Raw genomic sequence first — 56490 nt, 5'->3', positions numbered from 1 at the left:
CGCGCCGCCGGGTCGAGATGAAAGCGATACCGGATTTGCGGTTGTGGCGTACGGCAAACTAGGTGGCTACGAACTTGGATATGGCTCGGATTTAGATTTGGTGTTCTTAAGTGATGATGCGATTAGTGGCGATACCGAAGGCGAGAAACCTTTGCCAGTGCAACAATTCTATTTACGCCTTGCACAGCGCGTTTTGCATCTATTCACAACGCGCACAATGAGTGGGGTTCTATTCGATGTTGATATGCGCTTGCGACCTTCTGGGCAAGCAGGACTCATGGTTGTGCGCATGAATACGTATCAAGAATACTTAGAAAAAGACGCTTGGACATGGGAGCTGCAGGCCTTAGTGCGTGCACGGATGGTTTATGGCGCAACGTATTTACGCGATCGTTTTGCAACACTGCGTACCAATATTTTATGCCATCAGCGTGAAACAGAGCAGTTACGTACTGACATTCTGCAAATGCGAGAGAAAATGCGCGATCATCTTTGGCAAAATCATCGAACTCAGTTGGATATCAAGCAAATGCCAGGTGGCATCACCGATATCGAGTTTATTACTCAATATTTAGTGCTTCGCGGCGCTGAACAACATCCAGATTTGGCGATATGGACCGATAACATTCGTATTCTAGAAATTGCTGCGCGGTTAAGGTTAATAACTGAAACAGAAGCACAAGGGCTTATTGCGGCCTATCAGGATTACCGTGCGGAAATTCATCGATTAGCGTTGGCCGAAGCTGGGCGTTTAAGTGATCGTGATTTTCAGGTTGATATTGCGAACGTAACGAAGGTTTGGCAGAAGTTTTTTGCGGATGAAAAATGATTGAAGATACCCAACCGGTTTGCAACCGGTTGGGCATGAGCTTATTTGTAGTAACTTGGCATTGATTCATCTGGACGTGTTTTAAAACGGCGATGTACCCACATATAAGCTTCTGGGCATTGGTTTACGGCACGCTCAACTTCCTTATTAATGCGCCGTGCATCTTCGGTTTCATCGCCACTCGGAATCGGCTGCTGCGGCGGCATGATGCGCAGCTTGTAACCTTTGGCGCCGGGAAGCCGTTCAATGGTGGTAATGAGTGTTTTGCAGTTTGCACCTGCGGCGAAAATCGTCGTTCCAGTGGTAGTTGCTGCATCAGGAACGGCAAAGAAAGGCACATAAACGGAACGATTACGGCCGTAATCTTGATCCGGTAAGTAACCGCACACTTCACCAGTGTTCAAGGCATTCAGCATGCCACGAACATCTTTTTTACGAATCATATATTTGTTGCTACGGTTACGGCCTTTGGTTTGCAGGTATTCCATTAGCGCGTTATTGTGCGGCCGATATAAGCCAACTGCTGGACGAACCAGCCCAAACATTCGTGCATGTACTTCTAAGCTAAGGAAATGAAAGAGTACCAGAAATACACCTTTCCCTTCAGCATCGGCTTGGTCTAAAAGCTCAGTTCCTTCAACTGCAAGTTTGCGTTTCATACGCCAGTTGGGCCACCACCAAGCCATCCCAGTTTCGAACAAAGCAATTCCATTATTCGCAAAATTTTCGTGCAACATCTGTTCTCTTTCCGCTGCAGAGCGCTCCGGAAATACAAGTTCGAGGTTACGCCGCGCCACTTTTACCCGTTTTGGCATGAGTTTGAATAGGAGTTTGCCCAAACCTTTTCCCATCCACAGCTGTAAGCGGAAAGGTAACCATGAGATTAAGTAAAGAACACCCACCATTAACCAGGTGCCCCAAAACTTCGGATGCAAAAAATAAGCTCGAAAACGAGGAAGTTCAACTGAATGTTCGGCAGCGTTTGTTTTATCGGTGGTAGGCTTGGTCACGAAAATTACCTTTTTGAATTTCGCACGATTGTAACTGAGAGGCGTTAGAAAAAGCAAAGCCGACCACATGGGTCGGCTTTAGTATTAGGGCGAAACTTATCGCTAAAAAACTTCGCTAACGTTACTCGGTTTCGAGCGATAAACCATCATTGATGGTGATTAAATCATTTTCTGAAATAATTCCAGAGGCTTGATAAAGCGCCAAGATCCGGTTCACGTAGGTATAACGCGCTTCCGATAGGTTACGGCGAGCGTTGAACAGGTTACGCGTGCTATCAAGCACATCAACGATAGTCCGAGTACCTACCTCTAAACCTACTTGGGTGGCGTTCAACGCACTTTCAGCTGATACAACCGCTTGCTCAAAAGCTCGAATACTTGAAATGCTTGCTACCACATCAAAATACGAACTACGCACAGTACGCTCGACTAAGCGGCGGTTCTCTTCCAGGGTTTGGCTAACCGCAATATAGTCATTGCGGGCTTGCTCGGTGCTCGCGATAGTACCGCCACCGGAGTATAGTGGTAACGAAAGTTGTAAACCGATCTCGCGGTTGTTTCTGATGCGGCTGATGTTTGACAATTCACGCGCATATCTATCACTATCAGAATAACTTGCGCTTAAATTAACGCGAGGATAATGTCCAGTGCGTGCTAACTCTATACGTTGGTTCGCAATTTCTAACCCACTGCGGCTGATCAACAACTGCAGGTTGCGGTCATGGGCAAGGTTAATCCATTGTTCAACACCACGTGGATCTGGGCGTACCGGATCAAAACGCTCGGTATTCAACCGTGCGATATCAGAATGCTGACGGCCCGTAATCTCACGTAAGCCCTCGAGTGCAATTTCAACTGCATTTTCTGCCTGAATTTCACGGGCTACTGCATTATCAAACTGAGCCTGTGCTTCATGTACATCAGTAATCGCTGTTAAGCCGACGGAAAAGCGATGTTTGGTTTGTTCTAACTGCCGCTCAATGGCGCGCTTTTCTGCTTGAACAAACTCGAGGCTATCTTGTGCTTGCAGCACTGCAAAGTAGGCATCGGTAACGCGTAACATTAACTGTTGGCGCTCGAGCAGATAGTTTACTTCCGCTTGGTACGCTTGCTTCTCTGTAATGGCAGTGTTTTTCCAAGTGCCTAAATTAAATACGGTTTGTTCTAATGAAATTTGATGAGCGAATGATACACCGTTTCTCGCTTCACTTTCGCCACTAGTATTGCTGTAACCCAAACCGTAGCTGATTTGTGGATACCAGTTTGCACGCGAAACATCAACGCCGGATTTAGCTGAATCACGTTCAGCTGCAGCACGCAATAAACGCGGATCGTTTTCAAGCGCTAGGCGATAAATATCAGTTAAGTCGGTTGCTTGAGCTGGAATGGCACTCAGGCCTAGCCCCATGGTGAGCGCAACTGCCAAAAATTTAATCTTCATGAGTATCTTTTTCCCTTATTGTAAAAGGTACAGCTAACTTCGATCTTCAACAGCTGCTATTCTAGCCTGAGAAACGCGCGTAAGTAAGTCCGCAAACGCATTTGTATTCGGTCGAAGTGTAACAGAATATTTATCAGAGTTTATTTGAAGTCGTTAACATGCAGTTTTCTTGCGACATGCGTATATCCTATGAACTCCGTTGATTACGCACACTTTACCTTTTTAGCGCATAAACTGGGAGATGTTTTGTCAGATTTTACTCAAAAAGATGTTGAAATTCTTAGCACTGAGCGTGTTTATGATGGATTTTTTCATGTGGACGTTGCTACGTTGCGACATCGATTGTTTAACGGTGGCTGGAGCGCGACGTTAAGGCGCGAAATCATGGACAGAGGGCATGCCGTGGTTGTGTTACCTTATGATCCTGATACTGATAAGATTGTGATGTTAGAGCAGTTCCGCGTTGGTGCGATGGCAACAGGTGCAACACCGTGGCTACGAGAGTTGGTAGCGGGCATGATTGAAACCGGTGAAGAAATAGAAGCGGTTGCCCATCGAGAACTTGAAGAAGAATCAGGCTTACAAGCAAAGTCATTACATTATGCGTTAAATTATCTATCGAGCCCGGGCGGTATGACCGAGCGCATCTATATTTATCTAGCGCGTGTGGATAGCAGTAAAGCAAGCGATTTTGGCGGTGTGAGCAGTGAAAACGAAGATATAAAGGTTGAGGCGCTGCCCCGGAAGATCGTGATGGAAATGCTTGAACAAGGTAAAATAGATAATGCAGCCACCGTGATTGGTTTGCAGTGGTTAGGTTTGCATGTAAATCGATTCCGGCAAGAGTGGGGTTTTGAGGGAGTTGAATGAAAAAGCGTTATGTACCTAATTTACAGGAAATTCATAGTTTAGCTGAACGTAATTATGCAGCTTTTGCGCGGCTTTTGGGTGTGCGTAACATGCATGAAAATGCGGAGCACGGACTGGAGAAGCACATTCAAGTTGGTGATGCGCTTGCGTTTTCTGTTGTCCGCCAAGCCGAAGCGCGATACACCACCGATTTGGTGATCACTCAAGTTGCGCCAGATGTGGCAGATTACTTGCAGGCACGTTTTCTTGTGCGCTTGTATCATGATGCCAAGATGGCTGAAATTATTGATTACCAAGGCCAAGAACGGTTAACAGCGTTGCATCCGGCCAACCTTCAGCACGTTCGTCATCAAAAAGATGAGAAGTTTCAATTAAATCGGCACCTTGCCGAGTGGCTGCGGCTTTGCTTTCGCCAAGGTCGAGTGCCCATGCAATTACAATTTGTGAATTAGGGCGGGTAGTTTCTTTTTCCTTATAAAAAATGCAGGTAATTCTGGATAATCAGATAATCGAGCTTGCCTTTTATCAGGGAACATTTCAGGATAGCGAAAAGAACAAAAACATCGTAGGTATTGCTAGCTATGACAGATTATAAAGCGGATTCGATAGAGGTTCTAAACGGTTTAGAGCCGGTACAACGCCGGCCAGGTATGTATACCGACACCACGCGCCCAAATCACCTTGGCCAAGAAGTTATCGATAATAGTGTTGATGAGGCATTGGCTGGCCACGCGCGAACCATTGAAGTTATCTTACACGCTGATCAATCACTTGAAGTTATTGATGATGGCCGTGGTATGCCGGTTGATATTCACCCGGAAGAAGGCATACCTGGTGTTGAGTTAATCATGACCAAATTACACGCCGGTGGTAAGTTCTCTAACAAGAACTATCAGTTTTCGGGTGGTTTGCACGGTGTTGGTATTAGCGTAGTAAACGCACTTTCTACCCGCGTGGACGTGAGTGTACGGCGTGATTCGCAAGTGTTTGAAATGGCTTTCGAGAATGGCGATAAAGTTTCGGATTTAACAGTAACCGGCACAGTAGGTAAACGAAACACCGGCACCCGATTACGCTTTTGGCCTGACCCTAAATATTTTGATTCCCCAAAATTCTCAGTAACCCGGCTACGTTATCAACTGCGGGCCAAAGCAGTATTGTGCCCAGGCCTGACGATAATCTTTAAAGATCATGTGAACAATGAAAGTGTAACGTGGTTATATGAAGGCGGTTTGCGTGATTATTTGGTGGAAGGCTTAAATGATTTGCCGCGTTTACCAGAAGAGCCTTTTATTGGTGAGTTCAATGCCACTGAAGAGGCAGCGCAGTGGGCGGTAACTTGGCTCCCTGAGGGCGGTGAAGGGATTGGTGAAAGTTATGTGAACCTCATTCCTACCGCGCAAGGCGGAACGCACGTAAATGGTTTGCGTCAAGGTATGCTCGAGGCGCTACGCGAGTTTTGTGAGTTCCGTAATTTACTGCCAAGGGGCATTCGCTTAACGCCAGAAGATGTTTGGGATCGTTGTAGTTACATTCTTTCAGTAAAAATGGATGACCCACAATTTTCCGGGCAAACGAAAGAGCGTTTAAGCTCTCGGCAAATGTCGGCGTTCGTTTCTGGGGTGGTAAAAGATGCCTTCAGCTTGTGGCTTAATGAACATACCGATTTAGCTGAACAAATTGCTGATCTTTGTATTTCCAGCGCGCAGCGGCGCATGAAAGCCGCTAAAAAAGTGATTCGCAAACGCGTTACGCAAGGGCCAGCGCTACCGGGCAAGCTTGCTGATTGTGCTAGCCAAGATCCAGAACGTAGCGAATTATTTTTAGTAGAGGGTGATTCTGCAGGAGGTTCAGCTAAGCAAGCTCGCGATCGCCAATTTCAGGCCGTGATGCCATTGCGCGGAAAGATTCTGAATACTTGGGAAGTAGACCCGGACCAAATCTTAGGTTCACAAGAAATTCATGATATTTCAGTAGCGCTTGGGGTCGATCCCGGCGCATTAGATTTAACCGCTCTCCGCTACGGTAAATTGTGTATTCTGGCCGATGCAGACTCGGATGGTTTACACATTGCTACATTGCTCTGTGCCCTATTTGTAAAACATTTCCGGCCACTAGTAGAAGCAGGGCACATTTTTGTTGCGATGCCACCGCTATATCGTATTGATGTCGGTAAAGAAGTGTTTTATGCACTGGATGAAAGCGAAAAACAGGGCATTTTAGATCGTATCGAGGCGGAAAAACGCAAAGGCAAAGTGAATGTTCAGCGCTTTAAAGGTCTGGGTGAAATGAATCCACTGCAGCTTCGTGAAACCACCATGGATCCAAATACGCGCAGGCTGGTGCAGCTAACCGTAGATGATACTCAAGATACCGAAGTATTAATGGACATGCTGCTAGCCAAGAAGCGTTCTTCGGATCGCCGTGAGTGGTTAGAGAGTAAGGGTAATTTGGTAGAGCTGATTTAAAATGCGGCATACCAAATCGATAAATAAGAAGAAAGAAACGGGATAGTTCATGAGTGTACCTATCGAAAATATCGAGCAGCAGCCCCTGCATAAATTTACCGAAGATGCGTATTTGAATTATTCAATGTACGTCATCATGGATCGTGCATTGCCGCATATTGGTGATGGTCTAAAACCAGTGCAACGGCGAATTATTTATGCCATGTCGGAACTGGGTTTATCGGCCTTAGCAAAATATAAAAAATCAGCGCGTACTGTGGGTGATGTTTTGGGTAAGTTTCACCCGCATGGCGATTCAGCGTGTTATGAAGCCATGGTGTTAATGGCGCAGCCGTTTTCGTATCGTTATCCCTTGGTTGATGGTCAGGGGAACTGGGGTTCAGCCGATGATCCGAAATCATTCGCGGCAATGCGTTATACCGAGGCAAGGCTTTCGCGATTCAGTGAAGTATTGCTCAGTGAGTTAGGGCAGGGAACATCGGATTGGATTCCAAATTTCGATGGCACTATGGAAGAGCCGAAAATATTGCCTGCGCGCTTACCGCATATCTTGCTAAATGGCGTTACCGGTATTGCCGTGGGTATGGCGACCGATATTCCACCGCATAATGTGCGTGAAATTACCAACGCTTGCGCGATGTTGTTGGATAGCCCAAGTTCGACCCTAAGCGATGTTTTAGAACATGTAAAAGGCCCTGATTATCCAACGGATGCGGAAATTATTACGCCAGCGGAAGACATTGAAAAAATCTATGAAACCGGGCGCGGTAGTATCCGCATGCGTGCTCGCTACGTGCTCGATGATGGTGAAATAATCATTGATGCGCTGCCACATCAGGCATCCGGAAACCGTATTCTTGAACAAATCGCTGCGCAAATGCAGGCGAAAAAATTGCCAATGGTTTCAGATTTACGCGATGAATCGGATCATGAAAATCCAACGCGTTTGGTGGTTGTTCCGCGTTCTAATCGAGTAGATACCGATCAGTTGATGGCCCATTTATTTGCCACTACCGATTTGGAAAAAAGTTACCGTGTGAACTTGAATATGCTTGGGCTCGATGGCCGGCCGCAAGTGAAGCCATTATTAAGTATTTTAAAAGAGTGGATTCAATACCGCTTGAGAACGGTAACGCGCCGTTTGCAGTATCGTTTAGATAAAGTTGAGCGCCGATTACACATTCTAGATGGTTTACTTATTGCTTATTTAAACCTTGATGAAGTAATCGAGATTATCCGCCAAGAAGATGAGCCGAAACTTGAACTCATTAAACGCTTTAACTTAACCGAGATTCAGGCGGAAGCTATTCTTGATCTGAAATTGCGTCACTTAGCAAAACTTGAAGAAATGAAGTTACGCGGTGAGCAAGATGAATTGGCGAAAGAACGCGATGCGTTGAATTTAGTGTTAAATTCTGAGCGCCGCTTGAAAACCATGGTACGCAAAGAGCTTATTGCCGATGCGGAAAAATATGGTGATGATCGCCGCTCGCCACTTGTGGAGCGTAAAGAAGCTCGCGCGCTTTCTGATCGTGATCTAACGCCTTCAGAGCCTGTTACTGTAGTGCTTTCACAAAAAGGTTGGGTGCGTTGTGCCAAAGGCCACGATGTGGACGGTACGAGTTTGAGTTATAAAGCAGGGGATGCCTATTTGGGGCAAGCTTCTGGACGCAGTAATCAGCCGGTGGTATTCATTGATAGCTCAGGGCGAAGTTTTAGTTGTGAGGCGCATACGCTGCCTTCAGCCAGAACCCACGGTGAACCACTCACCGGCCGCTTTAGCTTGGTATCCGGCGAAAGCATCAGCCAAGTGCTGATGAGCAAGGAAGAGCAATTATGGTTGATGGCTTCTGATGCGGGCTATGGCTTTATAACGAAATTCAGTGATATGCAGAGCCGGGTGAAAAATGGTAAAGCGCTTATCAGTTTACCGAGCTCAGCAAAAGTAATGGCGCCGCAACGAATTACCAATCTCGAAGAAGATTTGTTGGTTGCTGTATCGAATGAGGGACGCTTGTTGGTATTCCCGGTGAAAGATTTGCCGCAGTTGAGCAAAGGGAAAGGGAATAAAATTCTCAGTATCCCAGGTACGCGGGCAAAACTCCGCGAAGAATACGTGCAGGTGTTAGCGGTTATGCCGCCGAACAGCGCGCTAACTGTGGTGGCCGGTAAGCGTAAGTTACAGCTAAAAGCTTCGGATTTAGAGCATTATCGTGGTGAACGTGGCCGCCGTGGTAATAAATTGCCGCGTGGTTTGCAACGTGTAGATGCGCTTTTGGTAGAGCAAAGTTCGTCAGAAGCGCAAGAGAATCATCAAGGTAGCGTTGCTGACGATAGCACTGAGTAGCCTTTACAAACAACTGTACGCTCAAAGGCCTCGCTGGTTATACCAGCGAGGCCTTATTTTTTTGGGAAATTGACATGCTGGCAGGTTATACTATGCACTCATTTCCAAATTTGAGTGAACACATGTTAGCTGTAATTCGTATTTTTATTCTAGGTGTATTTGTTATTGTAGCGGGCTTCCTCGGCTCTTTGTTCTGCTTGCTAAGGCCATTTCATCGGAATAATACTGCACTTGCGGCTCATGTGTTTGGCAGCATGCATCGAATTTTAGGTACGCAGTTAGATATTCGCGTGCCAGAAAGCGTTAAAACGGGTGGCCCATTTGTATATGTGGCGAACCATCAAAACAGCTGGGATATATTTACCATGAGTGCCTCGCTACTACCGGGCACAGTAACTATTGGTAAAAAGAGCCTGAAGTGGGTGCCTTTTTTTGGTCAACTATACTGGCTAGCCGGAAATATCTTGATTGATAGAAAGAATAGTTCGCGTGCTCATGGCACCATTGGAACAGCGGTATCGGCGATTAAGAAAGACGCACTATCGATTTGGATGTTCCCGGAAGGAACACGTAGCTATGGCCGAGGTTTGCTTCCTTTTAAAACAGGTGCGTTTCATACCGCCATTCAAGCGAATGTTGCTATTGTTCCAGTGTGCATGAGCACGACGCACGAAAAGATTAAGCTGAATCGTTGGAATAATGGTAAAATCATTATTGAAATGCTTCCGCCGGTTGCTACAGAAGGGTATAACCGCGAAAGCGTTCGCCCTTTGATTGCTGATGTTTATGGGCAAATGCTCACAAAAATCACTGAGATCGATGCGGAAGCAAATAGCGAAGTAAGCCCAAAATCAAGCTAATACGAAGCCTAAGGTAGGCGGAAGGGAGAATTATTCTCGTGAACGATTTAGAAGCATTATTAGCGCAAAGCGATGAAACGATTGATGCCATTCTTGAAGCCGGCCTGAGTGCTGAAGATGAAATTGACATCGAACATCACCTCGTGAGTAGCGATTTCAGCCGCTTAGAAAAAGCTGCGGTTGAGCTTGTAAAACTTGGTTATCACGTTGATGAAGCTGAAGAATTTGAGCTTGATGATGGTAAACCTTGTTTCTATTTTGCAGCCGTAGTTGAATGCGCACTTGATAAAGCGTTGTTAGCTGCACAAACGAAAGAAATCGCGAAAGTAGCCGATGCCTGTGGTGTGGAATATGATGGTTGGGGCACTTACCTTGGCGACGACGAGGAAGGTGAGCTCGACGAAGATGAACTTGAAGAAGTAGATTGGGATGATTACGACGATTCCGATCTTGATGATTAAGAGCCGCCAATAGGCTCTGCAATAAATTAGCAAATAACGTGAATAAAAAAACCCGATTTCTAGGAAATCGGGTTTTTTTTATATCAAGCTTGGGTGGTACAAACCATTAGAGCGTAGCGATACGCTGGCGTTGCTGCTCTAATTGCTTCACCAGCTCTTCAGCTTCAGCTTGCTTTTCCCGCTCTTTGGCAATCACATCGGCAGGTGCGTTACTTACAAATTTCTCATTCGATAATTTGCCAGAAACCCGTTGTAGCTCTTTTTCTGCCTTATCAATGGCTTTATCTAAACGAGCAAGCTCTGCTTCTTTATCGATTAAGCCAGCCATAGGAATATGGATTTCCATGCGGCCAACAAGCGCTGTAGCACTTGCAGGTGCCTCTTCATCAGAAGCGATAAAGGTAAGCGATTCAAGCTTAGCAAGCGCACTTAGGAAGCTTGCGTTGTCATTCAAGCGCCGTGTAGCCGTTGCATCGGCATTCACAATCAGTACGGGTAGTGCTTTACTGGGCGAAAGATCCATTTCACCGCGAATATTCCGCACTGCAACAATAACTTGCTTCAGCCATTCCATATCGGCTTGTGCCTCAGCAAACTGCACCGGCTGAACTTGCGGGTATGCTTGCAGCATAATGGTTTCGCCTTGCGCTCCCGCTAGCGGTGCCACACGTTGCCAAATTTCTTCGGTGATAAAGGGCAACAACGGATGCAATAAGCGCAACAACTGTTCCAGAACTGTTACCAACGTATGGCGTGTGGCGCGCTGCTGTGCCTCGGTACCGCTGAACAATACTGGCTTGGTAAGCTCTAGGTACCAATCGCAGAATTGATTCCAAGTGAATTCGTAGGCAATTGCCGCAGCCTGGTCGAAACGATAAGTATCGAGGGCATGGCGGAACTGTTTAGTGGTATCGTTAAAGCGTTCAATAATCCATTGGTCCGCCAACGAAAGCTGCATTTCGCCGCCGTTCAATCCGCAATCTTGCTCTTCGGTATTCATCAGCACATAACGGCTAGCGTTCCAAAGCTTGTTGCAGAAGTTACGGTAACCTTCAAGGCGTTTCATATCCCAGTTGATATCGCGCCCGGTTGAAGCAAGTGCTGCAAGGGTGAAACGCAACGCATCGGTGCCGTGGGCGGTAATACCATCGGGGAACTCTTTCTTCGTGCGCTTGGCAATTTGTGTAGCCAGTTTTTCTTGCATCAAATTGCTGGTGCGCTTTTCGAGTAGCTCTTCGAGGCCGATACCATCGATCATATCGAGAGGATCAATAACGTTCCCCTTCGATTTCGACATTTTATCGCCTTGCTCATCACGAATTAAGCCGGTTACATACACCGTTTTAAATGGCACCTGAGGCTTACCATCTTCATCTTTCAGGAAGTGCATGGTCATCATGATCATGCGTGCTACCCAGAAGAAAATAATATCGAAGCCAGTAACCAAAACGTTGGTTGGGTGGAAGGTTTTTAAGGCTTCGGTATCGTCTGGCCAACCTAGTGTAGAGAATGTCCACAACGCTGAAGAAAACCACGTATCCAATACATCATTATCTTGTTGTAGTATGCGATCGCCGAGCCCGTGCTTTTCGCGAACTTCCGCTTCGCTACGGCCAACATAAACCTTGCCTTCATCATCGTACCAAGCCGGAATTCGGTGACCCCACCAAAGCTGGCGGGAAATACACCAATCTTGAATATCGCGCATCCAACTAAAATACATATTTTCATATTGCTTAGGCACAAATTCGATTTCGCCATCTTCCACCGCTTTTGTTGCGGTTTCGGCCAATGGCGCTACCCGTACATACCACTGATCAGTTAGGAATGGCTCGATTACTACACCCGAACGATCGCCGTAGGGCACTTTATTATCGTGCTCAGCTACTTTTTCGAGCAGGCCTAGGGCATCCATGGCAGCAACAACGGCTTTGCGTGCAGCGAAGCGCTCAAGGCCGGCAAACTCAGCGGGTAAGCTAGTATCAACATCAGTGCGTGGAAGGCCTTTAATATCGAATACTTCAGCTTCTGCGAGTACGTGGGCAGAATCGCTTAAAATATTAATCAACGGCAGGTTATGGCGTTTACCAATTTCGTAATCATTAAAATCGTGCGCAGGCGTTATTTTCACACAGCCAGAGCCAAATTCCTGGTCGACATAATCATCGGCAATAATCGGTATCTTGCGGCCGGTAAGGGGCAACGCAATGAACTTACCTTGCAACGATAAATAGCGTTCGTCTTCTGGGTGTACGGCAACGCAAGAATCACCGAGCATTGTTTCTGGGCGGGTTGTGGCTACAATCACATAATCTTTGCCATCCGCGGTTGTTGCGCCATCGGCCAATGGATAACGTAAATGCCAGATTTTGCCTTTGGTATCTTTGTTCTCAACTTCTAAATCAGAAATCGCCGTTTTTAATTTCGGATCCCAGTTTACTAACCGCTTGCCACGATAAATGAGGTTGTCTTCGTGCAGGCGAACGAATACTTCTTGTACGGCCTTTGATAAGCCTTCATCCATGGTAAAACGTTCGCGTTCCCAATCTACCGAATCACCCAAACGCCGCATTTGTCGGGTAATAGTGCCGCCAGATTCGGCTTTCCAATCCCAAACTTTATCAATAAATGCTTCACGGCCGAGTGTATGGCGATCTAAGTTTTCTGCCGCTAACTTACGTTCAACCACCATTTGCGTGGCGATGCCAGCATGATCAGAGCCTACTTGCCAAAGTGTGTTGTAGCCATCCATTCGCTTATAACGCGTAAGCGTATCCATAAGCGTGTGCTGAAACGCGTGGCCCATGTGTAAGCTGCCAGTTACGTTTGGTGGTGGAATCATAATGCAATACGATTCACCTTGGCCTGATGGACGGAAGTAACCCGCCTGTTCCCAGTTTTCGTATAAACGTTGCTCAATATTTTGTGGGGAGTAGGTTTTATCCATGGTGTCCTTCAATTATTCCGGAGCAGGCAGGGTAGCCAATTGCATACCCAACTGCCGATAATGACGATAGCGCTCACGCGCGAGTTCCTTGCCGGTTTCATCGGCTGGAACGAAATCAATAATTTCTTGAATGTGGCGGGTTAATTCGGGCACTTCATGGCGCAAATTAAATACCACATTTCGCTGCTTGCTTAATTCAGCGGTTGGCTGATCCCATCCAATTAAAACTGGTGTGCCAGCAACCGGACCTTCCCCCAGCAAATTGTGGGGAATAAAACGTTCCGCTGGAATTTGCCAAAGTAGCTCATCAACCGCTTCCGCTTGTGCCTGATCTTGGCTAAAAATAACAATCCGGCGGCGTTGATTAAACTGCTGTGCAATTAAATGACAAACAGCATTAAGCAATGCGGCCGGAGCCGCACTGTTCACTACGTAAAAAGTTACCCGAGCCACCGGCTACTCGCTTTGTGCTGCGCCTGAGCGCGCTAACAAGAATTGAGTGAGCATAGGCACGGGCCGGCCAGTTGCGCCTTTTTCCTTGCCGCCTTTCCAAGCTGTACCGGCAATATCTAAATGCGCCCAATGATACTTTTTGGTGAAGCGCGATAAGAAACAGGCTGCAGTAATGGTACCGGCTGGGCGACCACCTAAGTTGGTCATATCCGCAAATGGGCTATCCAACATATCTTGATACTCATCCCATAACGGCAGTTGCCACGCACGATCGCCGCTTTGCTTGGAAACACCAAGAAGCTCATGTGCTAGCGGATTATGATTACTCATCATGCCTGTTGCATGAGGCCCTAACGCGATAACGCAGGCACCGGTTAAGGTGGCAATATCAACCACAGTTTCTGGGTTGAAACGCTCTACGTAGGTAAGGGCATCGCACAACACTAACCGGCCTTCGGCATCGGTGTTAAGCACTTCTACCGTTTGCCCCGACATAGTTTTAATCACGTCACCCGGCCGGTATGCGCGGCCATCAGGCATATTCTCACAACCTGCTAAGATACCAATGACGTTGATTGGAAGTTGTAACTCTGCAAGCGCCTGCATAGTTCCCAGCACGCCGGCAGCGCCTCCCATATCGTATTTCATTTCGTCCATCGCTTCGGATGGTTTGATAGAAATACCACCAGCATCGAAGGTTAAGCCTTTACCCACCAATACAATTGGAGCTCGGTTATCGTTAGCACCTGAATAGTGCATTAACGTCATAACTGCTGGGTTATCAGAACCTCGGCTAACGGCGAGGTATGCATTCATACCAAGCTCTGCCATATCCGTTTCCGTGACGCGTTCTACGCTTAAATTATCGTAATTTTCAGCGAGTGCTTCGGCTTGTTCCGCAAGCCAAATTGGCGTGCAGATATTGGGTGGCATATTGGCGGCATCTCGGCAAAGTTTCACACCTTTCGCTACCGCTAAACCATGGCTTACTGCGCGCTCACCTACCGGCAACTCGCGGCGAGACGGCACGTTAAAAATAAGCTTGCGGAGTGGGCGGCGTGGCTCTTCGCGATGGGTTTTAAGTTGATCAAATACGTACAGGCTACTTTGCGCTGCTTCGATCGCGTGGCGCACTTTCCAATAGGTATCACGGCCTTTCACATGCAGTTCACTTAAAAAGCAAACCGCTTCCATAGCGCCGGTATCATTTAGTGTTGCAATGGTTTTACTGATGATTTGTCGATATTGGCGTTCATCCAATTCGCGCTCTTTCCCACAACCTACGAGTAAAATTCGCTCGCTCAGAAGATTTGGTACGTTGTGGAGGAGGAGTACTTGCCCTGGTTTTCCTTCGATATCGCCACGGCGCAAAATGTTACTCAAGTAGCCATCACTGATTTTGTCGATTTGCTCAGCCGCTGGTGATAAACGACGAGGTTCGAAAACGCCCACTACGATACATGCGGAACGTTGTTTTTCTGGGCTACCGCTTTTTACACTAAATTCCATAGGTACTCCCATTTCTGGTTTATTGATGCCGGTCGTGGCATTATTAGCGTTAATCTAAGGTGGCAAGCCGTGGTTAATCGCCGCAAATCGAACATTTCTTCTGAAAAAAAGGAAGCAAATTCGATGTTATGGCCTTAGAATCGCAGATCAAACTTGTTAAAACACAAAGTTTACTGAAATATTCAGTGATTTCCAGTAAAAAGCGAAGTTAAGGGTTGGGCCTGTGCTCATATTTCGTTACATTATTCGTGAAACATTCAAAGCACAAATGGCTATTTTTGTGGTTTTGCTAACCATTTTTGTTAGTCAGCAATTCGTCCAGATTCTCACGGAAGCCTCGGAAGGGCAAATTCCTGCCCAACTCATTTTATTAGTACTCGGGTTACAGTTACCCGGATTAGCTTCATTACTGCTCCCTATAAGCCTTTTCCTTGGCGTTTTGATGGCTCAAGGGCGTTTATATGCGGATCATGAAATGGCGGTGTTTCACGCCTGTGGTGTGAGTGAATGGTATATCACCCGTGTTTCTCTAGCTTTTGCTGGTGTGCTTGCGCTCATAACCGCCTTGCTGACGCTTTGGTTGAGCCCGTGGGCACTGGCGCAAGAACAAACAATAGCCGATAGGTTACAGGCAGAGGCCGGCGTTTCGGTATTGCAATCAGGGCGTTTCCAACAAGCCGCTCAGCAGCGCGCGGTTATTTTTATTGAGAGCCAATCAGAAAGCGGAGAGTTGGAAGAAGTATTTGTGGCGCAATTACCAGCTCGGGGTGAAATGGCGGCCGAAGATGTGCGTGCTAGCGTGGTAATGGCAGCACGAGGACGTATTGAAATTTTACCAAATGGCGCGCAACAGATGGTGCTTGATGAAGGCCGCCGTTATTCGCAATCGCTTACCAATCTTGATCATCAAGTAATGCAGTTTGAACAATATCAAATTCAAATTCGCGAGCAGGAAGTAGATAGCACCGGGCGCCGTGAGGAGGCTATTCCAACCCGAGAGCTTTGGGGAGATTCAAGTAGTTCGGCGGCGGCCGAGCTCCAATGGCGAATCGCGATTCCGCTCGCAATGCCATTATTGATTCTCATCGCTGTACCTTTGAGCCGAGTAAACCCGCGACAGGGAAAATTCGCTCGAATAGCGCCAGCGTTGTTAATTTATTTAGGCTATTTCATGGTACTCATGGCGACTAAGCGAGCATTGGCTGATGGTTCGTTACCGATTGAGCTTGGCCTTTGGTGGATACATATTAGTTTAGCTATTATCGGCATTTCATTGTTGTTAAAAGAGCGTCCAGCCGGCTACCGAATGCGGGCAGCATTGCGAGGGCGAAAATAATGTTCAGTATTCTCGATCGCTACATTGGCAAAACAGTGTTACTCACCACGCTTTTGAGCCTATCGGTATTAACTGGCTTAAGCAGTTTGATTCGATTTGTCGAACAGATTCGTTCAATTGGCCGTGGCACCTATGAAATGTCTGATGTTTTGGTGTTCGTGCTCTTTAGTATTCCTCGCGATGTTGAAGTGTTTTTTCCGATGGCGGCTTTGTTGGGCGGCCTTATTGGTATGGGGTTATTAGCTAGCAGTAGCGAACTGACGGTAATGATGGCGGCGGGATTATCGCGCTTAAATATTATTGGATCGGTGATGAAATCTGCGGTGATTATGATGTTCGCTGTTTTAGCGATTGGTGAATGGGTTGCACCAAACGCGGAAGCGCAAGCACGGCAAATACGAGCACAAGCAATATCGGGCGGGAGTTTAATTTCCGGTGAGCAAGGTATTTGGGCCAAAGATGGTAATCGCTTTATCCATATTGGTGAAGTGTTGGATACCGGCACCTTGGAAAATGTAACCATTTATGAGTTTAATGGCCGGGAATTAGAGAAAGTGGTGCACGGAGGCAGAGCAACGTATGTCGGGCCTGATTGGTTTGTACACGATGCACAATACACGGAAGTGAGCCCTGATCGCGTTGCAAACTATCAACTTGCGAGTTGGTCGTGGCGCTCTACGCTAACGCCCGATAAGCTCGGCGCGGTTACCGTAAGGCCGGAATCGCTATCGATCAGCGGCCTCAACGATTACGTTAATTACCTAAAATCAAATCGGCAAGATGCCAGCCGCTACGAACTCGCCTTCTGGCGCAAAGTAGTAGTGCCATTTACGGTAACCGTTATGCTGCTGGTAGCGCTCTCGTTTATCTTTGGGCCGTTACGCTCTACCACCATGGGCGCGCGCGTGCTGTTGGGGGTCATCACCGGATTTACTTTTCACGTTTTCAATGAGGTGTTTGCTCCGATATCGCAGGTTTACAACTTACCGCCGTTGCTTGGTGCATTGCTACCCGGAATGTTGTTTGCCTCCGCCGCACTTTATATCTTGAGCCGAAACCGCATTTAGCTATTTCCAATTCACAAATTGGTTCGCTTCTTTGCTAAGCACCACAACTTCACATTTGGCAATGCGATCTTGCAGTGCCAATTTCTCACTGCCAAACAATACCCAAATATTACCTAATCCAAATAATGCGGTTACCGCTCGAATTAAGGCTTGTTTCTTGGTGATTCGTGAATTATCGGTATTACGAACCCGCAGCCGCCACGTACGCATGCCAAGGGTTTGCCCTCCGCGTACCCAAAACCCTACATAGAACCAGAGTAAAACGGAAATTAAATATACGGTGGTAAGTGGATTGCCCTGCAGTAAAGCTGCATGATCTTCACCGTCGGCGAGGTTGATTACGCCGGTTTTAGTAAAAATACCGAGCGCGGCTAGCAGCACCGCAAATGCGAACATGATAACGGCCGCGACAACCAAAGAATCATATACGATAGCCAAAATTCTGCGGCCGAAGCCGGCTCTTGGAACGGGAACGTACTCTAGGTTTTCGGTTTCAGTATTGGCGCTATTCTGAGCGCTAGAGGAAGGGGAGTTTACCATTTTTGTATAAATCCTGAACGAACGATTGCAAGATCATATCATGAAGTATTCTTTTTTATCATACATGCTTGCAAGAAGCTCCGGCATGGGTATAATGCGCTGCGTCTGGTTGATTCAGATGCAGCCTCCGAAGAAATGCCCGGGTGGCGAAATTGGTAGACGCAGCGGATTCAAAATCCGCCGCCAGAAATGGTGTGCCGGTTCGAGTCCGGCCCCGGGCACCACAACTAAAAATCCATGCATTCCCATACACTAAGCATTGCCCATACGCACTAACGCAGTTAACTCTATTCTGCCTCAAAGTAGCTTTGATCGAGCGCGATTATTCTGCATCACGAGCATGTAAGCGGATTCGGCGATACGAAGCCGATGATGATGAATTGCTATTATCACAATCCGTCATAATCGCAATCGCATTAATTTTATCAGGTACTTGCCCATGAAAGTTCTCGAAATCAGCTTGTAGATCTCGAGTTTCAGTTTGCCATTGATCACTTTCCGTTTTGCCAGAGCGCGCTGCTATCATGTGTGCCTGCTTCGCAAAAGGGTTAGGCCAGATGGCACCTATTTCGCTTTGCTGACTCCACACATAGTTTACAGCACGTGTCCGCCAGCGAAGAATTGAATGCTCTCGCACTACATAGATGCGAGCCGCATAATCATCACCATCTTTTTCGCGCTCGTTGCCTACGTCTGGAAACTGATTAACTTTCCATTCCCAGCTCAGCATAGGTGTTTCGGCGAGGTCAATTTCGCCACGATAGAACATGCCGGAAGCTTGGCCATCTTCGCAGGTTGCGAGGATATGCGATTGTTCCAGTTGGTTTTGCTCGGTTGTGGAGATCAGCCGGTAATCGGTATTGCCTTCGAATGAATGAGCCTCCCAATTGATAATGTCTTCCGGCTCCCAATCGGTAGCGGCGCTAACGACGCCAACCTGAACAGTGCAAATGTAAATGACAACGGGCAGCCATAGCACCGAATAATGTTTGCGCATGTATTGCTCCTATCCATTTTAGGACGATTATCAACGAGAGGCTTAAACTTTTGCCTTTTAAAACTCATGCCTTTTAAACTTTGCGCAACCAGCCATGTTTGTCTTCTTGCTTACCCCACTGAATTTCATTCAATGTTTCCCGCAGCTTTAACGTCGTTGGCCCTGGTTGACCTGAACCAATAACATGCTCTTTACCGTTATGGATTAAAGTGCCTACAGGTGCCAATACGGCAGCTGTACCTGATAGAGCGGCCTCGCAACCAGGGTGGCTAACGCGCTCTAAGAGCTCTTCAACACTCAAAGAGCGTTCTTGCACATCCATACCCATATCGCGGGCTATGGTTAGGATAGAATCGCGCGTTACGCCGTGTAGAAACGATGAATCGAGTGATTTGGTAATCACTTCGTTGCCGTCAATCAGAATAAAATTAGCGGCGCCAGTTTCCTGCACATCACCTTGAGGACAGAAAAGAACCTGATCTGCCTGATATTTTTCCTTTGCACGAAGAATCGGGCCCATGGCGCTCGCATAGTTACCACCGCTTTTAACCATACCCATGTGGGCGGCACAGCGCATTGTGTCTTCTTCAATTAACAAGCGTAATGCCACATCACCACCCGTAAAGTAAGCACCCACTTGCGATAACAGCACATATAGCATGGAACTAGTTGAGGGTGATGCAGCTTTACCAATAGCTGCCTCAGTTCCAACATGAGTCGGCCGGATATACATCGAACTTGGTGGTTGCGGAATCTCGTCAATCACATTAGCTAAACTGGATAGAATCATGTTTTCAAGCAGATCAGCGGGAAATGGTGGTAAATGCAAAAGATCGCTGCTTTGCTGCATTCGAGCGATATTTCTGTCCATACGAAAAACATATACCGAACCATCGTCGTGTTTAAATGCTTTCAACCCCTCAAAACAGGTGCTGGCATAATGCAATACGTGAGCTCCTGGATGTAGCGCAATACTGCTGCTACTAACGATTTCTGGCTTACTCCAAGTGTTATTTGTATAAGTAGCCATTGCCATGTTGGGCATGAATTGCGTACCGAATGCTGCCATCAGGTTTCCTTAAGTTGTGCTTTTGAATAGTGTCGACCATACACGAACTTCAGCCAAGGCTGAATGCTGAATTATTCGTTTTAGTATGATTTTTAAACGTTCACATTGTAGAGGATGGTTCATCACAAAAAAATTTTAAACGCTGCGCTTGTTCATTTCATTTTTAAATTTTTAGCAGAATTAAGATAAAAATTGGCTTCTGAGCGTTTTATATTCTATTTCTGCAGAATAATCGAACTTGCTATACCCTACATGCGCTCTGGGAGCTGGCTCGGTAGCCGAAAATTAAAGTATTCTATTTTTGCTAAATCGCGGTATGAGCGCTTTTCCGGCTTTCAATTCCCAAAAATAACTCTAATTCTATAAATTCAAACAGACAAGCGCCAAAAGTGAACCTTTTCTAGGTTTTGCCCTTGAAATTTTTATTATCTGGCCTAAGGTTTTATGGGTATCGAAAATATTAGTTTTTTCATCTATTTACTTATCGAATTGCAACAGCAGGATATGAGGAAGTAATGAAAATAGAACTAAAAATACCTGAATCTGAAGATGGGCTGGCAGTAAACCAGCTCGTTGCGCAGAACCCTCCTCTCGATACGAACTCACTATACTGCAATCTATTGCAGACCACCCATTTTGCAGAAACTGCCGTAGCCGCATGGCACGATGGCGAGCTAGTAGGCTTTGTATCCGGTTACATTAAACCCGAACAACCCGATACATATTTTTTGTGGCAGGTGGTGGTTGGCGAGGCGGCTCGAGGTCAGGGCTTAGCAAAACGCATGATTCAATCTATTTTTCAACGTTCGAATTTGGCGGCCGTAAGGTGGCTGGAAACGACTATTACCCCAGATAACGAGGCTTCACAGCGCTTATTTAAATCACTCGCTCGCGATTGGAGTGCACAGATTGATGTAAATGTGCTGTTTGATAAGCAGGAGCATTTTGGTGGCCAACATAATAGCGAAGAGCTTTATAGAATAGGGCCAATAAACAAGTAATTCGCCTTTTGTTATCTACTTTTTTATAAATTTGGAGCACAAAATGAATATTTTTGAGGAAATCGAATCTGAAGTTCGTTCTTACTCACGCTCATTCCCAACCGTTTTTACTACGGCTAAAAATGCACGCTTACAGAGCCGTGATGGTAAATCATATATAGATTTTTTAGCGGGTGCTGGAACCTTGAACTACGGGCACAATAATGATTATTTGAAGCAGCCATTGTTAGATTATATTCAGGCTGATGGCATTACTCATGGCTTAGATATGTATACCGAAGCCAAAGAGGGTTTCCTTAATGCTTTCAACGATATCATTATGAAACCGCGTGATCTCGATTATAAAGTGCAATTTACCGGGCCTACGGGCACCAATGCGGTAGAAGTTGCGCTAAAAATAGCACGTAAAGATAAAGGCCGTACGGGTATTGTTTCATTTACCAATGGTTATCATGGCTGCACTCTGGGTTCGCAAGCCGTTACCGGTAACAAAGGGCAACGTGCTGGCGCTGTGGTATCGCTCGGTGATGTAACTCGCATTCCTTATGATGATTATGGTGATCAAGCCGAGGATTTCATGGGATTGCGTCTTCTCGACCAAATGCTAAGCGATCCAGGTAGCGGTGTGGAGATACCCGCAGGCGTTATTGCCGAAACTGTGCAGGGTGAGGGCGGTTTGAACGCTGCGCGTATGGAATGGTTACAAGAGCTTGAAGCCCTATGCCGTAAATATGATATGTTGTTGATTATCGACGATATCCAAGCAGGTTGCGGGCGTACGGGGACATTCTTTAGCTTTGAGCCGGCGGGCATAAAACCGGATATTGTTACCTTATCTAAATCCTTAAGTGGTTATGGCTTGCCGTTTGCGGTTACGCTCCTGCGCCCAGATCTGGACCATTGGGAACCTGCTGAACACAACGGAACCTTTCGTGGTAATAACCTTGCGTTCATTACTGCGCGTGTAGCATTAGAAAAGTATTGGCAAGACGACAAGCTAATGCAGGACGTTAAAGAAAAAGCAGGACTTTTAGAGCAACGCTTCGGTGATATCTGCAAACGTTTTGATGGCGAGTTGAAGCTTAAAGGGCGCGGAATGATGCGCGGTATTGAAGTTGAAAATGGTGATATCGCGAGCCAAATTTGTGAGGAAGCATTTGCCAATGGGTTAGCGGTGGAAACCAGTGGTTCTTGGGGGCAGGTTGTTAAGTGCTTATGCCCGCTAACTATACCGATGGCAGATTTGAAAGAAGGCCTGGATATTCTCGAAAAGGCTTTTGCTAAAGTATTGCCTGAAGCGAAAGCTAAGGCGAGCTAAAAGAAAATAAGGTTAAAAGCAGCAGGCTAAAAGAATAGAAGAATCTTGCTAAATTAATTGATTAAGTACCACCGATAGTGGTGCGGGGAGAAAGATTAAATGATCGTACGTACTCTTGAAGAATGCCGTAATTCAAATCGTAAAGTAGATGGAGAAACTTGGAATAGTGTGCGGATGTCGCTTAAAGACGACAATATGGGCTATTCGTTTCATATCACAACAATTTACGCCAATACCGAAACTCCGATTCACTATAAAAATCACCTTGAAACGGTGTATTGCATTTATGGCGACGGATCTATTTTAGATAAGGCAACTGGCATTGAACATCCAATTAACCCGGGCACTGTTTATATGCTGAATAATAACGATGATCACATTCTTAAAGCCAAAACGGAATTGCAGATGGCATGTGTTTTCAATCCTCCGCTTAATGGCAAAGAAACGCATGGTCCAGATGGCGCTTATCCTCTCGAAGCGGAGGCAGTTACCGATTAATCGGCCATAAGGCAGGATTTTAAAAGCACAAGGATTCAGGAGGGTAACTACATGAAAGGCCATACGGTCGAAAAAATTGGTGGTACATCCATGAGCGATTATGCTGCTGTACGCGATAATATTATCGGCGTGCAGCGGCCGCATGACGAGCTCTATAATCGAGTGTTTGTGGTTTCAGCCTACTCTGGTATGACGAACATGTTGTTGGAAAATCAAAGTACCAATAAGCCAGGGGTATACGCACTGTTTGCAAATGATGACTCAGACTGGGCGTGGAACGAGCGACTAAGTGATGTATCGCGCGCAATGCATGAGCATAACGCGGAGTTATTTGATCAAGAGCACACGCGCAAACAGGCGGATCAATTGGTAACGGAACGGGTTGAAGGTATTCGCACATGCTTGCTCGATCTGCAACGCGTATGCTCCTACGGCCACTTTCAAATTGATGAACATTTATCAACAGTAAGGGAGATGCTTGCTGGCCTAGGGGAAGCGAACAGTGCATTCAATACCGTGTTGTTACTGCAATCTGAGGGTATCAATGCGCGCTTCGTGGATCTCACGGGCTGGCGCGAAACCGAGAACATGGCGCTTGATGATAAAATTCAGAGTGTTCTTGGTAAATACGACTTCAGTAAAGAAATGCTGATAGTGACCGGTTACACGCAATGCAAGGAAGCACTATTAACAACATTCGGGCGTGGGTATAGTGAAATTACCTTCAGCAAAATTGCTGAGCTAACGGGCGCTAGAGAAGCAGTCATTCATAAAGAGTATCACCTCTCTTCGGCGGATCCGAAAGTAGTGGGTGCTGATAAAGTGCAACCTATTGGCCGCACCAATTATGATGTTGCGGATCAATTATCGCTGATTGGCATGGAGGCGATTCATCCTAAATCGGCGCGAGGTCTGCGGCAAAAAGATATACCGCTGCGGGTGAAGAATACTTTTCAGCCCGATCACGACGGTACACTGATTACCAATGACTACAAAAGCGATGAGCCCTGCGTTGAAATTGTTGCAGGTAAACGTCGGGTGTTCGCACTGGATATATTCGATCAGGATATGGCTGGGGAACAAACGCATTTTCTTAATATTCAGAAGTTGGTAGCCGACTGCGAAGTTCCCTTGCTAGCCAGAGAGCATAATGCCAATACAGTAACGCTGTATATCCCTAGCGGCCTTGATGCTGTGAATAGGTTGAAGAAGCATCTGCAAAAACATTATCCAAACGCCGATATATCCAGCCGTAAAGTTGCTATTATTTCGGTTATTGGTAGCGATATGAACGTGCCCGGTATTCTCGCTGATGTTAGCAATGCACTTGCCGACGACGAGATTATTATTCTCGCCATGCAGCAAGGCATGCGGCAGGTAGATATCCGTGTAGTCGTTAATGATGAAGATTACGAAGCGGCACTTTGTGCATTGCACGGGAAGCTTTTTGGTGCAAAGGAATCTTCGGAAAAAAAGGCTAAATTCGCGTAAGCTTTAACGCACCGAAAGCTTGCTGTTTATTCATCTTGTGCCGCTACTTTTTTTAAGGCCAAGATGAATAAGCGGCGATCCAACCAGCTTTTTAAATCGCTTACCTTGTCCAATTGCATGCGCTTCATGAAGGCTTGATACTGCGCCTTGCCGGAACCAAACATTAGTGCCTGAAAAAGTGTTACTACTGTTCCAGTGCGGGTTGATGTAGCGGCTTTCAGGAGCTTTAGTGCTTTTCCGATTTTTAATTCATCATCAGTAAAATCAGTTCCGAACGGAAAAGCAGGAAAGAACTTTTGTTGCTGAAGTTCACGAAGATTGTTTGCAACGGCCGCAGGCGTGTTATTTTGCCATTGCTCGGGCAGTTCGAAGTTCGGATCTACCTTTCCTGCCTGCTGCGCTTGCTTTAACAAATGCGCCTGAAATCTAGAATCCGCGATTCGAATTAACGCTAAATAAACCTGCTCGTCGGCTTTGCCGCGAAGGTCTGCGATACCGTATTCAGTAATGACGATATCACGCAGATGTCGAGGAATCGTGCAATGACCATACGAGAAAAGTATATTGGATAATGTTTTCGAGCCAGCCGTGCGCGTGCTGCGAATGGTTAAAATAGAGCGGGCGCCCTTAAGATCATGAGCCATGGAAACAAAGTCATATTGCCCACCAACCCCACTTAATACCCGGCCATCTTCAAATCCATCGGATACAGCTGCGCCATCGAGCGTGCATTGCATTGCTGAATTAACGAAGCGAGCAAAAACACGTTGCGCTACTTTCAGGCGTTGATCACCAAAACGGTGATCATTTAGATCATTGATATAGTTAACACTGCTCATACAAATGAGCTCGCGTTGCTCACCGTTTAATTTTTCCAGTTTTTTATAGAAACTTCGAGGCCCTAGGTAAAAACCACCGTGCATAACCGTAGCATTTTTTAAGCGAGCGTCGTCGCTACGTTCGGGATCGAGCATTCCCGAATTAATGTCTTCCTGTAGATCGGCATCTGCATAAACCTTGCGCTTCAGGATGCCCGCTTCAAGAAGATGAATAAATCCATCCACCATCATTTCACTGCAGCCATATAATCCTTTAACGAAAGGCTCGGTACCGCCGTATTTTTTGGCGATAGGGAAGCGCTTTGCGATCTCAAGATTTCGATAAAGTTGTTGCCAAGCGTCGTTGTTCTGATGGCGTAAACAGGTGCTATAAATTAATGCAGCGCCTAAAGAGCCAATACCCACTTGCAATGTACCGCCATCTTTTAAGAGTGTGCTGGCATAGAATCCGATAAGATGGTCGCGTGCGTTAATTGGCGTTTGTGGGGCTGAAAATAACGGGTATTCAGCTTTCGTGTTTTCCAATACAAAATCGAATGTAGTAGTAGGCACCGAGGCATCTCGACCAAAAAATGGGAGATTTCTATTACATTCTGCTACCAGTGCAATTGGGTTGCTTTCCGTTTCCGCGTTGCGCAAATTCATGAATAAATCGAGGGATAAATCGGGGTTGCAACTGAGGCTAAATTGCTCGGGATAGTTCGGATCTGTATCGGGAGCTACTAGTTGGCCAATAACATTTACGCCAAGCGCCATCAGATCGCGCATTGCATGGGTGTAGTTGGTACAGATATAGCGCCGCTGCTGCTCATTATGATGCAGAAAACTCCCAGCTTGGAAGAAGAATTCAGATACCTTTACGTTTTTCGGAAGCTTGTGATTGAGAACATCCCTGGCGTAATCCAACTCGGGAATATCACCATATAGGCGTTCAAGGAAAGGCTCCATAAAGCGCTTTTCAAGCCCCTCGGCGGGAACGGGCGGGAGTAATGAAAGCGCAGTAACTATGTGAAGCTCGAAAGTAGGGTTTTCTTTCGCGTATTGATACAAGGCGTTTGCAAAATGAATAGGTTTCCCTAAACCGAGCGGAAGGCCCAGAGTGATTTTGTTACCCACCCGCTGAACCACTTTTTCAACGCATACACTACTTTGCGAAACTCTCAGCGGGTGGTTTCTGGTCATGTTCAATGCTCCTAGGTTATTCGCCTTGCCCGTACTTTACGGTTTCAATCCATTGCTGCACACGTTGTTCTAATATTGGTAATGGTAATGAACCACCCCCTAAAACCGTATCGTGGAAGCCGCGAATATCGAAGCTATCACCAAGTTCTTCTTCAGCTTGCGCGCGCAGTTCTTGAATACGCAGCATACCTATTTTGTATGCGGTTGCCTGCCCCGGCCAAACTAAATAACGTTGAACTTCGGCACGAACTGAACCTTCAGTAATTGGCGTGTTTTCAAGGAAATAAGCTACGGCTTCATCTTCGTTCCAACCAAGTGCATGCATGCCGGTATCAACTACTAAGCGAACCGCACGCCAAATCTCAGCCGTTAAACGGCCAAAATCGGAGTAATCATCGCGATAACCGCCCATTTCTTTGGCCAGTAACTCTGAGTACAGGGCCCAACCCTCTACATATACGGTGTGGCGATCTTGAGTACGAAACTGCGGAATGTTCTCCAGTTCTTGAGCAATTGATATTTGCATGTGATGGCCAGGATTACCCTCATGGTAGGCCACGGCCTCCATATCTACCTTAGGCATCGAGCTCATATCAGATAAATGGGCATAGTAGATACCTGGGCGCGAACCATCGGGAGTACCCGGAAAATAGTGTTGCGGTGCGCCATCTTCTTCGCGGAACGCTTCAACGCGGCGCACCACTAAATCAGCTTTTGGCAAAATACCAAAGAAATCAGGAAGGCGATCGGCAATACCATCAAGATAAGCCGTTGAATCATCGATGTAAGCTTGGCGGCCTTCATCAGTATTGGGGTATAGGAATTGCTCATCAGTACGCACAAAATCAAAGAACTCTTGCAAGGTGCCAGCAAAACCAACACGCTCCTGAATAGCGCGCATCTCTTCTTGAATTCGAGCTACTTCATCGATACCGATTTGGTGAACTTCTTCTGCGGTTAATTCGGTGGTGGTGTGGAACCACAGCATAAAGTTGTAGTAATCGCGCCCACCTTCATATTTGGCTACACCGGTAGGATTGCTATCCGCATTCACCATATCCTCTTCTAACCAATCCACTAAGCGCTGGTAAGCGGGGCCAACATGATTGATGAGCGCACTACGAACGTCATTCTCAAGGGATTCCGCTACCTGGCTATCGATAGCATCTGATTCTAATAACTCTGCAATCTTATTTTCTGCATCTTCAAATAAGGGAGCTGATGCAGCGCCTTCAGTAAAAGGTTTACCATCAATTAAGGCGCGGGCTTGCCGCAATGCGCCACGGTAACCAAAATCGGGTACACGAATACCTTGTTCAGCGCGTTCTTGAGCCATAGCTAGGAGGGTATCAATGGAGGTCTCAAGGTGCTGCAAACGTGAAATGTACGCCCGCATATCATTTTCATTATCTACCGCATGAAACGAAATTAAGAATTGTGGAAGCGCTGAATGGATACTCGACATCTGGTGGAAGATATATGCCATATCACGATATTCAAAAGCCCGAGCATCTCGTTCTACTTGATAAGCCCAAAGGTCGTAAGAAGTTTTTGCTTCTTGATTAAGGCTGGCATAATCGAAATTTTGCTCCATCTCAGTAACGGTGGCTTGCGACCACTCAACCATTTCCCTTTGCCCTTCTTCACTGACATCGTTTAAGCGGTCATATTGTTCTTTGCGCCCTAGCATCGTAAGTTGCATCGGTGTCATCTGCAGCCGTTCTTCAAACTTCTCATCAAGCCATAGGTTTAAGCGCTCTGATTCGGTTAATGCTGCTTGTGAGCCATTGGTATCTTCGGTGGTAGGTGAATCGCTGCACGCGGTGAGTAGGGCTATTAACGCCCCAGCAATTAGTAATTTACGCATTTGAGGTAACCTCTATCATTCAATTGAAACATGCCGGGGCGAAACTACGTTGCCAAAACGGCGCACAAAAGCTTTCGTGATGTAGTAAATAATATCCTAGCACGTTTTTATGTAGTGGTTATGGCTAGGAATAATGAATAAACTGCAACAAACATAGTCATTATCTAAAACGTCAACACAGTGATATACTAGACCAATACACAAACGGCTTTAAAGCCAGCAAAACAAGAGAAAAAGTTATTATCGATATGAATGACAAGACAACCCCAGAACAACCGCAGCATGATGTGGAAATCCCTTCGCGGGAAGACATGTTGGAAGTGGTAAAAAATGCGCTTAAGCCGGTAGCTTACCAAGATATCTTGAGCCATTTTAAGTTAACCGATGAGCGCCAGCATATTGGGGTGAAGAGGCGATTACGCGCTATGGAGCGCGACGGCCAACTGGTGTACACGCGCAATGATTCTTATGGCATGCCTGAACGTATGGATTTGCAGAAAGGCGAAGTAATTGGCCATCGCGATGGTTTTGGGTTCGTGCGCTTAGATGAAGGCGGACCCGATTTGTTTTTACCGTTTCATCAAATGCAAACCGTTATGCACGGTGATCGGGTGTTAGTGAAAGCGGGCGCTGCTGATGCCAAAGGGCGCAAAGAAGGCCGAATTGTAAGAACGTTAAATGATGAAGTCCGCCAAATTGTGGGCCGTTATTTTTTTGAAGATGGCATTGCTCTTGTAGTGCCAGATGATACTCGCGTAAGCCAAGATTTAATTATCCAGCCAGAGCACACGAATGGTGCTCGGCATGGACAAATTGTGGTAGCGGAAATTATTTCGCGGCCAAGCCGGCGTTCATCGCCGTTGGCAAAAATAGTAGAAATTATCGGCGACCACATGGCGCCGGGGATGGAAATCGAAGTAGCCATTCGTGAACACAATATTCCACACGAATGGCCTGCTGCAGTTGAACAAGAATCGAAATCGATTCCAACTGAAGTGCCAGAGGAAGATAAAAAAGGGCGCGTCGATCTTCGCCGCTTACCGCTGGTTACCATTGATGGTGAAGATGCGCGAGATTTCGATGATGCCGTATTCTGCCAACCCGACGATAAAGGGTTTCGTTTATGGGTAGCTATTGCTGATGTAAGCCATTACGTACGCCCTGGTAACGGGCTGGATCGGGAAGCGCTCAGCCGTGGTAACTCGGTATACTTTCCAAATCATGTCATTCCAATGTTACCTGAAGCGTTATCAAACGGTTTGTGTTCATTGAACCCGCAGGTAGATCGCTTGTGCATGGTTGCTGAAATGGTGATTGGTCCACGCGGCAAACTATTAGAATCGAGCTTTTACCCGGCATTGATGAATTCTCATGCGCGGCTAACGTACACCAAGGTAGCAGCGATTCTCGAGGGTGATAAAGAGCTCCGTAGTCAGTATCAGGCGGTTGTTCCTCACATCGAGAATTTGCAGGGCTTATATAAAGTATTGCGCGGTAGCCGTGAACGCCGAGGTGCTATTGATTTTGATACTGTGGAAACACGTTTCATTTTCAATGCAGAGCGCAAAATTGAGCGCATAGAGCCTGTGCACCGCAATCAAGCGCACATGCTGATTGAAGAATGCATGATTATGGCCAATGTGGCCGCGGCTAATTTTGTTGAGAAACATAAAGGTGCGGCACTGTTCCGTGTGCACGATTTACCCGACGAAGATCGCTTAATGGCGTTTCGCATGGTGCTTGGCGAAATGGGCTTAACCATGCCACTTCGTGATGAACCGGCGCCGGCTGATTTTGGTGAAGTGTTAAAGCAAGTAGCGGATCGGCCTGATAAAGAGTTGATTCAAACCATGCTACTGCGTTCATTGCAGCAAGCCATTTACACGGTAGAAAATCGTGGGCACTTTGGTTTAGCGTTGAAAGCTTATGCGCATTTCACATCACCAATTCGGCGTTACCCAGATTTGGTTTTGCACCGAGAAATTAAGCGTATTCTTGCTGAGCAACACCGTGGAATGCCGGGTTTGGAAGGGGCGCATCATTATGAGCCTAAACAACTTGCAGAACTGGGCCCGCATTGTTCGCAAACAGAGCGCCGTGCAGATGATGCCACCCGCCAAGTCGATGAGTGGCTGAAGTGTGAGTTCATGCAAGATCATGTTGGTGATGAATTTGAAGGCGTAATTTCAGCGGTTACGAACTTTGGTTTGTTCGTGCGGTTAACCGATTACATGATTGATGGCTTAGTGCATATATCGAACCTGAAGAGTGAATACTATCACTTCGATGCCGAGCGCCATTTATTAATTGGCGAATCAAGCGGCAGTGTATACCGGCTTGGTGATAAGGCTCGTGTTAAAGTAGCGGCTGTTAATCTGGACGAGCGCAAGATTGATTTTGAATTGTTGCATGTGGAGCAAACCTCTGATGCCTTAGCTCCGAAGCGCAGAGTTAAGCAAAAACACTCTGATAAGCGTGGGCCGAGTAAAGGCAAGGGCAGAGGCAAGAGCAAAAATTCGGCTGATAGAAAGCCTTCTGGGAAATCAGGCGGTAAAGCAAAAGCAGGGGCCCCAGCCGCTGCTAAAAGTGGTAAAAAACCTTCGACTAGGAAAAAACGTTCGCGATGAGTAAAAGTGAAACAGTATTTGGCATTCATTCGGTTAGCGCGTTGTTGCAGCATGCTCCCGAGCGAGCATTAGAATTATTTGTACAAAAAGATAGAGATGATCCTGCAATTCAAGAGATTGTGAAAGCCGCTCGTATTACCGGTGTCCGCCCGCAGTTTTGCCAACGTAAAACGTTGGATGATCGTGTACAAGAAGGCAATCATCAAGGTGTGTTGCTTATCGTAACGCCAGGTCGAGTATATCAAGAAAACGATTTGCCGGAGCTTGCGCAAAATGCAGGGCAAAAGGCGTTGTTTCTGGTTCTTGATCAAGTAACGGATCCGCATAATTTAGGGGCGTGTTTGCGTACCGCCGATGCAGCAGCCGTTACCGCAGTGATTGTGCCGAAGGATAAAGCGGCTGGTTTGAATGCAACCGTGCGCAAAGTAGCCAGTGGGGCTGCTGAAATTGTGCCTTTAGTTACCGCTACGAATTTAGCGCGTGCTATTCGCATTCTAAAAGATGAAGGTGTTTGGGTTACCGGCACTGCTGGTGAAGCCGATGCTACGTTATACGAAAACAAATTTGTTGGCCCGGTAGCACTGGTTATGGGCGCAGAAGGCGCCGGTATGCGCCGGCTCACGCGTGAGCTTTGTGATGATCTGATTTCAATTCCTTTGGCGGGTACCGTAAGTAGTTTGAATGTTTCGGTAGCTGCGGGTGTATGTTTATTTGAAGTAGTACGGCAACGGAGCGCCGGTAAATGATGAAGAAAATATTACCGCTGTTATTGATTGGTTTAGCGGTAGTGCTTTTTGCCATTATGTCTTGGTTCGGTTCATCGGATTCATCGGTGAGCCAATTCCGGCCGCCTATTGGGCTGGAAATAGAATACACCGAGAATGATCGTATGCAGAAACGGGTAGCGGATGATATTTTGTATCGCATGCAGACGCACCATGAGTATCGTTTGGCAACAGCACAAACAGGTACCCCGGTAGCCAATGTAGCGATCACCATTGAGCGTGTTGGTGATGATGCGATAAGAATTGTGGCCGATGTGAATGGCCAGCCTATTGTTGTAGAAGGCCCTGCTGAAGTTGCCTTAAGCCTCTCCGCAAAAATGTTTTCCCTCGTGAATAATGCATTTTCAGAGCTTGTTATCGCTGGTTAGTTCGCGTACAATTCGCCGGCTTGAATCAGCCCAACTAACTATTTAAAGTTAATTTCAAGTTCCTTGCTTACATGTCAGCCGGGCTGAGCTGAACTTAGGCTTTAATCCATAAGGAGCAATTATGCGTCATTATGAAATCGTATTTATGGTTCATCCGGACCAGAGTGAACAGGTTCCAGGTATGGTTGAGCGTTACAGCGAAACTATTACTTCTAACGGCGGTTCTATCCACCGTGTAGAAGATTGGGGCCGTCGCCAACTAGCTTATCCAATCAACAAGCTGCACAAAGCTCACTACGTTCTTTTGAACGTTGAAGCTACGTCAGAAGTGATTGACGAGTTAGAAACTACTTTCCGCTACAACGATGCGGTTCTACGCAGCCTGGTTATGCGTAAAGACGAAGCGATCAACGAACCTTCACCTTTTGGCAAGCCAAAAGAGCGTGAAGAACGTCGTGAATCGCGAGCTGAAGAGACCGAATCTGCTGAGTGATGTCGGCTACAACAGCTCAAGGCTCTGCCATTAACCAGTTAATTATTCGCGGTAGCATTGTAAAGCCGCCTCGAATGAAACGCAGCCCAGCCGGAGTTCCTCATCTCCTTCTCGCATTAGAACATCGTTCTTTGCAGCAAGAAGCAGATTTAACACGACAGTGTTATGTAAGAATTCAGGTAGTGGTTAGCGGTGATTGGGCAGAATCTTGGTCAACGAAACTTTCTCTGGGTAGTGAAATTGAAGTATCGGGTTTTATTCAGCGTCATGAAAACGCAAATGGAATTCCACGCTTAGTACTTCACGCTCAGAACATAAAACAGGTTTAACAGGAGAACACCATGGCTCGTTTTTTCCGTCGTCGTAAGTTCTGCCGCTTTAAGGCAGAAGGCGTAAAAGAAATCGATTACAAAGATATCGCTACGCTGAAAAATTATATTACTGAAACTGGTAAGATCGTTCCAAGCCGTATTACCGGTACTTCAGCAAAGTATCAGCGTCAGCTGGCTCGTGCAATTAAGCGTGCCCGTTACCTGAGCTTGCTGCCATACACTGATGGCCACAAGTAAAGGAGACTTGAACGATGAATGTTATCTTACTAGATAAAGTTGCAAATTTGGGCAGCCTGGGTGACCAGGTAAACGTGAAATCTGGCTACGCTCGGAACTTCTTGTTCCCTAAAGGCAAAGCCGTTCCAGCGAACAAAGTAAATATCGAAATGTTCGAACAGCGCCGTGCAGAATTAGAAGCTAAACTAGCTTCAGATCTGAAAGCTGCTGAAGAACGTGCAGAAGCTATCAATGCACTAGACGCTATCGTTATTACCTCTAAAGCAGGTGATGAAGGTAAATTGTTTGGTTCAATTGGTACTCGCGATATCGCTGATGCAGTTACTGCTGCTGGCGCTGCTGTTCAAAAGAGCGAGATTTTAATGCCACATGGCACTATTCGTGAAGTTGGCGAATTTGAAATCGAACTGCAGTTACATGCAGACGTACTTGCAGCAATTACCTTAAAGGTAGAAGCTGGCGAGTAAGGGATTACAATCTCTTTAAATGAAAAGCAGCACCTTAGGTGCTGCTTTTTTTTTATGGTCTGTGTATCATCAAAGATTCTTACCACCAATCGTGCTGATGGAATACTGTGGCAACTAATAATAAAAAATCATCTGATGCAAAGCTCGACGCGCTAAAAACACCTCCGCATTCTATTGAAGCGGAGCAATCGGTTCTTGGCGGCCTAATGCTGGATAATGAGGCATGGGACAATGTTTCCGAGCGAGTCATTCAAGACGATTTCTATTTGCTTTCACATCGCTTCATTTTTGGCGCCATGGCGCGCTTAAGTGAAGAAGGGAAGCCGGTTGATTTTGTAACACTTTCCGAGCGTTTAGAGCAGAATAATGAGCTAGAACGTGCGGGGGGAGCTGCTTACCTTCTCGAGATTCAAAAAAACACACCTAGCTCGGCAAACATATTGGCGTACGCTGATATCGTGCGCGAACGCGCTTTAGTTCGCGAAATGATTGGTGTTGCGAATCAAATTGCTGAAGCCGGGTTTGATCCGCAAGGGCGCGATAGCCGTGAACTATTAGATTTCGCTGAACAACACGTATTCCAAATTGCTGAAAAACGCAGCAGCAGCGATGAGGGGCCCCAAGGTTTAATTGGCATCTTGGATAAAACCCTAGATCGCATTGAGTATTTAAGTAAACAAGCGAACTTCAGCGGTGTTACTGGCGTTTCTACGGGGTTTCATGATCTGGACAAGAAAACTGCAGGCTTGCAGCCTTCCGATTTAATTATCGTAGCTGCGCGCCCCTCGATGGGTAAAACGACGTTTGCCATGAACTTGGTTGAGCATGCGATGATGCATGAAGAGAAGCCGGTTGTGGTATTTAGCCTCGAGATGCCGGCCGAACAAATTATGATGCGGATGCTCGCCTCATTGAGCCGTGTCGATCAAACGAAAGTAAGAACCGGCCAGCTTGATGATAAAGATTGGGATCGCATTACCTCGACGATGATTGTGCTGAAAGAGCGGGCGAAATTGTTTGTTGATGATAGCTCAGGCCTTACGCCGACAGAGGTTCGATCTCGTGCTCGACGCATCGCCCGAGAGCACGGCGGTATTAGTATGATCATGGTCGATTATTTGCAATTGATGACAGTACCCGGGCTATCGGAAAATAGAACATTAGAAATTGCAGAAATTTCGCGTTCATTAAAAGCGCTTGCAAAAGAATTGAAATGCCCTGTGGTTGCGCTTTCGCAATTGAATCGATCACTTGAACAACGCTCGGATAAGCGCCCGGTGAACTCAGATCTACGTGAATCCGGCTCCATTGAGCAAGATGCCGATTTGATTATGTTTATTTACCGCGACGAGGTTTATCACCCAGATTCGAACGACCAAGGCTTGGGCGAAATCATTATTGGTAAGCAGCGAAACGGGCCCATTGGCCGTTTGAAACTTATGTTCCACGGCCAGTATTCACGTTTTGATAATTACAGTGGCGAGCAGTTAGATGATGATTATTAATGCGCTGTTTCAGCATCTCCGGAAGTGCGTAAATGGCTGATGCAATGCGCCCGGCGTGGGCCGCTATCAATTTGCAAGCGCTGCAGCATAATACGCATGTTATCCGTAAACTTGCTGGTGAGCGCCGCATTCTTGGAATACTAAAGGCGAATGCTTATGGCCATGGCCTTACCCGTATAGCGCAAGCACTAGCCGATATAGATGCTATTGGTGTAGCGCGTGTAGATGAGGCGCTGCAACTTCGAAATGCGGGTATTACTCGGCCGATTGTTTTGTTGGAAGGTTTTTTTGCGGCTGAACAAATTCCCGTATTGGCAGCTAGTAGTATTCAACCGGTAATTCATAACATGCATCAATTGGAACAGCTCGCTGCTGCTGAGCACGTTTCAGATGCCATGCGTGTGTGGTTAAAGATCGATACAGGTATGCACAGATTGGGCATTGAACCCTCGCAAGTAAGCACTTGCTATCAGAGGCTACTCGATATACCTCATGTAAATGGCGCGCCTGTTTTAATGAGCCATTTGGCCTGTGCTGATGAACCTGATCATGAGCAAAACCGCAAGCAATTAACTAGATTTTCTGAGGCGATAAGCCCCTATCAAGGTTCAGTAACTTCGATGGCGAATAGTGCCGCATTGTTCGCTGGAATTGGAAAAGAATATGATTGGGTACGTCCCGGTTTAGCGCTATATGGGGTAAGCCCATTTAGCGAAACTATTGGCCGCGATTACGGATTAGAAGCCGTAATGAACTTACAGGCTAGCGTGATATCGGTGCGTAAAATAAAAGCGGGTGAGCCTGTAGGATATGGCGCTGCTTGGGCACCTGCAACAGATACTCATATTGGTATTGTGGCCATTGGGTACGGTGATGGTTACCCACGGCATGCACCTGAAGGCACACCAGTGTGGATTGGCGGCCGCTGCTACCCGATGGTTGGGCGCGTTGCTATGGATATGATTACAGTTGATTTAGGTGCAGATTTGCGCGTTGCTTTAGGAGATACCGCCCAACTTTGGGGCCGGGATCTGCCCGTTGAAAAAGTAGCGGAAGCGGTAGGCACTATTCCCTATGAATTATTGTGTAATGTTGCCCGTAGGGTACAGCTTGATTATCTAGATTAGTTTTTACGCTCGATTAATGCGAAAAGCTCCGGATAAATTACCTATCCGGAGCTTTCTTGTATGGTATTTAGATTATTGGCTGTGCTGGCAATTGCTGCAAACACCAAGTGCCTCAACAGTTTGCTGCTGCACGGTAAATCCTTGTTTTTCGGCTTGCTCAACGAAGGCCTGATGCACACCGGAAGAATGAATTTCCTGCACGTTGCCACAATGAGTGCAGATTAGCATTTGCACGGGATGCTGTTTTTCAAAGTGAGAACATAAAACATAACTGTTCGACGAAGAAACCTTGTGCACGAAACCTTGGCTTTGCAAAAACTCGAGTGCCCGGTAGATTGTGGGGGGCTTCGCATTAGGTACTTCGGCTTTTAATAAATCCAGCAAATCGTATGCGCCAACTGCACCTTCTTGCTCAGTTAATATTGCGAATACTTCGCGCCGGGTGGGGGTCATCCGCACACCTCTGCGTTGACACATTATTTCTGCTCGTTTCAGTAATTGTTCCGTTGCTTGTTTGTGCATTGCGTTACCTATCGATTGCGTCCCGATATCTAAATATTAACAATAAAATATCGCTGTTTCGGAGTAAATGAGCCGAAGTGGAAAACTGTTTATGAGTAGAGCATACGTTTTCTTCCTCAAACAAGGAAGAGCAAGCCGCTTATTGCTGGAACCTTACTGTAGTTTTCGCGTGATTTAACGTAAAATACAAGCCTAATTTTTAGGAGTACATCATGATATCTGTTGCCCCAATGCTGGATTGGACCGATCGGCATTGTCGATTTTTCCACCGGCAAATTTCTCAACAAGCGTTGTTGTATACCGAAATGGTTACAACCGGCGCGATTATTCATGGGAAACAGGATTTCTTGGCGTATAACGAAGCTGAGCATCCGGTGGCATTGCAGCTTGGTGGTAGTAGCCCTAAAGATTTAGCCGCGTGTGCAAAGTTGGCTGCGGAGCGGGGATATGATGAAGTTAACTTGAATGTTGGTTGCCCTTCAGATCGCGTGCAAAACGGTAGTTTTGGCGCTTGCTTGATGGCTGAACCGCAGCTGGTGGCTGATTGTATCAAAGCTATGCAAGACGCGGCGCCAAATATACCCGTTACCGTGAAAACCCGATTAGGTATTGATGAATTCGATAGCTACGAATTCCTGCAAGCACTGATAGAGCCTTTAATTGCGATTGATTGCCCACGCGTTATTTTGCACGCTCGTAAAGCTTGGTTAAATGGATTAAGCCCGAAAGAGAATCGGGAAGTACCGCCGTTAAACTATGAGCGGGTTTATCAGGTAAAGCGCGATTATCCCGCACTTCAGGTGCATTTAAATGGTGGTGTGAACTCTTTAGATGAGGCGAAAGCGCACTTAAAGCTCGTTGATGGGGTAATGCTTGGCCGCGCAGCGTATTCAAACCCATGGTTATTAGCCGAAGTGGATGCCATGCTAGGAGCTGCTGAAACGTTGCCGGAGAAAGAGCACGTTATCGCGCAAATGATTGCATACATTGAGCAACACATTGATGCCGGTGGGCGTTTCTGGCACGTTGCTAGGCACATGCTGGGTCTTTACCAAAATTGTCCAGGGGCGAGACAATGGCGCAGGACGCTCAGTGAGCTTGGGCCTAGAGCAAATGATTGCTCACCGTTACTGGCCGCTAAAGAAATTATTGATGCGGAGCGTTTACGCGCGGCAGAGCGAGAGCTATTAATACAGAATAGCTAAATACTAGATTAAAGAAGGATGACTAATGAAATATCTACATACGATGGTGCGTGTAAGTGATTTGGATGCTTCGTTACGGTTTTACTGCGAAGGTTTGGGGTTACATGAAGTTCGCCGTAAAGAAGTTCCGAAAGGTAGGTTTACCCTGATATTCTTAGCGGCGCCCGATAGCCCTGAGGCAGAGCTTGAGCTCACTTATAATTGGGACCCGGAAACCTATTCTGGCGGTAGAAACTTCGGCCACTTAGCTTTCCGTGTCGATGATATTTATCAGCTATGCGCACATTTACAGGATATGGGAATCGTTATTAATCGACCTCCGCGCGATGGTCATATGGCGTTTGTCCGTTCTCCCGATGACATCTCAGTTGAATTACTACAAAAAGGCGATGCTCTAGAACCGTGTGAGCCTTGGGCGTCAATGGAAAATACTGGAAGTTGGTAAGTTAATTCCATGAGCTGTAACGGCAAGCAACGGGTTTTAGGTGAAGAGCAGGGCAAATCAGCTGAAACCGTACCAACGAACTAGCACCCAAAAAGCTTCTTTGATATTGTCAAAGACATACTCGAATAATAATTACAGGCGGATTAGGTATCATGAAGAAAGTAACGCGCTTTTCGCTCACTGCATTAACTGTAGCCATGGTTGGCCTCGGTTTAAGTGCACAGGCCACTGAAGTAACAGCAAGCGAACGGGCTATTCGTATAGCTCAAGAATCTATGATTATTGATACTCACATTGATGTGCCTTATCGGCTAATCAATGATTGGGAAGATGTAAGTAAAGCTACAGAACGTGGTGATTTTGATTATGAGCGTGCAGTTTCCGGCGGTCTAAATGCCCCGTTCATGGCTATCTATATTCCTTCTAGTTACGAAGATAATGGTGCCTATACACTGGCAAATCATTTGATCGACTTTATGGAAGCTCTGGTTTACCGAGCGCCAGAGCAGTTTGCTATTCCGCATTCAGCTGATGATCTGTTTGCGCATAAAGAAGCTGGTTTGATGTCGTTAGCAATGGGTATGGAAAACGGTGCTCCGATCGAAGGTGAGATCGAAAATTTGCATCACTTCTTTGAACGCGGTGTGCGCTACATTACGTTAGCGCATTCGGAAGATAATCATATTTCTGATTCTTCTTATGATATTCGCGGAACCTGGGGTGGTTTGAGTCCATTCGGAAAAGAGCTTGTAGTCGAGATGAACCGCATTGGAATGATGGTGGATGTATCCCATATTTCTGATAAAGCATTTTATGATGTAATGGAAATCACTAAAGTTCCTGTAATCGCAACACATTCTTCGGCGCGTAAGTTTACGCCAGGTTGGCAGCGGAACATGAATGACGACATGATTAAAGCGCTGGCTGAAAACGGTGGCGTTATTCAAGTAACGTTTGGCTCAACTTTTGTAACTACGCGGGCGAACCAGCATCGCGCGAGAATTCAGCGATTAGCGCGTGAAATTAACGAACGTTTGGGCGAAGGTACTGCGCGAGCTCAAGCTGAGATTACTAAAATGCGAGAAGAGAATCCTTTTCCGTATGCTACGCTAACGGACGTTCTCGATCACATTGATCATATCGTTGACCTTGTTGGAATAGAGCATGTGGGCATCGGCTCTGATTACGACGGCGTGGGAGATACTCTGCCAGTTGGTTTGAAAGATGTTCGAACGTTCCCGAATTTGATTCAAGGGTTGCTTGATCGGAACTATTCGGAAGAAGATATTGATAAAATTCTTTTCGGGAATACGATTCGTGTCTGGCGCGCCGCTGAAGCTTTTGCTGCCGAAGCAAATTAATCGTATTACGGAAACGTTTCTCTATAACTTTTGTTAAGGCGCCTTTGTCGATTCTGCTCAACTGGTCATGTAACCAATGAGATGTTCGCAAAGGCGTTTTATTATTCTTGTTTAATTTAGAATTTATCCCTGCCAGTGATTATTAATCGTTCACGCTAGTTGACTCTACTCGATAAACCCGTATAATCCTGCACACGTCTTTTTAGGCGTAGCACGAAGTTAGTGCGATTAAGTATCGTAAATAGCACGGTTTGTTCTTTTTATAGAGAACCTTTCGGGTTATTAAAGGTACTTCAACAGCGGTCCCGATAGGGGATCGAATGGTGGTTAAAATCACTTCCTCTTTCAACCCAAGGGTTGTTCAAGAGGCGAGTTTTTTTATGCTCTTTTTTAAATGCTCTTTATATGAGGCTTTGATTTATGTCTGGTCAAAGAATTCGAATTCGCTTAAAAGCTTTCGATCACCGATTGATCGATCAGTCTACAGCGGAAATCGTAGATACAGCGAAACGTACCGGTGCACAGGTTCGTGGTCCAATTCCACTACCTACGCGCAAAGAACGTTTCACCGTGCTTATTTCTCCGCACGTGAATAAAGACGCCCGTGATCAGTACGAGATCCGCACCCACAAGCGTCTTATCGATATTATCGAGCCAACAGAAAAAACTGTTGATGCTTTGATGCGTTTGGACTTGGCTGCTGGTGTTGACGTACAAATCAGCCTGGGCTAAGTGAGAAACAAGATTCTAGATAAGAGGTTTTAACAATGGCTATTGGTCTAGTCGGTCGGAAAGTAGGAATGACTCGCATCTTTCAAGAAGATGGCGCTTCAGTTCCTGTGACTGTGATCGAAGTTTTGGCAAACCGTGTTACTCAAGTGAAAACTTTAGACACAGATGGTTACCAAGCACTTCAAGTGACTACTGGCAGCAAGAAAACCAACCGTGTAACCAAGCCTATGGCTGGTCACTTCGCTAAAGCTGGCGTAGAAGCCGGTCGCGGTGTTTGGGAATTCCGTCTGAATGAAAATGAAGGCGCTGAATTCGGGGTTGGATCTGAGCTGACTGTAGATATCTTCGCGGACACAAAACTCGTTGACGTCACAGGCACGTCAAAAGGTAAAGGTTTCGCTGGTACCGTAAAACGCTGGAATTTCAGCATGCAAGACGCGACGCATGGTAACTCGTTGTCGCATCGTGCTCCAGGTTCTATCGGTCAAAACCAGTCACCTGGTAAAGTATTTAAAGGCAAGAAAATGGCCGGCCAAATGGGTAACAAACAGATTACTGTTCAGTCCCTTGAAGTCGTCCGTGTTGACGCTGAGCGCAACTTGATTCTGGTTAAAGGTGCTGTCCCTGGAGCTTCCGGTGGCAACGTAATCGTTAAGCCTGCGGTCAAAGCGTAACGTCTGAGGAGATTAGTGATGGAATTAGCATTAAAAGACGCGAAAGGCGCTCTTGAAGTTTCCGAAGCTACCTTTGGACGTGAATACAATGAAGCTTTGGTGCATCAGGTAGTAGTTGCCTATGCAGCAGGCGCACGTCAAGGTAGTAAAGCTCAGAAAACACGTTCAGAAGTTTCTGGTGGTGGCAAAAAGCCATGGCGCCAGAAGGGTACTGGCCGTGCTCGTGCGGGTACGATTCGTAGCCCAATCTGGCGTTCTGGTGGTGTAACTTTCGCAGCGAAGCCGCAGAGCCATGAGCAAAAAGTAAACAAGAAGATGTACCGTGGAGCTCTTAAGAGCATCCTATCTGAGCTAGTTCGCCAAGATCGTTTGATCGTGGTTGAAAGCTTCGGTATTGATTCGCCAAAAACCAAGCAGTTGGTTGCTAAGTTGAAAGACATGGAACTGAACGACGTTCTTATCATCACCAAAGATCTTGATGAGAATTTGTTCCTAGCTTCACGCAACCTGCACAAAGTTGATGTTCGTGACGTTCAGGGTATCGACCCGGTCAGTTTGATCGCGTTTGATAAAGTTCTGTTCACAGCGGACGCAGTTAAGCAGCTTGAGGAGACATTATTATGATGCGCGAAGAACGTTTGCTGAAAGTAATTCTGGCACCTCACGTTTCTGAGAAAGCAACTATGGCAGCTGAAAACCAAAACACAGTGGTTTTCAAAGTAGCTACAGACGCAACTAAATCAGAAATTAAAGCTGCAGTTGAGAAACTGTTCGAAGTCGAAGTAACCGGCGTACGTACTCTTAACGTGAAGGGTAAAACTAAGCGTTTCGGTATGCGCACAGGTAAACGGAGCGATTGGAAAAAAGCTTACGTGTCCTTGGGTGAAGGTGCTGACATCGATTTCGTCGGCGGCGCTGAGTAAACAGGAGGATTATCAAGATGGCTGTTGTTAAATGTAAGCCTACGTCCCCAGGTCGTCGTCACGTCGTAAAAGTCGTTGGCCAAGACCTGTACAAAGGCAAGCCTTATGCCCCATTGCTGGAGAAAAACAGCAAAAATGGTGGCCGTAACAATAATGGCCGGATTACCGTTCGTCACATTGGTGGTGGTCATAAGCATCACTATCGTTTGGTTGATTTCAAACGCACCAAAGACGGTATTCCAGCAACTGTAGAGCGTATTGAATACGATCCTAACCGGTCGGCAAATATTGCTCTAGTTTTGTATGCAGATGGTGAACGTCGTTACATTTTGGCCCCTAAAGGCCTAACTGCTGGTGATAAAGTAGCGTCAGGTTCTGATGCTCCAATTAAGCCAGGTAACACCTTACCGTTACGCAACATTCCAGTAGGTTCTGTGATTCACGCAATCGAAATGAAGCCTGGTAAAGGCGCTCAGCTGGCTCGTTCAGCAGGTGCTTCTGTTCAGCTTCTAGCGCGTGATGGCATGTACGTAACTGTGCGTCTTCGCTCAGGTGAAGTACGTAAGATACTTGCAGAATGTCGCGCAACCATCGGCGAAGTTGGTAACGCTGAACACATGCTTAAGCAGCTCGGTAAAGCCGGTGCTACTCGGTGGCGTGGTGTTCGTCCAACAGTTCGTGGTGTTGCAATGAACCCGGTTGATCACCCACATGGTGGTGGTGAAGGCCGGACTTCAGGAGGCCGTCATCCGGTTACTCCATGGGGTGTTCCTACGAAAGGTTACAAAACTCGTAAGAATAAGCGTACTAGCAAGTACATCGTGCGTCGTCGCACTAAGTAATAGGCAAGGGGTTTTAAAATGCCACGTTCTCTTAAAAAAGGTCCATTTATTGACCTTCACCTACTCAAGAAGGTGGAGAAAGCGATGGAAAGCGGGGAAAAGAAACCAATTAAAACTTGGTCCCGTCGTTCAATGATCATTCCAGATATGATTGGTTTGACCATCGCTGTTCATAACGGTCGTCAGCATGTTCCAGTATTCGTTTCAGAAGAAATGATCGGGCACAAGCTTGGCGAATTCGCTCCAACTCGCACTTATCGCGGCCATGCTGCAGATAAGAAAACGAAAAAACGGTAAGAGGTGAATACAATGGAAGCTATTGCTAAACATAAATTTGCCCGCCTTTCTCCACAGAAAGGTCGTCTGGTTGCTGACCAGATTCGTGGCGAGTCTGTTGCAAAAGCGCTTGAAACTCTGGCTTATAGTCCGAAGAAAGCAGCTACGTTGATCAAGAAAGTTCTTGAATCAGCAATTGCAAATGCAGAGCACAACGAAGGTGCCGATATTGATGAGTTGAAAGTTTCAGCCATCATGATCGACGAAGGTCCAACGATGAAGCGAATCAAGCCGCGGGCCAAAGGCCGTGCGGATCGTATCTTGAAGCGCACCAGCCACATTACTGTGGTTGTTTCGGATAGCTAGGAGATAAGTTATGGGTCAGAAAGTACATCCTAATGGTATTCGCCTAGGTATCACCAAGCCATATAATGCTACCTGGTTCGCGGAGTCCAAGGATTTCGCTGACAACCTACACAGTGATCACAAGGTACGTTTGTTCCTTAAAGAGAAACTGAAAGGTGCGTCAGTATCACGTATCGTTATCGAGCGCCCAGCCAAAAGCGTTCGTGTGACTATTCACACAGCTCGTCCAGGCGTGGTGATCGGTAAGAAAGGCGAAGATGTTGAGAAGCTGCGTCAAGAAATTGCTAAGCTGACAGGTGTTCCTGCTCAGATTAACATTTCTGAAGTGCGTAAGCCTGAGCTTGATGCTCAGCTAGTTGCTGAAAACATCGCAGGTCAGCTGGAGCGTCGTGTAATGTTCCGTCGCGCTATGAAGCGCGCAGTTCAAAACGCAATGCGCCTAGGTGCCAAAGGTATCAAAGTAGAAGTTAGCGGCCGTCTTGGTGGTGCAGAAATCGCACGTACTGAGTGGTATCGTGAAGGCCGTGTGCCATTGCACACATTACGTGCCGATATCGATTATGCTACTGCAGAAGCAGCAACTACTTACGGTATCATTGGCGTGAAGGTTTGGGTTTTCAAAGGTGAAGTACTGGGCGGTATGCCAGTAGTAGCTGAAGAAAAGCCGGCGGCTAACAAGCGCGGCAAAGGTCGTAAGTAAGGAGAAGCATCATGTTACAACCTAAGCGTACGAAATTCCGTAAGGTACATACAGGCCGTAACCGCGGCCTAGCGCAATCGGGTAACAAAGTTAGCTTCGGTACTTATGGCCTTAAGGCTACTGAACGTGGTCGTATGACTGCGCGTCAGATCGAAGCTGCCCGTCGTGCGATGACACGTCATGTTAAACGTCAAGGTAAAATCTGGATTCGCGTTTTCCCTGATAAGCCAATTACTAAGAAGCCTCTAGAAGTGCGGATGGGTAAAGGTAAGGGTAACGTAGAATACTGGGTTGCTCTGGTTCAGCCAGGTCGCGTTTTATACGAGATTGATGGTGTATCAGAAGAGCTGGCACGGGAGGCATTCAAATTAGCGGCTGCCAAACTGCCATTCAAAACAACCTTTGTTATTCGGACGGTGATGTGATGAAAGCAAGCGAACTGAAAGCAAAAAGCGTTGAAGAGCTGAATCAGGAGCTGTTGAGCTTGTTACGTGAACAATTTAATTTGCGTATGCAAGCGGCTACTGGCCAAATGAATCAGACTCACCTGTTGAGACAAGTGCGTAAAGATATCGCACGTGTGAAAACAGTGCTTAATGAGAAGGCAGATGCGTAATGAGTGAAGCAAATACTATCCGTACTTTGCAAGGCCGCGTGATTAGCGACAAAATGGACAAGTCTATTGTTGTAGCTATTGAACGTAAGGTTAAGCATCCGTTATACGGTAAGTACATCAAGCGGACTACTAAAGTTCATGCTCACGATGAAGAGAACACCAGCAAAGAAGGTGATTTAGTATCAATTCGGGAAACTCGCCCGGTATCGAAAACTAAATCATGGGCTTTGGTTGAAGTTCTTGAACGTAGCTCAGAAATTTAATCCGTAGGCGGAAACGCCCTCAAAAACGGCCCTTCGGGGCCGTTTTTTTTTTGCTATTTTACGATGCTTTTTGCTCTATCGCCAATGTGTTACTATAGTTATATATCTGAAACTCAAAGATTTCTTTCGCTATAGGGGTATATATGAATTCAAAACAATCATTGAGCGTACTTTCGGTTGCACTTTTAGGCTTCGCAAATATAGGCACTGCAAACGCCCAAGAAAGTGAGAACCAAGATAAGTCGTTAGAAGAAAGAATTGAAGCTCTTGAGGAGGAAATTCGAGTTGTTCGGCGCGAGAATGAAGCGTTAACGGAAGTGGCCGAAGAAGATGCAGAAAGCTCCGATGCTAGCGAAGATGGGATAACATTAGGTGGTGCAGTTCGATTTCAATATGTAATTGCCGATTATGATAGTGCGCAGCGAAGCCGCGGCGGAGACCTCGATTTTGATATATTCCGTCTTGATTTTAACGGGAAAATGGGTGATGTGATTCTATCAGCCCAGTATCGGTGGTTTGAATATATGGATGCGTTACGTCATGCATACTTCGGATATAACTTTACCGATGAGTGGCAGGGGCAAGTTGGTGTAGTGATCCAGCCGTTTGGCGTGATGCCTTATAACTCACAAAGCTACTTCTTTAGTACAAACTTCTATGTTGGCATGGAAGATAATCCTGGCTCAGGGCTTCGTTTCTTGAAACGCACAGATACTTGGGATCTTGATTTTGCTTTCATTTTGAATGATGAGCTAGGTGGTGTTACTGGTTCCGTGCGAAGTTCTGCAGATCGCTACAACTATGATGTTGTTGGGATTCGTTTACCTGGCGAAGGTATCTATGATGAACCTGTATCACTAGCAGGTGAGAATAATACGCTCATGACGCGCATCGCGCACAAGTGGGATTTGGGCAACGATCGTCTTATCGAAGTTGGTTTTTCCGGACAACTGGGGAAATTTAACGATGGTGTAAGTAATGTGGGTGAGCGTCAGAATATCGGCATTCACGCGTTATACAATACGGGACCGTGGCAATTTCAGGCACAGTACAGTACCTATGATTACGATTTTGATATCGAAAACATAGGTGTAGTGGTAGGCGCATACGCATACTTCGATACGATGCCGACAAAAGCAGATCTTTATACTGCAAATGTGGCCTATAGTATGCCAGTTGAAATCGGGCCAATTAGTAACCTTACGTTCTATAATAATTTAAGTGTTATGACCAACAAACGTGGTTTGGATGATGATACGGTAATGAACGTGTTGGGTATGGCAGTAACTGCCGGTGGTGTGTATACCTATGTAGATCTAGTGACTGCGCAAAACCAGCCGTTTATTGGCGGCTCTACCGGTACTGATGGCGGTAGCACTAACACGCGTTTTAATATAAACTTCGGTTATTATTTCTAAAGAAAATTGTAGGCTGCTGAGTGCTTCGATTCGAGCAGCCTACGCCCTCGCTTTTATCTAAATTCCCCTATCATTTATAAATTCTATCTGTTACAATTTCGCGCCCTTTTAATATGGGGTCTTCTTTCTTATGTTTGAAAGAAGTTATTTGGACTCGGGAGAGTCTGGTTTACTAACTCAAGCGGAGCACTGAGATGATCCAGATGCAAACTATGCTGGACGTGGCCGACAACTCCGGCGCACGCAGCGTACAATGTATTAAGGTTCTAGGTGGTTCGCACCGCCGTTACGCAAACATCGGCGACATCATCAAAGTGTCAGTGAAGGAAGCAATTCCTCGTGGCAAGGTGAAGAAAGGCGATGTTTACAACGCGGTGGTGGTTCGCACCCGGAAAGGCGTCCGTCGGCAAGACGGCTCTGTTATCCGTTTTGACCGCAATGCAGCTGTGATTTTGAACAACAACTCACAGCCAATTGGCACCCGTATCTTTGGACCAGTGACTCGTGAATTGCGCGGTGAGCAATTTATGAAAATTATTTCACTGGCGCCAGAAGTACTATAAGGAGTCTACAATGGCGGCAAAAATCAGACGTGATGACGAAGTGGTTGTGTTAGCAGGTAAAGACAAAGGTAAGCGCGGTAAAGTGCTCTCTGTCCTGACTGACAATAATCGTGTAGTTGTAGAAGGCGTTAACGTAATTAAGAAACATCAAAAGCCTAATCCGGCTTTGAATGAACCAGGTGGCATTATTGAAAAAGAAGCCTCTATTCATGTTTCTAACGTAGCTATCTTCAACTCTGCGACTGGCACAGCAGATCGAGTTGGTTTCAGATTTGAAGACGGCAAGAAAGTACGTGTCTTTAAATCAAATAATGAAATCATCTAATTGAAATTTGGAGAATACGATGGCGAAACTGCATGATTTTTACAAAGAGACTGTAGTTCCTGAACTGATGAAACAGTTCAGCTACACCAGTGTCATGCAAGTCCCTCGGATTGAAAAAATCACACTCAATATGGGTGTTGGTGAAGCATTAACTGACAAAAAGATTCTCGACAACGCGGTAGCTGACTTGGAAGCGATTTCTGGTCAAAAAGTTATCCGTACTAATGCTCGAAAATCTGTTGCAGGCTTCAAGATCCGTGAAGGCTTCCCGATTGGTTGCAAAGTAACTTTACGCGGTGAGCACATGTGGGACTTCCTGCAGAGACTGATCTCTATTGCGATTCCTCGGATTCGCGACTTTCGTGGTTTAAACCCGAAGTCTTTTGACGGTCGTGGGAACTACAGCATGGGCGTTCGTGAACAAATCATTTTCCCTGAAATTGACTATGACAAAGTTGATCGGGTACGTGGCTTGGATATCACGATCACTACCAGTGCAAAGAGCGATGATGAAGCTCGCGCGCTGTTGTCTGCCTTTAACTTCCCGTTTAAAAAGTAAGGTGTAGAGTTATGGCAAAAGTTTCTATGAAAATGCGCGAACTCAAGCGTCAGCAGCTTGCTGCTAAATTCGCTGAGAAACGCCGCGCACTTAAAGCTACTATTAGCAATCCAGCGTCCAGTGATGAACAGCGCTGGGAAGCAGTTCTGGAATTGCAGAAGCTTCCTCGTGATTCCAGTCGTTCACGTCAGCGTAACCGCTGTCGAGTGACTGGTCGTCCACATGGTGTGCTGCGTAAGTTTGGCATGAGCCGTATTAAGGTTCGTGAAAAAGCTATGCGCGGTGAAATTCCTGGCTTGAAAAAAGCTAGCTGGTAAGCCACCAATCACGGGAGAAAGCAAAAATGAGCATGCAAGATCCAATTGCGGATATGTTTACTCGCATTCGCAACGCTCAGTCTGCGAATAAAGTTGCTGTGGTAATGCCGGGTTCTAAGCAGAAACAAGCGATAGCTAAAGTTCTGCAAGACGAAGGTTACATCAGCGGGTTTAAAACAGAATCTGGCGTTAAACCAGAACTGGAAATCACCTTGAAATATTTCGAAGGCAAGCCTGTCATCGAATCTATTCAACGCGTGAGCCGTCCAGGTCTGCGGATTTATAAGAAGCGTAACGAACTGCCTAAAGTAATGGGCGGACTCGGAATCGCAGTTGTTTCCACGTCGAAAGGCCTGATGACCGACCGAGCTGCACGTAGTGCTGGTCTTGGTGGCGAAATCATCGGGTACGTAGCGTAACGGAGGGTAGGATATGTCACGCGTTGCTAAGGCACCAGTTGCAATCCCTGCCGGCGTTGATGTTGCATTAAACGGCCAGGAAGTAACAATTAAGGGTACTCAAGGAACATTAGTTCGCACTTTTAATGACGCAGTAGAAATTACTACTGAAGATCAAGAATTGCGTACAGTTCCTCGTGAAGGTATGGCGAATGCAATTGCACAAGCCGGTACCGCACGTGCCCTGTTAAATAATATGGTAGTCGGGGTTACCCAAGGCTTCGTACGTAAATTAACACTTGTTGGTGTTGGTTATCGTGCACAAGCTCAAGGTAGCAAACTGAATCTAAGCCTAGGCTTCTCACACCCAGTAGTGTTCGATGTTCCAGCAGGTATCTCTGTTGAAACTCCAACTCAAACTGAGGTTGTAGTGAAGGGCGCTGATAAGCAACTGGTAGGTCAGGTTGCTGCTAATATTCGTGCGTATCGGAAACCAGAACCTTACAAAGGTAAAGGTGTACGTTACAGCGACGAGCAAGTGCGCCGTAAAGAAGCCAAGAAAAAATAGGGTAATACGATGGACAAGAAAGCAGCTCGCTTACGTCGTGCTACTCGCGCACGTAAGAAAATTCAAGAGTTGGGTGGAACCCGTCTGGTGGTCCACCGTACCCCGCGGCACATCTATGCTCAACTGATCGCAACCGGCGGCGCGCAAGTGCTTGCTACAGCTTCTACAGCTGAAGGTTCGATTCGTGAGCAGGTGAAAAACACGGGTAACGTGGAAGCCGCTAAATTCGTCGGTAAATTGATTGCTGAACGTGGTAAAGAAAAGGGTGTTGAAACCGTTTCTTTCGATCGTAGCGGCTTCAAATACCATGGTCGTGTTGCTGCACTGGCAGATGCTGCTCGTGAAGCAGGACTGCAGTTCTAGGAGACGAAAATGGCAAATCATGAAGCTCAAAACGGTGAAATGATGGAAAAGCTCATCACAGTAAACCGCGTCTCTAAAGTTGTTAAAGGTGGTCGTATCTTTAGCTTCACGGCGCTAACTGTGGTAGGTGATGGCCAGGGTAAAATCGGTTTTGGTTACGGTAAAGCACGTGAAGTGCCTGCTGCTATCCAGAAAGCGATGGAAAAAGCACGTCGTAACATGGTAACTGTAGAGTTAACCCATGGTACGTTGCAGCACCCTGTTAAAGGTCGTCACTCTGGCTCGAATGTATATATGCAACCTGCCTCTGAAGGTACTGGTATCATTGCCGGTGGTGCAATGCGTGCAGTATTGGAAGTTGCTGGCGTACATAACGTTCTGTCAAAAGCTTACGGTTCAACCAACCCAATCAACGTAGTTCGTGCAACAATTAAAGCTCTTGAGTCTATGAACTCACCTGAGCAAATTGCAGCTAAGCGCGGTCTATCTGTTGCTGAAATTGCGGGGTAGTGAACAATGGCTAAGAAGACTATTAAAGTAACTCAAACTAAAAGTGCAATCGGTCGCTTACCAAAGCATCGTGCAACACTAGTAGGTTTGGGTCTGCGCCGGATTAACCACACTGTAGAATTGGAAGATACACCTTCAGTTCGTGGCATGGTTAACCGGGTTAACTACATGGTTAAGGTAGAGGAGTAAGACATGTTTTTGAATTCTCTCTCTCCTGCTCCTGGTGCAAAGACTGACAAGAAGCGTCGCGGACGTGGTATTGGTTCAGGTCTTGGCAAAACAGGTGGTCGTGGTCATAAAGGTCAGAAATCTCGTTCAGGCGGAAGCGTCAGACCAGGTTTCGAAGGTGGTCAGATGCCACTTCAACGTCGTCTTCCAAAGTTTGGTTTTACTTCGCGTAAAGCTATGCAAACTGCAGAAGTTACGTTGAGTGAGCTAGCTAAACTAGCTGGTGACACCGCGACTGTAGACACGTTGAAAGAAGCAGGTTTGATCAAGAAGAACATTTTGTTCGTGAAAGTGATCAAATCTGGCGAAATCAATCGTGCCATTACTGTACAGGGCATTAAAGTTACTAAAGGCGCGCTCGAGTTAATCGAAGCCGCTGGCGGCAAAGTCGAAGGATAATTGACCCATGGCTAGACCAGGATTGGAAAAAAACAGTGCGAAAGGCGGACTGTCAGAACTTAAAGCTCGTTTGCTATTCGTTCTCGGTGCGATCATTGTGTTTCGTGCCGCGTCTTTTGTGCCGATTCCTGGGATAGATGCAAGCGTATTAGCTCAGTTATTCGAGCAGCAACAAGGCACCATTGTTTCCATGTTTAACATGTTTAGCGGTGGTGCTTTGGAGCGAGCTTCGATTCTTGCGTTAGGTATTATGCCTTACATCACCTCTTCGATTATTATGCAATTGCTATCTGTGATTCATCCAAAGTTAGCAGAGCTTAAGAAAGAAGGTGAAGCAGGGCGACGTAAGATCAGCCAATACACGCGTTGGGGTACTCTAGTACTAGCAACCATGCAATCTATTGGGATTGCAACGGGCCTACCGAACCTGATACCAGGATTGGTAGAAAACCCAGGGTTTGCATTCTATTTCACGGCAGTTGTGAGCTTGGTTACGGGAACAATGTTCCTAATGTGGCTAGGTGAACAAATTACTGAACGTGGAATCGGTAATGGTATCTCAATAATCATCTTCGCCGGGATTGTTGCAGGCTTGCCTTCAGCGGTCGGTCAAACAGCAGAACAAGCACGTCAAGGTAACTTGCCAATGCTACTTCTGTTGTTAATCGCGGTCATTGTTTTTGCTGTTACTTATTTTGTTGTATTTGTAGAGCGCGGACAACGTAGGATTGTGGTAAACTATGCCAAACGCCAACAAGGGCGTAAGGTATTTGCTGCACAGAGTTCGCATTTGCCATTGAAAGTTAATATGGCAGGTGTAATTCCACCTATTTTCGCGTCGAGCATCATTTTGTTCCCAGGTACTATTGCTACTTGGTTTGGACAAGGTGAAGGCGGTGTTGCAGAAGTATTGCAAAACGTTGCGTTGACCCTTTCACCAGGGCAACCTTTGTATGTTATGCTATATGCAACAGCGATTATCTTCTTCTGTTTCTTCTATACCGCGTTGGTTTTTAATCCGCGCGATACAGCAGATAACTTGAAGAAGTCTGGTGCGTTCATTCCGGGTATTCGTCCGGGCGAACAAACCTCTCGCTACATCGACAAGGTAATGACACGGCTGACTTTAGCTGGTGCTCTGTATATAACATTTATCTGTTTGGTTCCTGAATTCATGATGATCGCTTGGAACGTTCAGTTCTATTTCGGCGGTACATCATTATTGATTATCGTCATCGTGATCATGGATTTCATGGCTCAGGTACAGACTCATTTGATGTCTCATCAATATGAATCTGTACTTAAAAAGGCGAACCTTAAAGGCTACGGCCGATAAGGCCGTTGGTTACGGAGATTAGCAATGAAAGTACGTGCTTCCGTTAAGAAGATCTGCCGCAACTGCAAGGTCATCAAGCGCCACGGAGTAGTCCGGGTGATTTGTACTGACCCTAAGCATAAGCAGCGGCAGGGTTAAAAAGATTCGCAGTCCGGGATGTTCCCGGACTGTGGTATTTGCTATTTGCAAATAATATACCGGTTGAGTATCCTAACGGGCTTTTCAACTGGTGCCCATTAAACTATAGGAGATATGTTAGTGGCCCGTATAGCTGGCATTAACGTCCCTGACAATAAACATGCTGTAATTGCATTAACATCGATCTACGGTGTTGGCCTTACTCGCTCTCAAGCGATTTTGGCTGCCTGTGGTGTCGCTGAAGATACAAAACTCGGCTCATTGTCAGAGGAACAAATCGACGTAATTCGTGAGCAAGTTGCCAAATACACTGTAGAAGGTGATTTGCGTCGTGAAGTATCAATGAACATTAAGCGTTTGATGGACCTCGGTTGTTACCGTGGACTTCGCCATCGTCGCAGCTTACCTCTACGTGGACAGCGCACTAAAACTAATGCGCGTACCCGTAAAGGTCCGCGTAAACCGATCAAGAAGTAAGGAGACAGGCTAATGGCTAAAACACCTACTCGCGCTCGGAAACGCGTTAAAAAGCAAGTGACCGATGGGATGGCGCACATTCATGCGTCTTTCAACAACACGATCGTGACAATCACCGATCGCCAGGGTAACGCATTATCTTGGGCCACTGCAGGTGGTTCAGGTTTTCGTGGCTCACGTAAATCCACTCCGTTCGCAGCTCAGGTAGCGGCAGAACGTGCTGGTGAAATGGCGAAGGAATATGGGTTGAAAAATCTGGAAGTGTTCGTGAAAGGACCTGGTCCAGGTCGTGAATCTTCGATTCGCGCTCTGAATGCGGTCGGTTACAAAATCACAAACATTACCGATGTGACACCGATTCCTCACAACGGTTGTCGTCCGCCTAAAAAACGTCGCGTTTAATTGGCGTGAAACGATAGTTGGAGAAAGAACATGGCTAGATATTTGGGTCCAAAACTCAAACTGAGTCGTCGCGAAGGAACAGACCTCTTTTTAAAGAGCGGTGTTCGTGCGATTGATTCAAAATGTAAGCTGGAGAACGCACCAGGTCAACACGGCGCTCGTCGCGGTCGTTTATCTGATTACGGTCTACAGCTGCGTGAAAAGCAAAAAGTTCGCCGTATTTTCGGCATTCTTGAAAAGCAATTCCGCAACTATTACAAAGAAGCTGCGCGGTTAAAAGGCAACACCGGTGAAAACTTATTACAGTTGCTTGAGGCTCGCCTTGACAACGTAGTTTACCGGATGGGCTTTGCGTCAACTCGTGCTGAAGCGCGTCAGTTGGTAAGTCATAAAGCGATTGTTGTTAACGGTCGTGTTGTGAACATCCCATCATTTCAGGTTAAACCTGAAGACGTGGTCAGCATTCGTGAAAAAGCTAAAAAGCAAGCACGTATCGGTGCTGCACTAGAGCTTGCAGAACAGCGCGAAAAACCGTTATGGGTAGAAGTAGATGCCAAAGAATTACAAGGCACCTTCAAGCGTCTCCCAGAACGGACTGATCTGTCTGCAGAAATTAACGAACAGTTGATCGTAGAGCTTTACTCTAAGTAAGGCCTCAGCATAAAGAGAGGACACAATGCAGGGTTCTGTAACCGAATTTCTGAAACCGCGGCTCGTTGATATCGAGCAAATCAGCACCAATCGCACCAAGGTCACACTTGAGCCATTGGAGCGTGGATTTGGTCATACGCTGGGTAATGCACTGCGTCGTATCCTTCTGTCTTCAATGCCGGGTTGTGCGGTAACTGAAGCAGAGATTGATGGCGTGCAGCATGAATACAGCACGAAAGAAGGTGTGCAGGAAGATATCATTGAAATCCTGCTTAACTTGAAAGGTCTGGCTGTCAAACTGAACGGCAAAGACGAAGCTACATTAACTTTAAGCAAGTCGGGTGCAGGCCCGGTAGTTGCAGGAGATATCACCACTGATGGTGATGTTGAAATATGCAATCCAGACCACCTAATCTGTACTTTGACTGGCGACATTGATTTTTCAATGCGCATTAAAGTTGAACGTGGTCGTGGTTACGTCCCTGCAAATGTTCGTCAGCAGAGCGAAGATGAAGATCGTGTGATTGGACGTCTTTTGGTAGACGCTTCTTTCAGTCCAGTTGAACGTATCGCTTATACAGTAGATGCGGCGCGTGTAGAACAACGCACTGACTTGGACAAACTGGTTATCGACATGGAAACCAATGGTACCATCGATCCAGAAGAAGCAATTCGTCGCGCAGCAACTATTCTAGCTGAACAGTTAGAAGCGTTTGTTGAGTTACGCGATGTAAGCGAGCCAGAAGAGAAAGAAGAGAAACCGGAATTTGATCCGATTCTTCTGCGTCCAGTGGATGATCTTGAGCTGACTGTCCGTTCTGCGAATTGTTTGAAAGCAGAAGCGATTCAGTATATTGGCGATCTCGTTCAGCGTACTGAGGTTGAGTTATTGAAAACTCCTAACCTCGGTAAAAAATCACTGACCGAAATTAAAGACGTTCTCGCATCACGTGGCTTGTCTCTGGGTATGCGCCTAGAAAATTGGCCTCCAGCAAGCTTGATGGATAACGACTAAGGTCGCCTGAGTAGAAGATTTACTGAGAAGGGTATTGGTATGCGCCATCGTAAGAGTGGTCGTCAACTTAACCGTAACAGCAGCCATCGTCAGGCTATGTTCCGTAACATGGCTAGTTCATTGGTTCGTCACGAAGTGATCAAAACCACTGTACCAAAAGCGAAAGAGCTGCGCCGGGTAATCGAACCTTTGATTACTTTGGCAAAACAGGATAGCGTTGCAAATCGCCGTTTAGCGTTTGCACGCACTCGTGATAAAGAAGTTGTTGGTAAGCTATTTAACGAGCTTGGTCCACGTTTCTCTGAGCGTCCAGGTGGATACACCCGGATTCTGAAATGTGGTTTCCGTGCTGGTGATAACGCACCAATGGCATTCATCGAGTTGATTGATCGACCTGTAAATGCAGAAGAAACAGTTGAAGAATTTGCTACTGAAGAATAAGTAGTTAACCTTCAATTATTAGAAACGGGACCTTAGGGTCCCGTTTTTATTTGTGTATTCGAATAGGTTAGTCGGTGCTTAAGGTATTTGTGTTGTGATAATATTTCTTAACCGAGGAGAACATGAAAGTTTTATGATGTTCTTCAACTTCGTGACAAATAGGATGATAAATCATGCCCAGTTTTGACATCGTTTCTGAAATTGACAAAGTTGAGTTACGTAATACCGTAGATAATGCAAACCGAGAGCTCACAACACGGTTTGACTTTCGCGGTGTAGACGCGTCGATTGAATTAAAAGAGCTTACTGTAACACTGAAGTCGGAGTCAGATTTTCAGGCTCGGCAATTACTGGATATCCTGAGAAATCAGTGCACCAAGCGCGGTATATCCATGGCCGGTGCTGATATTTCAGATACTCCCATACATAGCGGAAAGACATTTAGTTTTCTAGTAACGTTTAAGCAAGGCATTGATCAACCCCTTGCGAAAGAGATCATAAAGTTATTAAAAGAGAGCAAGATCAAGGTGCAATCTTCAATCCAGGGCGAAAAAGTGCGAGTTACTGGTAAGAAAAGAGATGATCTACAAGAAGCCATAGCGTTATTAAAGAAATCTGATATCGAACTACCGTTACAATTTGAGAATTTTAGGGATTAACACGCGTATTTGTTGCTGAGCTGGATTAAGTTTTGCGTGAATGCTTGTGATTTCGTTATTAATTACAGTAACTCTTCGATACCAATTACGTTGAAATATCCCTATTTTTGGTTGAATTTACGACGATCAGTTTAAAAAGTGTTCGTTCGAGCAATTAATTGGAAAAAGATCTTGATCGCGTCTCGGGGATCTCTATAATGCGCCTCCGTTGACAGGGAAACCTGATAACAAGAAGAGTAAGATAAACACTGGCCGCAAGGCAGATCGAAAAAGATCAAATGGTGCTTGACTTCTTCACTGGGTCGCGTAAAATTCGCTTCCCTGCTACGCGCTCCACTGAGCCGAGCAAACGTTCTTTAACAATATATCAAGCCAAGTAATCTGTGTGGGCACTTGCGCAAGAAAAGCATCAACCAAACGCCATTTCGGTGGCAGGTATGAAAGTTTACTTTTATAC

66 protein-coding genes and 1 tRNA gene (1 of these 67 only partly in view) are annotated in these 56490 nt (G+C 46.2%); 56 read left to right on the top strand and 11 right to left on the bottom strand.

Annotated features, from left to right (window positions below; translation table 11 throughout):
- Positions 1–829, top strand: the 3' portion of a protein-coding gene (gene glnE, locus CWE13_RS12015; protein ID WP_126808946.1) for a bifunctional [glutamate--ammonia ligase]-adenylyl-L-tyrosine phosphorylase/[glutamate--ammonia-ligase] adenylyltransferase. The gene continues 2054 nt to the left of window position 1, outside the view; 829 of the gene's 2883 nt are visible here — the last part of the coding sequence; its start codon lies beyond the left edge, outside the window; its stop codon occupies positions 827–829.
- Between the two features lie 41 nt (positions 830–870).
- Here the strand turns inward: glnE and lpxL are convergent, their stop codons facing one another.
- Positions 871–1839: an LpxL/LpxP family Kdo(2)-lipid IV(A) lauroyl/palmitoleoyl acyltransferase gene (lpxL, locus tag CWE13_RS12010; RefSeq protein ID WP_126808944.1), complete on the bottom strand. Its 969-nt coding sequence runs from the start codon at positions 1837–1839 to the stop codon at positions 871–873.
- Between the two features lie 121 nt (positions 1840–1960).
- Positions 1961–3280, bottom strand: a complete 1320-nt coding sequence (tolC, locus tag CWE13_RS12005) for an outer membrane channel protein TolC (protein ID WP_126808942.1) — start codon at positions 3278–3280, stop codon at positions 1961–1963.
- Positions 3281–3526: 246 nt separating this feature from the next.
- Between tolC and nudF the strand changes: the two genes are divergently transcribed.
- The 6 genes from nudF to rraB all read left to right on the top strand — a co-directional run bounded on the left by nudF (position 3527) and on the right by rraB (position 10286).
- On the top strand, positions 3527–4150 hold the full coding sequence (gene nudF / locus CWE13_RS12000) for an ADP-ribose diphosphatase (protein ID WP_241973692.1): 624 nt from the start codon (positions 3527–3529) through the stop codon (positions 4148–4150).
- Entirely contained in the window at positions 4147–4602 is a 456-nt protein-coding gene (locus tag CWE13_RS11995; RefSeq protein WP_126808938.1) for a DUF1249 domain-containing protein, read from the top strand. Before nudF ends, CWE13_RS11995 begins: the two co-directional genes overlap by 4 nt.
- Before the next feature lie 129 nt (positions 4603–4731).
- Positions 4732–6618 (top strand): DNA topoisomerase IV subunit B, encoded by a 1887-nt coding sequence (parE, locus tag CWE13_RS11990; RefSeq protein WP_126808936.1) that lies wholly within the window; start codon positions 4732–4734, stop codon positions 6616–6618.
- Positions 6619–6667: 49 nt separating this feature from the next.
- The gene (parC, locus tag CWE13_RS11985; protein WP_126808935.1) at positions 6668–8965 is read left to right on the top strand and encodes a DNA topoisomerase IV subunit A; all 2298 of its coding nucleotides are present in this window, start codon (positions 6668–6670) and stop codon (positions 8963–8965) included.
- Positions 8966–9087: 122 nt separating this feature from the next.
- Positions 9088–9825, top strand: coding sequence for a 1-acylglycerol-3-phosphate O-acyltransferase (locus CWE13_RS11980; protein WP_126809092.1), 738 nt, complete (start codon positions 9088–9090; stop codon positions 9823–9825).
- A gap of 38 nt (positions 9826–9863) precedes the next feature.
- A complete protein-coding gene (gene rraB, locus CWE13_RS11975; protein WP_126808933.1) occupies positions 9864–10286 on the top strand; it encodes a ribonuclease E inhibitor RraB in 423 nt (140 codons plus the stop codon).
- A gap of 106 nt (positions 10287–10392) precedes the next feature.
- Here rraB and CWE13_RS11970 read toward each other — a convergent pair whose 3' ends face one another.
- Genes CWE13_RS11970 through pepA form a run of 3 tightly spaced genes read right to left on the bottom strand, consistent with a single transcriptional unit; the run spans position 10393 to position 15195 of the window.
- The gene (locus CWE13_RS11970) at positions 10393–13233 is read right to left on the bottom strand and encodes a valine--tRNA ligase (protein WP_126808931.1); all 2841 of its coding nucleotides are present in this window, start codon (positions 13231–13233) and stop codon (positions 10393–10395) included.
- A 12-nt stretch (positions 13234–13245) separates the two neighbouring features.
- A complete protein-coding gene (locus CWE13_RS11965) occupies positions 13246–13686 on the bottom strand; it encodes a DNA polymerase III subunit chi (RefSeq protein ID WP_126808929.1) in 441 nt (146 codons plus the stop codon).
- Positions 13687–13689: 3 nt separating this feature from the next.
- Complete coding sequence (gene pepA / locus CWE13_RS11960; protein WP_126808928.1) at positions 13690–15195, bottom strand: leucyl aminopeptidase; 1506 nt, start codon at positions 15193–15195, stop codon at positions 13690–13692.
- 223 nt (positions 15196–15418) lie between these two features.
- On the opposite strand from pepA, the gene lptF reads away from it, so the two are divergent.
- Positions 15419–16531, top strand: coding sequence for an LPS export ABC transporter permease LptF (lptF, locus tag CWE13_RS11955; RefSeq protein WP_126808926.1), 1113 nt, complete (start codon positions 15419–15421; stop codon positions 16529–16531).
- Positions 16531–17598: an LPS export ABC transporter permease LptG gene (gene lptG, locus CWE13_RS11950; protein WP_126808924.1), complete on the top strand. Its 1068-nt coding sequence runs from the start codon at positions 16531–16533 to the stop codon at positions 17596–17598. Before lptF ends, lptG begins: the two co-directional genes overlap by 1 nt.
- Here the strand turns inward: lptG and CWE13_RS11945 are convergent, their stop codons facing one another.
- Positions 17599–18138: an RDD family protein gene (locus CWE13_RS11945; RefSeq protein ID WP_126808922.1), complete on the bottom strand. Its 540-nt coding sequence runs from the start codon at positions 18136–18138 to the stop codon at positions 17599–17601.
- A gap of 137 nt (positions 18139–18275) precedes the next feature.
- Here CWE13_RS11945 and CWE13_RS11940 point away from each other — a divergent pair.
- Positions 18276–18362: transfer RNA gene (locus tag CWE13_RS11940), tRNA-Leu, on the top strand.
- Positions 18363–18460: 98 nt separating this feature from the next.
- Here CWE13_RS11940 and CWE13_RS11935 read toward each other — a convergent pair.
- Positions 18461–19135 carry a DUF3047 domain-containing protein gene (locus CWE13_RS11935; protein ID WP_126808920.1) on the bottom strand — a complete coding sequence of 225 codons (675 nt, stop codon included), beginning with the start codon at positions 19133–19135 and terminating at the stop codon, positions 18461–18463.
- 73 nt (positions 19136–19208) lie between these two features.
- Complete coding sequence (locus CWE13_RS11930) at positions 19209–20204, bottom strand: branched-chain amino acid aminotransferase (RefSeq protein ID WP_126808919.1); 996 nt, start codon at positions 20202–20204, stop codon at positions 19209–19211.
- A 515-nt stretch (positions 20205–20719) separates the two neighbouring features.
- Between CWE13_RS11930 and ectA the strand changes: the two genes are divergently transcribed.
- From ectA to CWE13_RS11910, 4 genes are all read left to right on the top strand, one after another.
- A complete protein-coding gene (gene ectA, locus CWE13_RS11925; protein ID WP_126808917.1) occupies positions 20720–21205 on the top strand; it encodes a diaminobutyrate acetyltransferase in 486 nt (161 codons plus the stop codon).
- A gap of 43 nt (positions 21206–21248) precedes the next feature.
- On the top strand, positions 21249–22523 hold the full coding sequence (ectB, locus tag CWE13_RS11920; protein ID WP_126808915.1) for a diaminobutyrate--2-oxoglutarate transaminase: 1275 nt from the start codon (positions 21249–21251) through the stop codon (positions 22521–22523).
- Positions 22524–22622: 99 nt separating this feature from the next.
- Positions 22623–23021 (top strand): ectoine synthase, encoded by a 399-nt coding sequence (locus CWE13_RS11915; protein ID WP_126808913.1) that lies wholly within the window; start codon positions 22623–22625, stop codon positions 23019–23021.
- A 51-nt stretch (positions 23022–23072) separates the two neighbouring features.
- Positions 23073–24512 carry an aspartate kinase gene (locus CWE13_RS11910; RefSeq protein ID WP_126808911.1) on the top strand — a complete coding sequence of 480 codons (1440 nt, stop codon included), beginning with the start codon at positions 23073–23075 and terminating at the stop codon, positions 24510–24512.
- A gap of 26 nt (positions 24513–24538) precedes the next feature.
- On the opposite strand, the gene CWE13_RS11905 is transcribed toward CWE13_RS11910, so the two are convergent.
- Together CWE13_RS11905 and CWE13_RS11900 are read right to left on the bottom strand one after the other, a co-directional pair.
- Complete coding sequence (locus CWE13_RS11905) at positions 24539–26533, bottom strand: acetyl-CoA hydrolase/transferase C-terminal domain-containing protein (RefSeq protein ID WP_126808909.1); 1995 nt, start codon at positions 26531–26533, stop codon at positions 24539–24541.
- Positions 26534–26549: 16 nt separating this feature from the next.
- Positions 26550–28400 (bottom strand): DUF885 domain-containing protein, encoded by a 1851-nt coding sequence (locus tag CWE13_RS11900; RefSeq protein WP_126808908.1) that lies wholly within the window; start codon positions 28398–28400, stop codon positions 26550–26552.
- 248 nt (positions 28401–28648) lie between these two features.
- Here CWE13_RS11900 and rnr point away from each other — a divergent pair, with 248 nt between their 5' ends.
- From rnr to alr, 9 genes are all read left to right on the top strand, one after another.
- Positions 28649–31027, top strand: a complete 2379-nt coding sequence (gene rnr / locus CWE13_RS11895; protein WP_126808906.1) for a ribonuclease R — start codon at positions 28649–28651, stop codon at positions 31025–31027.
- Positions 31024–31773: a 23S rRNA (guanosine(2251)-2'-O)-methyltransferase RlmB gene (rlmB, locus tag CWE13_RS11890; RefSeq protein WP_126808904.1), complete on the top strand. Its 750-nt coding sequence runs from the start codon at positions 31024–31026 to the stop codon at positions 31771–31773. The genes rnr and rlmB overlap by 4 nt, the downstream gene beginning before the upstream one ends.
- On the top strand, positions 31770–32180 hold the full coding sequence (locus tag CWE13_RS11885; RefSeq protein ID WP_126808902.1) for a hypothetical protein: 411 nt from the start codon (positions 31770–31772) through the stop codon (positions 32178–32180). The genes rlmB and CWE13_RS11885 overlap by 4 nt, the downstream gene beginning before the upstream one ends.
- 121 nt (positions 32181–32301) lie before the next feature.
- Positions 32302–32673, top strand: a complete 372-nt coding sequence (rpsF, locus tag CWE13_RS11880; RefSeq protein WP_126808900.1) for a 30S ribosomal protein S6 — start codon at positions 32302–32304, stop codon at positions 32671–32673.
- Entirely contained in the window at positions 32673–33002 is a 330-nt protein-coding gene (gene priB / locus CWE13_RS11875; protein WP_126808898.1) for a primosomal replication protein N, read from the top strand. Before rpsF ends, priB begins: the two co-directional genes overlap by 1 nt.
- Before the next feature lie 12 nt (positions 33003–33014).
- On the top strand, positions 33015–33242 hold the full coding sequence (rpsR, locus tag CWE13_RS11870; RefSeq protein ID WP_007419241.1) for a 30S ribosomal protein S18: 228 nt from the start codon (positions 33015–33017) through the stop codon (positions 33240–33242).
- 14 nt (positions 33243–33256) lie between these two features.
- Positions 33257–33709: a 50S ribosomal protein L9 gene (gene rplI / locus CWE13_RS11865; RefSeq protein ID WP_126808897.1), complete on the top strand. Its 453-nt coding sequence runs from the start codon at positions 33257–33259 to the stop codon at positions 33707–33709.
- A gap of 107 nt (positions 33710–33816) precedes the next feature.
- A complete protein-coding gene (gene dnaB / locus CWE13_RS11860) occupies positions 33817–35214 on the top strand; it encodes a replicative DNA helicase (RefSeq protein ID WP_126808895.1) in 1398 nt (465 codons plus the stop codon).
- Between the two features lie 32 nt (positions 35215–35246).
- Positions 35247–36341, top strand: coding sequence for an alanine racemase (gene alr, locus CWE13_RS11855; RefSeq protein WP_126808893.1), 1095 nt, complete (start codon positions 35247–35249; stop codon positions 36339–36341).
- A 72-nt stretch (positions 36342–36413) separates the two neighbouring features.
- On the opposite strand, the gene zur is transcribed toward alr, so the two are convergent.
- Entirely contained in the window at positions 36414–36863 is a 450-nt protein-coding gene (zur, locus tag CWE13_RS11850; protein WP_126808891.1) for a zinc uptake transcriptional repressor Zur, read from the bottom strand.
- A 212-nt stretch (positions 36864–37075) separates the two neighbouring features.
- On the opposite strand from zur, the gene dusA reads away from it, so the two are divergent.
- From dusA to CWE13_RS11685, 33 genes are all read left to right on the top strand, one after another.
- Positions 37076–38068, top strand: a complete 993-nt coding sequence (gene dusA / locus CWE13_RS11845; RefSeq protein WP_126808889.1) for a tRNA dihydrouridine(20/20a) synthase DusA — start codon at positions 37076–37078, stop codon at positions 38066–38068.
- Between the two features lie 25 nt (positions 38069–38093).
- On the top strand, positions 38094–38513 hold the full coding sequence (locus CWE13_RS11840) for a VOC family protein (RefSeq protein ID WP_126808888.1): 420 nt from the start codon (positions 38094–38096) through the stop codon (positions 38511–38513).
- Positions 38514–38665: 152 nt separating this feature from the next.
- Complete coding sequence (locus tag CWE13_RS11835) at positions 38666–39874, top strand: dipeptidase (protein ID WP_198677959.1); 1209 nt, start codon at positions 38666–38668, stop codon at positions 39872–39874.
- 420 nt (positions 39875–40294) lie between these two features.
- Positions 40295–40606, top strand: coding sequence for a 30S ribosomal protein S10 (gene rpsJ, locus CWE13_RS11830; RefSeq protein WP_007419233.1), 312 nt, complete (start codon positions 40295–40297; stop codon positions 40604–40606).
- Positions 40607–40641: 35 nt separating this feature from the next.
- Positions 40642–41280 carry a 50S ribosomal protein L3 gene (gene rplC / locus CWE13_RS11825; RefSeq protein ID WP_007419232.1) on the top strand — a complete coding sequence of 213 codons (639 nt, stop codon included), beginning with the start codon at positions 40642–40644 and terminating at the stop codon, positions 41278–41280.
- A gap of 18 nt (positions 41281–41298) precedes the next feature.
- Complete coding sequence (rplD, locus tag CWE13_RS11820; RefSeq protein WP_126767642.1) at positions 41299–41904, top strand: 50S ribosomal protein L4; 606 nt, start codon at positions 41299–41301, stop codon at positions 41902–41904.
- Positions 41901–42203 (top strand): 50S ribosomal protein L23, encoded by a 303-nt coding sequence (rplW, locus tag CWE13_RS11815; RefSeq protein ID WP_126767643.1) that lies wholly within the window; start codon positions 41901–41903, stop codon positions 42201–42203. Before rplD ends, rplW begins: the two co-directional genes overlap by 4 nt.
- 17 nt (positions 42204–42220) lie before the next feature.
- The gene (gene rplB, locus CWE13_RS11810; protein ID WP_007419229.1) at positions 42221–43045 is read left to right on the top strand and encodes a 50S ribosomal protein L2; all 825 of its coding nucleotides are present in this window, start codon (positions 42221–42223) and stop codon (positions 43043–43045) included.
- Positions 43046–43063: 18 nt separating this feature from the next.
- Entirely contained in the window at positions 43064–43342 is a 279-nt protein-coding gene (rpsS, locus tag CWE13_RS11805; protein WP_007419228.1) for a 30S ribosomal protein S19, read from the top strand.
- Between the two features lie 12 nt (positions 43343–43354).
- Positions 43355–43687, top strand: a complete 333-nt coding sequence (gene rplV, locus CWE13_RS11800) for a 50S ribosomal protein L22 (RefSeq protein WP_007419227.1) — start codon at positions 43355–43357, stop codon at positions 43685–43687.
- A gap of 10 nt (positions 43688–43697) precedes the next feature.
- Positions 43698–44387, top strand: a complete 690-nt coding sequence (gene rpsC, locus CWE13_RS11795) for a 30S ribosomal protein S3 (RefSeq protein WP_007419226.1) — start codon at positions 43698–43700, stop codon at positions 44385–44387.
- A gap of 11 nt (positions 44388–44398) precedes the next feature.
- Positions 44399–44812, top strand: a complete 414-nt coding sequence (gene rplP / locus CWE13_RS11790) for a 50S ribosomal protein L16 (protein WP_007419225.1) — start codon at positions 44399–44401, stop codon at positions 44810–44812.
- Positions 44812–45003: a 50S ribosomal protein L29 gene (rpmC, locus tag CWE13_RS11785; RefSeq protein WP_126808886.1), complete on the top strand. Its 192-nt coding sequence runs from the start codon at positions 44812–44814 to the stop codon at positions 45001–45003. Before rplP ends, rpmC begins: the two co-directional genes overlap by 1 nt.
- Complete coding sequence (gene rpsQ, locus CWE13_RS11780; RefSeq protein WP_126767650.1) at positions 45003–45266, top strand: 30S ribosomal protein S17; 264 nt, start codon at positions 45003–45005, stop codon at positions 45264–45266. Before rpmC ends, rpsQ begins: the two co-directional genes overlap by 1 nt.
- A gap of 143 nt (positions 45267–45409) precedes the next feature.
- Positions 45410–46684, top strand: coding sequence for a carbohydrate porin (locus CWE13_RS11775; RefSeq protein ID WP_126808884.1), 1275 nt, complete (start codon positions 45410–45412; stop codon positions 46682–46684).
- A 194-nt stretch (positions 46685–46878) separates the two neighbouring features.
- A complete protein-coding gene (gene rplN / locus CWE13_RS11770) occupies positions 46879–47247 on the top strand; it encodes a 50S ribosomal protein L14 (protein WP_007419221.1) in 369 nt (122 codons plus the stop codon).
- Between the two features lie 10 nt (positions 47248–47257).
- Positions 47258–47572 carry a 50S ribosomal protein L24 gene (gene rplX, locus CWE13_RS11765; protein ID WP_126808882.1) on the top strand — a complete coding sequence of 105 codons (315 nt, stop codon included), beginning with the start codon at positions 47258–47260 and terminating at the stop codon, positions 47570–47572.
- A gap of 19 nt (positions 47573–47591) precedes the next feature.
- Positions 47592–48131 (top strand): 50S ribosomal protein L5, encoded by a 540-nt coding sequence (gene rplE, locus CWE13_RS11760; protein WP_007419219.1) that lies wholly within the window; start codon positions 47592–47594, stop codon positions 48129–48131.
- An 11-nt stretch (positions 48132–48142) separates the two neighbouring features.
- The gene (gene rpsN, locus CWE13_RS11755) at positions 48143–48448 is read left to right on the top strand and encodes a 30S ribosomal protein S14 (RefSeq protein WP_007419218.1); all 306 of its coding nucleotides are present in this window, start codon (positions 48143–48145) and stop codon (positions 48446–48448) included.
- A gap of 26 nt (positions 48449–48474) precedes the next feature.
- The gene (rpsH, locus tag CWE13_RS11750) at positions 48475–48867 is read left to right on the top strand and encodes a 30S ribosomal protein S8 (RefSeq protein ID WP_007419217.1); all 393 of its coding nucleotides are present in this window, start codon (positions 48475–48477) and stop codon (positions 48865–48867) included.
- 13 nt (positions 48868–48880) lie between these two features.
- Positions 48881–49414: a 50S ribosomal protein L6 gene (gene rplF / locus CWE13_RS11745; protein ID WP_126808880.1), complete on the top strand. Its 534-nt coding sequence runs from the start codon at positions 48881–48883 to the stop codon at positions 49412–49414.
- 9 nt (positions 49415–49423) lie between these two features.
- On the top strand, positions 49424–49777 hold the full coding sequence (gene rplR, locus CWE13_RS11740) for a 50S ribosomal protein L18 (protein ID WP_126767657.1): 354 nt from the start codon (positions 49424–49426) through the stop codon (positions 49775–49777).
- A 9-nt stretch (positions 49778–49786) separates the two neighbouring features.
- On the top strand, positions 49787–50287 hold the full coding sequence (gene rpsE / locus CWE13_RS11735; RefSeq protein WP_126808879.1) for a 30S ribosomal protein S5: 501 nt from the start codon (positions 49787–49789) through the stop codon (positions 50285–50287).
- Positions 50288–50293: 6 nt separating this feature from the next.
- Positions 50294–50476, top strand: coding sequence for a 50S ribosomal protein L30 (gene rpmD, locus CWE13_RS11730; RefSeq protein WP_007419213.1), 183 nt, complete (start codon positions 50294–50296; stop codon positions 50474–50476).
- A 3-nt stretch (positions 50477–50479) separates the two neighbouring features.
- Complete coding sequence (gene rplO / locus CWE13_RS11725; protein ID WP_126808878.1) at positions 50480–50914, top strand: 50S ribosomal protein L15; 435 nt, start codon at positions 50480–50482, stop codon at positions 50912–50914.
- 7 nt (positions 50915–50921) lie between these two features.
- Entirely contained in the window at positions 50922–52250 is a 1329-nt protein-coding gene (gene secY / locus CWE13_RS11720; RefSeq protein ID WP_126808877.1) for a preprotein translocase subunit SecY, read from the top strand.
- Positions 52251–52274: 24 nt separating this feature from the next.
- A complete protein-coding gene (gene rpmJ / locus CWE13_RS11715; protein ID WP_072155090.1) occupies positions 52275–52388 on the top strand; it encodes a 50S ribosomal protein L36 in 114 nt (37 codons plus the stop codon).
- A gap of 120 nt (positions 52389–52508) precedes the next feature.
- The gene (gene rpsM / locus CWE13_RS11710; protein ID WP_126808876.1) at positions 52509–52865 is read left to right on the top strand and encodes a 30S ribosomal protein S13; all 357 of its coding nucleotides are present in this window, start codon (positions 52509–52511) and stop codon (positions 52863–52865) included.
- Between the two features lie 12 nt (positions 52866–52877).
- Positions 52878–53267 (top strand): 30S ribosomal protein S11, encoded by a 390-nt coding sequence (rpsK, locus tag CWE13_RS11705; RefSeq protein ID WP_007419210.1) that lies wholly within the window; start codon positions 52878–52880, stop codon positions 53265–53267.
- 30 nt (positions 53268–53297) lie between these two features.
- On the top strand, positions 53298–53918 hold the full coding sequence (rpsD, locus tag CWE13_RS11700; protein WP_007419209.1) for a 30S ribosomal protein S4: 621 nt from the start codon (positions 53298–53300) through the stop codon (positions 53916–53918).
- A 25-nt stretch (positions 53919–53943) separates the two neighbouring features.
- The gene (locus CWE13_RS11695; protein WP_126808875.1) at positions 53944–54933 is read left to right on the top strand and encodes a DNA-directed RNA polymerase subunit alpha; all 990 of its coding nucleotides are present in this window, start codon (positions 53944–53946) and stop codon (positions 54931–54933) included.
- A gap of 39 nt (positions 54934–54972) precedes the next feature.
- Positions 54973–55374, top strand: coding sequence for a 50S ribosomal protein L17 (gene rplQ / locus CWE13_RS11690; RefSeq protein ID WP_126808874.1), 402 nt, complete (start codon positions 54973–54975; stop codon positions 55372–55374).
- A 173-nt stretch (positions 55375–55547) separates the two neighbouring features.
- A complete protein-coding gene (locus CWE13_RS11685; protein ID WP_126808873.1) occupies positions 55548–56033 on the top strand; it encodes a YajQ family cyclic di-GMP-binding protein in 486 nt (161 codons plus the stop codon).
- Positions 56034–56490 lie beyond the last annotated feature (457 nt).

The sequence above is a fragment of the Aliidiomarina shirensis genome, from assembly GCF_003987345.1.
In the GTDB taxonomy this organism is placed as follows: Bacteria; Pseudomonadota; Gammaproteobacteria; order Enterobacterales; family Alteromonadaceae; genus Aliidiomarina; species Aliidiomarina shirensis.
Note: the sequence above shows the minus strand (reverse complement) of the source record. Positions and strands in the feature narration are given on the sequence as shown.

Coding starts and splice junctions, on each gene's coding strand:
- tolC (WP_126808942.1), bottom strand. CDS start 3,280: ATGAAGATTAAATTTTTGGCAGTTGCGCTCACCATGGGGCTAGGCCTG.
- CWE13_RS11995 (WP_126808938.1), top strand. CDS start 4,147: ATGAAAAAGCGTTATGTACCTAATTTACAGGAAATTCATAGTTTAGCT.
- parE (WP_126808936.1), top strand. CDS start 4,732: ATGACAGATTATAAAGCGGATTCGATAGAGGTTCTAAACGGTTTAGAG.
- parC (WP_126808935.1), top strand. CDS start 6,668: ATGAGTGTACCTATCGAAAATATCGAGCAGCAGCCCCTGCATAAATTT.
- CWE13_RS11980 (WP_126809092.1), top strand. CDS start 9,088: ATGTTAGCTGTAATTCGTATTTTTATTCTAGGTGTATTTGTTATTGTA.
- CWE13_RS11970 (WP_126808931.1), bottom strand. CDS start 13,233: ATGGATAAAACCTACTCCCCACAAAATATTGAGCAACGTTTATACGAA.
- pepA (WP_126808928.1), bottom strand. CDS start 15,195: ATGGAATTTAGTGTAAAAAGCGGTAGCCCAGAAAAACAACGTTCCGCA.
- lptG (WP_126808924.1), top strand. CDS start 16,531: ATGTTCAGTATTCTCGATCGCTACATTGGCAAAACAGTGTTACTCACC.
- CWE13_RS11945 (WP_126808922.1), bottom strand. CDS start 18,138: ATGGTAAACTCCCCTTCCTCTAGCGCTCAGAATAGCGCCAATACTGAA.
- CWE13_RS11935 (WP_126808920.1), bottom strand. CDS start 19,135: ATGCGCAAACATTATTCGGTGCTATGGCTGCCCGTTGTCATTTACATT.
- CWE13_RS11930 (WP_126808919.1), bottom strand. CDS start 20,204: ATGGCAGCATTCGGTACGCAATTCATGCCCAACATGGCAATGGCTACT.
- ectA (WP_126808917.1), top strand. CDS start 20,720: ATGAAAATAGAACTAAAAATACCTGAATCTGAAGATGGGCTGGCAGTA.
- ectB (WP_126808915.1), top strand. CDS start 21,249: ATGAATATTTTTGAGGAAATCGAATCTGAAGTTCGTTCTTACTCACGC.
- CWE13_RS11915 (WP_126808913.1), top strand. CDS start 22,623: ATGATCGTACGTACTCTTGAAGAATGCCGTAATTCAAATCGTAAAGTA.
- CWE13_RS11910 (WP_126808911.1), top strand. CDS start 23,073: ATGAAAGGCCATACGGTCGAAAAAATTGGTGGTACATCCATGAGCGAT.
- CWE13_RS11905 (WP_126808909.1), bottom strand. CDS start 26,533: ATGACCAGAAACCACCCGCTGAGAGTTTCGCAAAGTAGTGTATGCGTT.
- CWE13_RS11900 (WP_126808908.1), bottom strand. CDS start 28,400: ATGCGTAAATTACTAATTGCTGGGGCGTTAATAGCCCTACTCACCGCG.
- rnr (WP_126808906.1), top strand. CDS start 28,649: ATGAATGACAAGACAACCCCAGAACAACCGCAGCATGATGTGGAAATC.
- rlmB (WP_126808904.1), top strand. CDS start 31,024: ATGAGTAAAAGTGAAACAGTATTTGGCATTCATTCGGTTAGCGCGTTG.
- CWE13_RS11885 (WP_126808902.1), top strand. CDS start 31,770: ATGATGAAGAAAATATTACCGCTGTTATTGATTGGTTTAGCGGTAGTG.
- rpsF (WP_126808900.1), top strand. CDS start 32,302: ATGCGTCATTATGAAATCGTATTTATGGTTCATCCGGACCAGAGTGAA.
- priB (WP_126808898.1), top strand. CDS start 32,673: ATGTCGGCTACAACAGCTCAAGGCTCTGCCATTAACCAGTTAATTATT.
- rpsR (WP_007419241.1), top strand. CDS start 33,015: ATGGCTCGTTTTTTCCGTCGTCGTAAGTTCTGCCGCTTTAAGGCAGAA.
- rplI (WP_126808897.1), top strand. CDS start 33,257: ATGAATGTTATCTTACTAGATAAAGTTGCAAATTTGGGCAGCCTGGGT.
- alr (WP_126808893.1), top strand. CDS start 35,247: ATGGCTGATGCAATGCGCCCGGCGTGGGCCGCTATCAATTTGCAAGCG.
- zur (WP_126808891.1), bottom strand. CDS start 36,863: ATGCACAAACAAGCAACGGAACAATTACTGAAACGAGCAGAAATAATG.
- dusA (WP_126808889.1), top strand. CDS start 37,076: ATGATATCTGTTGCCCCAATGCTGGATTGGACCGATCGGCATTGTCGA.
- CWE13_RS11840 (WP_126808888.1), top strand. CDS start 38,094: ATGAAATATCTACATACGATGGTGCGTGTAAGTGATTTGGATGCTTCG.
- CWE13_RS11835 (WP_198677959.1), top strand. CDS start 38,666: ATGAAGAAAGTAACGCGCTTTTCGCTCACTGCATTAACTGTAGCCATG.
- rpsJ (WP_007419233.1), top strand. CDS start 40,295: ATGTCTGGTCAAAGAATTCGAATTCGCTTAAAAGCTTTCGATCACCGA.
- rplC (WP_007419232.1), top strand. CDS start 40,642: ATGGCTATTGGTCTAGTCGGTCGGAAAGTAGGAATGACTCGCATCTTT.
- rplD (WP_126767642.1), top strand. CDS start 41,299: ATGGAATTAGCATTAAAAGACGCGAAAGGCGCTCTTGAAGTTTCCGAA.
- rplW (WP_126767643.1), top strand. CDS start 41,901: ATGATGCGCGAAGAACGTTTGCTGAAAGTAATTCTGGCACCTCACGTT.
- rplB (WP_007419229.1), top strand. CDS start 42,221: ATGGCTGTTGTTAAATGTAAGCCTACGTCCCCAGGTCGTCGTCACGTC.
- rpsS (WP_007419228.1), top strand. CDS start 43,064: ATGCCACGTTCTCTTAAAAAAGGTCCATTTATTGACCTTCACCTACTC.
- rplV (WP_007419227.1), top strand. CDS start 43,355: ATGGAAGCTATTGCTAAACATAAATTTGCCCGCCTTTCTCCACAGAAA.
- rpsC (WP_007419226.1), top strand. CDS start 43,698: ATGGGTCAGAAAGTACATCCTAATGGTATTCGCCTAGGTATCACCAAG.
- rplP (WP_007419225.1), top strand. CDS start 44,399: ATGTTACAACCTAAGCGTACGAAATTCCGTAAGGTACATACAGGCCGT.
- rpmC (WP_126808886.1), top strand. CDS start 44,812: ATGAAAGCAAGCGAACTGAAAGCAAAAAGCGTTGAAGAGCTGAATCAG.
- rpsQ (WP_126767650.1), top strand. CDS start 45,003: ATGAGTGAAGCAAATACTATCCGTACTTTGCAAGGCCGCGTGATTAGC.
- CWE13_RS11775 (WP_126808884.1), top strand. CDS start 45,410: ATGAATTCAAAACAATCATTGAGCGTACTTTCGGTTGCACTTTTAGGC.
- rplN (WP_007419221.1), top strand. CDS start 46,879: ATGATCCAGATGCAAACTATGCTGGACGTGGCCGACAACTCCGGCGCA.
- rplX (WP_126808882.1), top strand. CDS start 47,258: ATGGCGGCAAAAATCAGACGTGATGACGAAGTGGTTGTGTTAGCAGGT.
- rplE (WP_007419219.1), top strand. CDS start 47,592: ATGGCGAAACTGCATGATTTTTACAAAGAGACTGTAGTTCCTGAACTG.
- rpsN (WP_007419218.1), top strand. CDS start 48,143: ATGGCAAAAGTTTCTATGAAAATGCGCGAACTCAAGCGTCAGCAGCTT.
- rpsH (WP_007419217.1), top strand. CDS start 48,475: ATGAGCATGCAAGATCCAATTGCGGATATGTTTACTCGCATTCGCAAC.
- rplF (WP_126808880.1), top strand. CDS start 48,881: ATGTCACGCGTTGCTAAGGCACCAGTTGCAATCCCTGCCGGCGTTGAT.
- rplR (WP_126767657.1), top strand. CDS start 49,424: ATGGACAAGAAAGCAGCTCGCTTACGTCGTGCTACTCGCGCACGTAAG.
- rpsE (WP_126808879.1), top strand. CDS start 49,787: ATGGCAAATCATGAAGCTCAAAACGGTGAAATGATGGAAAAGCTCATC.
- rpmD (WP_007419213.1), top strand. CDS start 50,294: ATGGCTAAGAAGACTATTAAAGTAACTCAAACTAAAAGTGCAATCGGT.
- rplO (WP_126808878.1), top strand. CDS start 50,480: ATGTTTTTGAATTCTCTCTCTCCTGCTCCTGGTGCAAAGACTGACAAG.
- secY (WP_126808877.1), top strand. CDS start 50,922: ATGGCTAGACCAGGATTGGAAAAAAACAGTGCGAAAGGCGGACTGTCA.
- rpmJ (WP_072155090.1), top strand. CDS start 52,275: ATGAAAGTACGTGCTTCCGTTAAGAAGATCTGCCGCAACTGCAAGGTC.
- rpsK (WP_007419210.1), top strand. CDS start 52,878: ATGGCTAAAACACCTACTCGCGCTCGGAAACGCGTTAAAAAGCAAGTG.
- rpsD (WP_007419209.1), top strand. CDS start 53,298: ATGGCTAGATATTTGGGTCCAAAACTCAAACTGAGTCGTCGCGAAGGA.
- CWE13_RS11695 (WP_126808875.1), top strand. CDS start 53,944: ATGCAGGGTTCTGTAACCGAATTTCTGAAACCGCGGCTCGTTGATATC.
- rplQ (WP_126808874.1), top strand. CDS start 54,973: ATGCGCCATCGTAAGAGTGGTCGTCAACTTAACCGTAACAGCAGCCAT.
- CWE13_RS11685 (WP_126808873.1), top strand. CDS start 55,548: ATGCCCAGTTTTGACATCGTTTCTGAAATTGACAAAGTTGAGTTACGT.